At 68.5% G+C, this 55842-nt stretch carries 55 protein-coding genes, 3 tRNA genes and 1 pseudogene (1 of these 59 running past the window's edge); 30 read left to right on the plus strand and 29 right to left on the minus strand.

The window, feature by feature from the left end; genetic code table 11:
* Positions 1 to 201 precede the first annotated feature (201 nt).
* The 7 genes and pseudogenes from RBR11_RS12625 to RBR11_RS18370 all read left to right on the plus strand — a co-directional run.
* Positions 202 to 843, plus strand: coding sequence for an MT-A70 family methyltransferase (locus tag RBR11_RS12625; RefSeq protein WP_308489706.1), 642 nt, complete (start codon positions 202 to 204; stop codon positions 841 to 843).
* On the plus strand, positions 843 to 1046 hold the full coding sequence (locus tag RBR11_RS12630; protein WP_308489707.1) for a hypothetical protein: 204 nt from the start codon (positions 843 to 845) through the stop codon (positions 1044 to 1046). The genes RBR11_RS12625 and RBR11_RS12630 overlap by 1 nt, the downstream gene beginning before the upstream one ends.
* 166 nt (positions 1047 to 1212) lie before the next feature.
* Entirely contained in the window at positions 1213 to 1422 is a 210-nt protein-coding gene (locus RBR11_RS12635; protein WP_308489708.1) for a hypothetical protein, read from the plus strand.
* Complete coding sequence (locus tag RBR11_RS12640) at positions 1415 to 3565, plus strand: type IV secretory system conjugative DNA transfer family protein (protein ID WP_308489709.1); 2151 nt, start codon at positions 1415 to 1417, stop codon at positions 3563 to 3565. Before RBR11_RS12635 ends, RBR11_RS12640 begins: the two co-directional genes overlap by 8 nt.
* Before the next feature lie 160 nt (positions 3566 to 3725).
* Positions 3726 to 4544 (plus strand): replication-relaxation family protein, encoded by an 819-nt coding sequence (locus tag RBR11_RS12645; RefSeq protein ID WP_308489710.1) that lies wholly within the window; start codon positions 3726 to 3728, stop codon positions 4542 to 4544.
* A gap of 309 nt (positions 4545 to 4853) precedes the next feature.
* Positions 4854 to 5657: a hypothetical protein gene (locus RBR11_RS12650; protein ID WP_308489711.1), complete on the plus strand. Its 804-nt coding sequence runs from the start codon at positions 4854 to 4856 to the stop codon at positions 5655 to 5657.
* 168 nt (positions 5658 to 5825) lie between these two features.
* Positions 5826 to 6731 (plus strand): annotated as a pseudogene (locus RBR11_RS18370) (recombinase family protein); the annotation flags it as partial.
* Positions 6732 to 7223: 492 nt separating this feature from the next.
* On the opposite strand, the gene RBR11_RS12660 reads toward RBR11_RS18370, so the two are convergent.
* Together RBR11_RS12660 and RBR11_RS12665 are read right to left on the minus strand one after the other, a co-directional pair.
* Entirely contained in the window at positions 7224 to 7637 is a 414-nt protein-coding gene (locus tag RBR11_RS12660; protein WP_308489713.1) for a hypothetical protein, read from the minus strand.
* Between the two features lie 28 nt (positions 7638 to 7665).
* A tRNA-Leu gene (locus RBR11_RS12665) sits at positions 7666 to 7752 on the minus strand.
* 278 nt (positions 7753 to 8030) lie between these two features.
* Between RBR11_RS12665 and RBR11_RS12670 the strand changes: the two genes are divergently transcribed.
* From RBR11_RS12670 to pknB, 7 genes are all read left to right on the plus strand, one after another.
* Positions 8031 to 8759, plus strand: coding sequence for a DUF3662 and FHA domain-containing protein (locus RBR11_RS12670; protein WP_308489714.1), 729 nt, complete (start codon positions 8031 to 8033; stop codon positions 8757 to 8759).
* A 60-nt stretch (positions 8760 to 8819) separates the two neighbouring features.
* Positions 8820 to 9347, plus strand: coding sequence for an FHA domain-containing protein FhaB/FipA (locus tag RBR11_RS12675; protein ID WP_308489715.1), 528 nt, complete (start codon positions 8820 to 8822; stop codon positions 9345 to 9347).
* A gap of 10 nt (positions 9348 to 9357) precedes the next feature.
* Complete coding sequence (locus RBR11_RS12680) at positions 9358 to 10605, plus strand: PP2C family protein-serine/threonine phosphatase (RefSeq protein WP_308489716.1); 1248 nt, start codon at positions 9358 to 9360, stop codon at positions 10603 to 10605.
* Positions 10606 to 10622: 17 nt separating this feature from the next.
* Positions 10623 to 12008 carry an FtsW/RodA/SpoVE family cell cycle protein gene (locus RBR11_RS12685; RefSeq protein WP_308489893.1) on the plus strand — a complete coding sequence of 462 codons (1386 nt, stop codon included), beginning with the start codon at positions 10623 to 10625 and terminating at the stop codon, positions 12006 to 12008.
* 64 nt (positions 12009 to 12072) lie between these two features.
* Positions 12073 to 13530 (plus strand): peptidoglycan D,D-transpeptidase FtsI family protein, encoded by a 1458-nt coding sequence (locus RBR11_RS12690; protein WP_308489717.1) that lies wholly within the window; start codon positions 12073 to 12075, stop codon positions 13528 to 13530.
* Entirely contained in the window at positions 13527 to 15236 is a 1710-nt protein-coding gene (locus RBR11_RS12695) for a serine/threonine-protein kinase (protein WP_308489718.1), read from the plus strand. The genes RBR11_RS12690 and RBR11_RS12695 overlap by 4 nt, the downstream gene beginning before the upstream one ends.
* Positions 15237 to 15308: 72 nt before the next feature.
* The gene (gene pknB, locus RBR11_RS12700) at positions 15309 to 17009 is read left to right on the plus strand and encodes a Stk1 family PASTA domain-containing Ser/Thr kinase (RefSeq protein ID WP_373889800.1); all 1701 of its coding nucleotides are present in this window, start codon (positions 15309 to 15311) and stop codon (positions 17007 to 17009) included.
* A 59-nt stretch (positions 17010 to 17068) separates the two neighbouring features.
* On the opposite strand, the gene RBR11_RS12705 is transcribed toward pknB, so the two are convergent.
* Both RBR11_RS12705 and RBR11_RS12710 read right to left on the minus strand, forming a co-directional pair.
* On the minus strand, positions 17069 to 17242 hold the full coding sequence (locus RBR11_RS12705; RefSeq protein WP_308489719.1) for a hypothetical protein: 174 nt from the start codon (positions 17240 to 17242) through the stop codon (positions 17069 to 17071).
* Entirely contained in the window at positions 17242 to 18051 is an 810-nt protein-coding gene (locus RBR11_RS12710; protein ID WP_308489720.1) for a class E sortase, read from the minus strand. The genes RBR11_RS12705 and RBR11_RS12710 overlap by 1 nt, the downstream gene beginning before the upstream one ends.
* Before the next feature lie 53 nt (positions 18052 to 18104).
* Between RBR11_RS12710 and RBR11_RS12715 the strand changes: the two genes are divergently transcribed.
* Positions 18105 to 18344: a cell division protein CrgA gene (locus RBR11_RS12715; protein ID WP_308489721.1), complete on the plus strand. Its 240-nt coding sequence runs from the start codon at positions 18105 to 18107 to the stop codon at positions 18342 to 18344.
* Positions 18345 to 18717: 373 nt separating this feature from the next.
* Here RBR11_RS12715 and RBR11_RS12720 read toward each other — a convergent pair whose 3' ends face one another.
* Both RBR11_RS12720 and RBR11_RS12725 read right to left on the minus strand, forming a co-directional pair.
* On the minus strand, positions 18718 to 19611 hold the full coding sequence (locus tag RBR11_RS12720; protein ID WP_308489722.1) for a rhomboid family intramembrane serine protease: 894 nt from the start codon (positions 19609 to 19611) through the stop codon (positions 18718 to 18720).
* Positions 19612 to 19639: 28 nt separating this feature from the next.
* On the minus strand, positions 19640 to 20197 hold the full coding sequence (locus RBR11_RS12725; RefSeq protein ID WP_308489723.1) for a peptidylprolyl isomerase: 558 nt from the start codon (positions 20195 to 20197) through the stop codon (positions 19640 to 19642).
* Between the two features lie 110 nt (positions 20198 to 20307).
* Here RBR11_RS12725 and RBR11_RS12730 point away from each other — a divergent pair, with 110 nt between their 5' ends.
* Both RBR11_RS12730 and RBR11_RS12735 read left to right on the plus strand, forming a co-directional pair.
* Entirely contained in the window at positions 20308 to 20808 is a 501-nt protein-coding gene (locus tag RBR11_RS12730; RefSeq protein ID WP_308489724.1) for a DNA helicase, read from the plus strand.
* Between the two features lie 89 nt (positions 20809 to 20897).
* Positions 20898 to 21314 carry an aminoacyl-tRNA deacylase gene (locus RBR11_RS12735; protein WP_308489895.1) on the plus strand — a complete coding sequence of 139 codons (417 nt, stop codon included), beginning with the start codon at positions 20898 to 20900 and terminating at the stop codon, positions 21312 to 21314.
* Positions 21315 to 21330: 16 nt separating this feature from the next.
* On the opposite strand, the gene RBR11_RS12740 is transcribed toward RBR11_RS12735, so the two are convergent.
* Positions 21331 to 21759, minus strand: coding sequence for an NUDIX hydrolase (locus tag RBR11_RS12740; RefSeq protein WP_308489725.1), 429 nt, complete (start codon positions 21757 to 21759; stop codon positions 21331 to 21333).
* A 158-nt stretch (positions 21760 to 21917) separates the two neighbouring features.
* Here RBR11_RS12740 and RBR11_RS12745 point away from each other — a divergent pair, with 158 nt between their 5' ends.
* Positions 21918 to 22376 carry a hypothetical protein gene (locus RBR11_RS12745; protein WP_308489726.1) on the plus strand — a complete coding sequence of 153 codons (459 nt, stop codon included), beginning with the start codon at positions 21918 to 21920 and terminating at the stop codon, positions 22374 to 22376.
* Positions 22377 to 22411: 35 nt separating this feature from the next.
* On the opposite strand, the gene RBR11_RS12750 is transcribed toward RBR11_RS12745, so the two are convergent.
* A complete protein-coding gene (locus RBR11_RS12750; RefSeq protein WP_308489727.1) occupies positions 22412 to 23233 on the minus strand; it encodes a cytochrome c oxidase assembly protein in 822 nt (273 codons plus the stop codon).
* A 296-nt stretch (positions 23234 to 23529) separates the two neighbouring features.
* Here RBR11_RS12750 and RBR11_RS12755 point away from each other — a divergent pair, with 296 nt between their 5' ends.
* On the plus strand, positions 23530 to 24651 hold the full coding sequence (locus RBR11_RS12755; protein ID WP_308489728.1) for a M24 family metallopeptidase: 1122 nt from the start codon (positions 23530 to 23532) through the stop codon (positions 24649 to 24651).
* Positions 24652 to 24829: 178 nt separating this feature from the next.
* On the opposite strand, the gene RBR11_RS12760 is transcribed toward RBR11_RS12755, so the two are convergent.
* The 5 genes from RBR11_RS12760 to RBR11_RS12780 all read right to left on the minus strand — a co-directional run bounded on the left by RBR11_RS12760 (position 24830) and on the right by RBR11_RS12780 (position 30182).
* Positions 24830 to 25684, minus strand: coding sequence for an ABC transporter ATP-binding protein (locus tag RBR11_RS12760; protein WP_308489729.1), 855 nt, complete (start codon positions 25682 to 25684; stop codon positions 24830 to 24832).
* On the minus strand, positions 25681 to 26535 hold the full coding sequence (locus RBR11_RS12765) for an ABC transporter ATP-binding protein (RefSeq protein ID WP_308489730.1): 855 nt from the start codon (positions 26533 to 26535) through the stop codon (positions 25681 to 25683). Before RBR11_RS12765 ends, RBR11_RS12760 begins: the two co-directional genes overlap by 4 nt.
* Positions 26532 to 27458 carry an ABC transporter permease gene (locus tag RBR11_RS12770; protein ID WP_308489731.1) on the minus strand — a complete coding sequence of 309 codons (927 nt, stop codon included), beginning with the start codon at positions 27456 to 27458 and terminating at the stop codon, positions 26532 to 26534. Before RBR11_RS12770 ends, RBR11_RS12765 begins: the two co-directional genes overlap by 4 nt.
* Entirely contained in the window at positions 27455 to 28522 is a 1068-nt protein-coding gene (locus tag RBR11_RS12775; RefSeq protein WP_308489732.1) for an ABC transporter permease, read from the minus strand. The genes RBR11_RS12770 and RBR11_RS12775 overlap by 4 nt, the downstream gene beginning before the upstream one ends.
* A gap of 73 nt (positions 28523 to 28595) precedes the next feature.
* Positions 28596 to 30182, minus strand: coding sequence for an ABC transporter substrate-binding protein (locus RBR11_RS12780; RefSeq protein WP_308489733.1), 1587 nt, complete (start codon positions 30180 to 30182; stop codon positions 28596 to 28598).
* 171 nt (positions 30183 to 30353) lie between these two features.
* Between RBR11_RS12780 and RBR11_RS12785 the strand changes: the two genes are divergently transcribed.
* On the plus strand, positions 30354 to 30887 hold the full coding sequence (locus RBR11_RS12785) for an Lrp/AsnC family transcriptional regulator (RefSeq protein WP_308489734.1): 534 nt from the start codon (positions 30354 to 30356) through the stop codon (positions 30885 to 30887).
* Positions 30888 to 30904: 17 nt separating this feature from the next.
* Here the strand turns inward: RBR11_RS12785 and RBR11_RS12790 are convergent, their stop codons facing one another.
* The 3 genes from RBR11_RS12790 to yczE all read right to left on the minus strand — a co-directional run bounded on the left by RBR11_RS12790 (position 30905) and on the right by yczE (position 33094).
* Positions 30905 to 31246, minus strand: a complete 342-nt coding sequence (locus RBR11_RS12790; protein ID WP_308489735.1) for an avidin-fold protein — start codon at positions 31244 to 31246, stop codon at positions 30905 to 30907.
* Between the two features lie 322 nt (positions 31247 to 31568).
* Positions 31569 to 32390, minus strand: coding sequence for a phosphatase PAP2 family protein (locus tag RBR11_RS12795; RefSeq protein WP_308489736.1), 822 nt, complete (start codon positions 32388 to 32390; stop codon positions 31569 to 31571).
* 71 nt (positions 32391 to 32461) lie between these two features.
* The gene (gene yczE, locus RBR11_RS12800) at positions 32462 to 33094 is read right to left on the minus strand and encodes a membrane protein YczE (protein ID WP_308489737.1); all 633 of its coding nucleotides are present in this window, start codon (positions 33092 to 33094) and stop codon (positions 32462 to 32464) included.
* Between the two features lie 61 nt (positions 33095 to 33155).
* On the opposite strand from yczE, the gene yczR reads away from it, so the two are divergent.
* Positions 33156 to 34577, plus strand: a complete 1422-nt coding sequence (gene yczR / locus RBR11_RS12805; RefSeq protein ID WP_308489738.1) for a MocR-like transcription factor YczR — start codon at positions 33156 to 33158, stop codon at positions 34575 to 34577.
* A 135-nt stretch (positions 34578 to 34712) separates the two neighbouring features.
* Here yczR and RBR11_RS12810 read toward each other — a convergent pair.
* The 5 genes from RBR11_RS12810 to RBR11_RS12830 form a co-directional block, all read right to left on the minus strand.
* Positions 34713 to 34785: transfer RNA gene (locus RBR11_RS12810), tRNA-Ala, on the minus strand.
* 51 nt (positions 34786 to 34836) lie between these two features.
* Positions 34837 to 34910, minus strand: a tRNA-Ile gene (locus tag RBR11_RS12815).
* Between the two features lie 55 nt (positions 34911 to 34965).
* On the minus strand, positions 34966 to 35844 hold the full coding sequence (locus RBR11_RS12820; protein WP_308489739.1) for a DUF4097 family beta strand repeat-containing protein: 879 nt from the start codon (positions 35842 to 35844) through the stop codon (positions 34966 to 34968).
* Entirely contained in the window at positions 35841 to 36542 is a 702-nt protein-coding gene (locus tag RBR11_RS12825) for a LuxR C-terminal-related transcriptional regulator (protein WP_308489740.1), read from the minus strand. The genes RBR11_RS12820 and RBR11_RS12825 overlap by 4 nt, the downstream gene beginning before the upstream one ends.
* Positions 36543 to 36594: 52 nt before the next feature.
* Positions 36595 to 37881, minus strand: coding sequence for a sensor histidine kinase (locus RBR11_RS12830; protein ID WP_308489741.1), 1287 nt, complete (start codon positions 37879 to 37881; stop codon positions 36595 to 36597).
* Between the two features lie 139 nt (positions 37882 to 38020).
* On the opposite strand from RBR11_RS12830, the gene RBR11_RS12835 reads away from it, so the two are divergent.
* Entirely contained in the window at positions 38021 to 38734 is a 714-nt protein-coding gene (locus tag RBR11_RS12835) for a VIT1/CCC1 transporter family protein (RefSeq protein WP_308489742.1), read from the plus strand.
* Positions 38735 to 38913: 179 nt separating this feature from the next.
* Here the strand turns inward: RBR11_RS12835 and RBR11_RS12840 are convergent, their stop codons facing one another.
* From RBR11_RS12840 to dnaA, 8 genes are all read right to left on the minus strand, one after another.
* Positions 38914 to 39318 (minus strand): DUF3566 domain-containing protein, encoded by a 405-nt coding sequence (locus RBR11_RS12840; RefSeq protein WP_308489743.1) that lies wholly within the window; start codon positions 39316 to 39318, stop codon positions 38914 to 38916.
* Positions 39315 to 41858 (minus strand): DNA gyrase subunit A, encoded by a 2544-nt coding sequence (gene gyrA, locus RBR11_RS12845; protein ID WP_308489744.1) that lies wholly within the window; start codon positions 41856 to 41858, stop codon positions 39315 to 39317. Before gyrA ends, RBR11_RS12840 begins: the two co-directional genes overlap by 4 nt.
* Positions 41859 to 42048: 190 nt before the next feature.
* The gene (gyrB, locus tag RBR11_RS12850) at positions 42049 to 44148 is read right to left on the minus strand and encodes a DNA topoisomerase (ATP-hydrolyzing) subunit B (RefSeq protein WP_308489745.1); all 2100 of its coding nucleotides are present in this window, start codon (positions 44146 to 44148) and stop codon (positions 42049 to 42051) included.
* 118 nt (positions 44149 to 44266) lie between these two features.
* Entirely contained in the window at positions 44267 to 44758 is a 492-nt protein-coding gene (locus RBR11_RS12855) for a DciA family protein (RefSeq protein WP_308489746.1), read from the minus strand.
* Complete coding sequence (recF, locus tag RBR11_RS12860; RefSeq protein WP_308489747.1) at positions 44745 to 46040, minus strand: DNA replication/repair protein RecF; 1296 nt, start codon at positions 46038 to 46040, stop codon at positions 44745 to 44747. Before recF ends, RBR11_RS12855 begins: the two co-directional genes overlap by 14 nt.
* A 125-nt stretch (positions 46041 to 46165) precedes the next feature.
* Positions 46166 to 46618, minus strand: coding sequence for a GNAT family N-acetyltransferase (locus RBR11_RS12865; RefSeq protein WP_308489748.1), 453 nt, complete (start codon positions 46616 to 46618; stop codon positions 46166 to 46168).
* Between the two features lie 5 nt (positions 46619 to 46623).
* Positions 46624 to 47763: a DNA polymerase III subunit beta gene (dnaN, locus tag RBR11_RS12870; protein ID WP_308489749.1), complete on the minus strand. Its 1140-nt coding sequence runs from the start codon at positions 47761 to 47763 to the stop codon at positions 46624 to 46626.
* Positions 47764 to 48240: 477 nt separating this feature from the next.
* On the minus strand, positions 48241 to 49638 hold the full coding sequence (dnaA, locus tag RBR11_RS12875) for a chromosomal replication initiator protein DnaA (RefSeq protein ID WP_308489750.1): 1398 nt from the start codon (positions 49636 to 49638) through the stop codon (positions 48241 to 48243).
* A gap of 298 nt (positions 49639 to 49936) precedes the next feature.
* Between dnaA and rpmH the strand changes: the two genes are divergently transcribed.
* From rpmH to RBR11_RS12915, 8 genes are all read left to right on the plus strand, one after another.
* Complete coding sequence (gene rpmH, locus RBR11_RS12880) at positions 49937 to 50074, plus strand: 50S ribosomal protein L34 (RefSeq protein ID WP_116241601.1); 138 nt, start codon at positions 49937 to 49939, stop codon at positions 50072 to 50074.
* A 3-nt stretch (positions 50075 to 50077) separates the two neighbouring features.
* Entirely contained in the window at positions 50078 to 50410 is a 333-nt protein-coding gene (gene rnpA, locus RBR11_RS12885; RefSeq protein WP_308489751.1) for a ribonuclease P protein component, read from the plus strand.
* On the plus strand, positions 50407 to 50757 hold the full coding sequence (gene yidD, locus RBR11_RS12890; RefSeq protein WP_308489752.1) for a membrane protein insertion efficiency factor YidD: 351 nt from the start codon (positions 50407 to 50409) through the stop codon (positions 50755 to 50757). The genes rnpA and yidD overlap by 4 nt, the downstream gene beginning before the upstream one ends.
* 3 nt (positions 50758 to 50760) lie before the next feature.
* Positions 50761 to 51837 (plus strand): membrane protein insertase YidC, encoded by a 1077-nt coding sequence (gene yidC / locus RBR11_RS12895; RefSeq protein WP_308489753.1) that lies wholly within the window; start codon positions 50761 to 50763, stop codon positions 51835 to 51837.
* Entirely contained in the window at positions 51834 to 52319 is a 486-nt protein-coding gene (locus RBR11_RS12900; RefSeq protein ID WP_308489754.1) for a Jag family protein, read from the plus strand. Before yidC ends, RBR11_RS12900 begins: the two co-directional genes overlap by 4 nt.
* Positions 52320 to 52351: 32 nt before the next feature.
* Complete coding sequence (gene rsmG, locus RBR11_RS12905) at positions 52352 to 52999, plus strand: 16S rRNA (guanine(527)-N(7))-methyltransferase RsmG (protein WP_308489755.1); 648 nt, start codon at positions 52352 to 52354, stop codon at positions 52997 to 52999.
* Positions 53000 to 54281: 1282 nt separating this feature from the next.
* Positions 54282 to 55208 carry a ParA family protein gene (locus tag RBR11_RS12910; protein WP_308489896.1) on the plus strand — a complete coding sequence of 309 codons (927 nt, stop codon included), beginning with the start codon at positions 54282 to 54284 and terminating at the stop codon, positions 55206 to 55208.
* Positions 55208 to 55842 carry the 5' portion of a ParB/RepB/Spo0J family partition protein gene (locus RBR11_RS12915; RefSeq protein ID WP_308489756.1) on the plus strand. It continues 343 nt past the right edge of the window, so 635 of the gene's 978 nt are visible here — the first part of the coding sequence; it begins with the start codon at positions 55208 to 55210; the stop codon falls past the right edge of the window. The genes RBR11_RS12910 and RBR11_RS12915 overlap by 1 nt, the downstream gene beginning before the upstream one ends.

The raw sequence follows: 55842 nt of genomic DNA on the forward strand, positions 1-55842 counted from the left end.
GGGGGGGCCGCGGGGGTGCGGTGGGGGGCCGGGCGGGGTTTGGGGGGCCCCCACGACCCCCAATCTCGTCATCGCTTGCTTGTTGTGGTTTTCGCAACGACCCCGAACAGACGATTGACGACTTCCTGCTCTTAGCCCATAACCGATCCTCGCCACCTGCTCGCCGTGAAGTCGTGAGCCGGGAGAAAGGAGTTCCTTCACATGACCAGCACCGCCGAGAACGCACCTGCGGCGTTCAGGAGCACCAAGAAGTTCAAGGTCTGCTACGGCGACCCGCCCTGGATGCGTGCCCAGCTTGGCAAAAGGGGCGCGATCAACCACTACAACCTCATGTCCACCGAAGCGATCAAGTCGATGCCGATCGCCGACCTCATGGATGACAACTCGACCCTGCTGCTGTGGACGACGAACGCCGCGCTACCGGAGGCCCTCGAAGTCATGAGGGCGTGGGGCTTCGAATACAAGGGCAACGCAGTGTGGGACAAGTACTTCATGGGCCTTGGGAACTATTTCCGCGGCTCTCATGAACTGCTACTTCACGGCATTCGGGGCAGCGCGCCGTGGAAGTTTCATGGCCAGCGCTCGACGCTCCTGCTCCCTCGTACCACCCATTCGACCAAGCCAGCCGAAATGATCCCGCTGATCGAAAGAGTCCTCGATGGCCCGTACTTGGAGCTCTTTGCCCGTCAGCGTCCCAACAGCCACAAGGACTGGTCCGTGTGGGGGAATGAAGCGCCCGGCGGAAGCGACATCCGGATTCCCGGCTATCCAGTACCGGAGTACTCCGTTCGGGCAGGTATCGCGGATCACGGCCACGTCGACGGAGACCAGGACGATGCGTGATGGCTACCGATCCGTCTCCCAAGACCCTCGCCGAACAATTCTTCCGCGCCTGCACCTTGATCCTCGGCGGCGTCGGCGCGCTATGGCTGGCCTTCTGCCTCCTCGAGAAGATCTGGATCTGGCTCCTCATCGCCGGGACCGTCGCGGTTCTCTTGTGTGCCGGCGTGTGGGCGTACCGCCGCTGGTGGGGTCAGCGATTCTAACCATGAGCACCTTCACCCCTGTCGGGTTGTTGCGGAATACACAACGCCGGCGCATTCCGCTTGACAACTTGCGTCTCCGAGTTCATAACAAGCGCCCCAGATGGGCAGCCCCCTTTCTCGTCAGCGGCCGAGGCGCGAATTCAACCCTTATGAAGGGAGTTTCGTCATGACTAACGCACGCAGCGGCCGTCGCCGGTATCGCAAATCCCCAGGCCGTCGGGTGTGGGTGTTCTCCGAGCTGAACCATGATCTGCGGCCCGAGCAGATCGCCCGCATCATCACGAACGCCGGGCTCGAACAGGCCCGCTTGGAAGCAGAAGCCCGTGTCAGCGACGGTTCTCGGCACGAACCAGACGAGGAGGGCAACGATGCGTAACCCGCTTGTCTTCACTCGTCTGCACCCGCCCCGCCCGATCGAGGCAACGGAGGTAACGACCTTCCTCATGCGGCTCAGTGCGAGCGATGTTGTTCGTCCCGTGGTGTTCGAGGTGCGCGCCAGCGCGACCGGGATCGCCTACGCCGTCGGCTGCGCGCCGGAGGCGACGTCTCGGCTGCAGCGTCTCTTTCGGGCACACCTCCCAGGTATTGGGTTTGAGGCCGCCACACGGGCGCACGTGGCCTCGGTTGCCCGCTTGGTGGCCCAACCTGCGGGGCTTCCCTTGTCCGATACCGACCCTGCGGCCGCCGTCCATGCCCTGTACGCGGCGTTGGCTGCTCGTCGGGGCGACGAGACACTGGCCGTTCAGGTAGTGCTCGGGACGGCACGGCGTCCAGCACCAGTTCAGGACAGACCCCTCGATCCGCTGCAGCCGCTTGGCTCCAAACTTCTCGACGGCACACGTAACGCTTCGGCCGAGACCCTGAGGAGGATGCGCACCCACGCAGGTCAGATCCGTTTCGACGCCACGATCCGTATCGCAGTGAGTGCGGACACGCCGATCCGCCAACGCGCTCTCGTGTTCGAGGTGTTCGGTGCGCTGCAGCAGTTGGAGAGTCCCGGTGTGCGCCTCACCTTGCTCAAGGACACCGTCGCGCACTGGAACGCGACCGATGGCCGAGGCAGCAAACTCACTCTGACCGTGACCGATACGGTGCCGCTGTTGGGCTGGCCGCTCGGACACCGTGACTACCCGGGCGTGCCAGGCACACATCCCCGGCTGCTGCCGGTACCGGAGATCGTCTCCCGGACCGAGAGTGTGTTCGCGATAGGGACCGCGCCGGGGCCAGAACGCACCATCGGAATCGACCCCACGAGCAGATTGCATCACCTCGTAGCACTCGGACCGACCGGATCTGGGAAGTCCACTCTCCTCGAGCACCTTGTCCTCTCGGACATCCAAGCGGGGCGCGCCTGCTGCGTGATCGAACCGAAGTCCCAGCTTGTGGACCGCATCCTCGATATCACGTCCGCCAAGTACGCCGACCGAATCGTTGTGCTCGATGCCACGGACCAATTTTTCCCTGTCGGGTTCAATCCACTCGACGTCGGTGACCGTGATCCGGACATTGTCGTCGATGGCATCCTGGCATCGCTGGCCGCCGTGTTCCGGGACAGCTGGGGACCACGCACGGAGTACCTCGTCCAAGGTGCGTTGTTGTCCCTCGCTCGCGCGGGACAACAACGGGACAAGCCGCATACCCTGATCGACCTTCCACACATCTTCACCGACGACGCTTTCCGCCGTCCGATCATCGCAGCAGTCCAGAACGATCCAACGCTTGCGGCATTTTGGGCTGAGTTCGAAGCACTGTCCCCAGGTCAGCGCGCCGCGCAGATCGCCTCCCCGCTAAACAAGCTCCGCAAGATCGTCATGCGGAAACCCCTCGTCGCCGTACTAGGGCAATCGAGACCACGCTTCCGGTTGCGCGACATCTTTCGGGAACGTAGGACCGTTCTCGTGCCGCTCAACGACGCGCAGCTCGGGACTGGAGCTTCCCGACTGCTTGGCAGCCTCGTCGTCGCAGAGCTGTGGATGGCCACTCTCGAGCGAGCTGCCGAGAAGGAGCCGATGAAACGCCCCGGCATGGTCTTCGTCGATGAGGTGCAGAACTACCTACACCTGCCGACACCGATTGCCGATGTCCTCGCGACCAGCCGTTCCTATGGCGTCGCCTGGCACTTGGCCCATCAGTACCGGGACCAGCTTCCGAGCCAGATTCGCTCGGCTCTAGACGTTAACGCGCGGTCGAAGATCTGCTTCGCCCTGCAACCGGACGACGCCCGCGATCTCGCACGGCAGGCGCCCGAACTCACCGCTGACGACTTCCAAACGCTTCCCGTCCACCACGTCTACGCCCACCTAATGGCACATGGCACCCGAGCAGGCTGGTGCTCGGGGAAGACGCTCCCGCCCGCCGAATCCGCCGGTGCAGCGCAGCTGATCCGTGATGTCAGCCGCGACCGCTACGGCCGAGTCCCAGATGCCGAGCCGGTGAAAAGCACTCACGCAGTCGACCACGTCAACGACGGCGATCCCGCGAGCTCGCGTCACTCACACCAGAGAGCGAGGCGCTCGTGATGATGCAGACCTATTCCAGTCACTGTTCCGGTCCGTATTCCGGTCACGACGAACACCCGCCGCCACGATCCGGCGCAGGTTGCCAGGTTCGGCCGTCTTCGGCGGGGGACTCCCCGCCCAGTGAGGCGCACCACCTTGCCCGCCGAAGGAGGTACCACCGATGACGGCTCTGCGGACCAAGGACCTCAGCGGGCACCTCACTGATCGAGACATTCGGATCCTTGAAGATCTCGAAAATCACCGGCTTCTCACCACCAGGCAGGTCCAGCGTCTGCACTTCCCGGCGCAACCGCTCGGGCCGCACACCACGACATCGTCGGGCACTCGGGGAACGACTCGGGTACTGACACGGCTGGAAGGGCTAGGAACCATCCGTCGCCTTGCACGGCGAATCGGGGGAACGAAACACGGCTCATCCGTAACCATCTGGCAGCTGGGTGCAAGCGGCGAGCGATTCCTTCGCCAACGGGCCGGACGAGCCACACGCAAGTACTACGAAGAACCCCGCTTGCCCTTCATAGAGCACACGCTCGCCGTCGCCGATGTCGCCGTCGCCCTCATCGAGCAGGCCAACGCCAGTCACTTCGAACTGCTGGACCTGCAACCGGAACCCAGCTGCTGGCGCACCTTCACCGGTCCCGGCGGAACCGTGACCTCGCTGAATCCTGACCTGTTTGTCGTCACCGCCGACCCGTCGACCGAGACCCATTCGTTCGTGGAAGTCGACTGTGAAACGGAACACGGACCAGATATCCGCCGCAAGTGCAGCACCTACCAGCAGTACTTCCACACCGGCGCCGAACAACAGGCCCGCGGGCTGTTCCCAGCCGTCGTCTGGATCGTCCCGACCACCAGGCGAGCGAACGCTCTGCAAGACGTCATCCGCGGGGACCAGACGCTCAACCCGAGCCTGTTCTGGGTCATCACGACCGAGCAGACGCTCGGGCAGCTCGCTCCATACGGAGCATCCACCACCTAACTGAAGAAGGGAGGAAATCCTTATGCACTCACCAACAATCACCGCCGCGCCCGACGAATCCGCAAAGGCACGACAACTCATCGAGATCGGACTCGCCCTGGACCCAGAAGCCCGTTCCCACACTCTGGCCAGGCTCATCGCCTCAGGCCTCCATGACGGGCCCGGCACCGCCCTGGAGCGCTTCGCCTCTACCGGAGAACTCGACCCCCAAGCAGCCATCGAGGAACTCAATTACCTCCGCGTGCCAATCGAACAAGAAGCATGGGTCGACGCCCTCGGACGGTATGTGCTCGCAACCGGAGGCCGATCATGAACGAGCGCACCTCAACTCACTCCTCACCCGAGACCGACGATCAGGCGTCCACGCTGGAGACACCCAGGCCGCCTGAATCGATCATCGAGGCTGGAATCGCCGCAGCACGGGAACAGGGACGTGAAATCGATCTCGACACCGCAATGCGTATCGGCGAGGCGCTCGCACGAGCAGTGGACGAAGATGGCGCGCTCGCCCGCTTTGGCAACACCGGCGTCGGCAGCTACCCCGCACTCCGTGAGGAATACCTCGAAATCTACGGTGAGCCAGAAACCCCAGCCGAGGCGAAGCGCTGGATCGACTGGCTTGGCACTTTTCTCGTACAGCGCGAGAACACCGGCACCGGCAAACGCTTCATGAACGAACACACCGACCCCGTCCTTGAGCGACTGCTCGTTCGAACCAAGCTCCCGATGCAAGGTGGTGACCAAAGGGCCTACGTGCCAGCCAGCCTTGACGCGAAGAAGATCATCGGCCTCGCTGACCGGATCGAAGCGATGGAGGAGTACCACGATTCTGCATTCCGCGCCTTCCTCACCCTGAGCGACGTCAACGCTGCCGCTCCAAACCTCATTGAGTCCTTCCATGAAAGCTACGTCGACAGCTGGAGCTACATGGAAGACGCCGTCCGGGAGCTCTGCGAACTCGAGGGCCTCGAAGATGAGTTGAAACGCGTCACCGGCGAGCGCGGACTCCCAGAAGAGGCAGTCACCATCGACTATGAGGTCATCCGCGACCACGTGCAGGAGGCCTACGACATCGTCAGCGAAGGGTGGCAGGTCCATGCGTTCAGCAAGTAGCGCAGCGACCAAGTCATGGCAAGAACACGCAGATCAACGACGCAAAAACTACAACTGCCGACCGACCCCGGTGGAAGGCCCTCAATTCGGCCTGGACGCCCCGAAAGGCCTGGACTTCCCGGCCAGAACGAGCGTTAATCCGGACAGCCAACCGAAGGAGGGCAGCCCATGAGCACAACACCCGCGCCGTTCGCTTTCGCAACGGCTCCTCCCGAACTCCGCCCTGTGGTCACAGAGGCCGACGAGGACGATCTGACAGAGATCGTCCAAGCCGATCCATTCGCCGGGATCGATGCGCCTCCCGGCACCAGGGCCGTGACCTACCTTCGCGTCTCCAGCAAGGGCCAGGTCAACACGGACTATGACCCCGAGGGAATCTCCATCCCTGCACAGCGCATCGCCTGCGTACGCAAGGCAGAGCAACTCGGACTCACCCTCGTCGGTGAATACATCGAGCCCGGCCGCAGCGGCACCGAGATGACCAAGCGCATTGCGTTCCAACAGATGCTTGAACGCATCCGCCACGACCGTGATGTGGAATACGTGATCGTCTACAAGCTCTCGAGGTTCGCTCGGAACCGGATCGATGACGCGGTCGTCATGGCCGACCTGCAGAAGCGCGGCGTCACCCTCATCTCCGCCACTGAATCGATCGACGCAACCCCGGTCGGTCAACTGATGCACGGCATCCTGGCGGCGTTCAACGAGTACCGCTCCCGCGAAGACGGCGCGGACATCGCCTACAAGATGGGTCAGAAGGCCAAGAATGGCGGCACGCTCGGTAAAGCGCCCGTCGGCTACCTCAACACCCTGGAACGAGTCGAGGGCCGCGAAATCCGCTCCGTCGCCACCGACCCCGAACGAGCACCCTTCGTGAAACTCGCGTTCGAGCTGTACGCGACCGGGAAATACACCCTCGCAGACGTTACGGCCGAACTCGCCGATCGCGGCCTCACCTCGCGACCCACCGCCGCACGACCAGCCGCACCGATCGCGGTATCCAAGGTGCAGCGCATGCTTCGCGACCGTTATTACCTCGGCGAGATTGAGTACAAAGGCGAGACATACGACGGACGCCACGAGGCACTGATCAGCGAAGAGCTCTTCGAAAAAGTGCAGGCACTCCTCGACGCCAACAACCGGGTCGGGGAGCGTCGGATCCGCAACGACCACTACCTCAAGAGCACGATCTGGTGCGGGCGCTGCCGCCTCGAAGACCACATCATCAAGCGAATGATCCTCCAACGCGCCACCGGCCGACGAGGAAACGAATACAACTACTTCTTCTGCCGTGGCGTCCAGGACCACATCTGCGATGCCCCGTACTCCAACGTCGAACGGGTTGAGCGCGCCGTCGAAGACCACTACAAGACGATCCAACTCAGCAGCGAGTTCATCGCCGCCGTCAGGGAGCAGCACGAGGAGGCCGTCGCGGACAAGGCACGAGCCCAGCACCTCCTCCGGCAGCAACTCGATGCCCAAATCCGGCAGCTGACCATTAAGGAAGAGAACCTGCTCGACCTTGCTGCCGACGGCGAGATCCCCACCGCGAGGATCAAGGTCAAACTACGCGAGATCACGCGGCAACGAGACAAGATCGTCGCTCAACTCGCCACTGTCGATGACGACCTCACCAGCGGACTGGCATACATCGAAGCCCACCTCGACCTGCTGGCCAACCCGTACGAGCTTTACCGACGAGCCGCGGATCAGACTCGCCGACAGCTCAACCAAGCCTTCTTCCATCGGGTCTACGTGATCAACGATGAGGTAGTCGGTGACGAACTCACGTCGCCGCTGGCAGAGTTGTTGGCCGCAGAGCGCGGCTGGAGGGCCCTGGAGGCCGGGCAAGGCCCGGAAGCGGCGTTGGATGCCGCCAGGGCCGAATTGGCCCGCAGAAGCCCGGAAATACGCGAACAGGCCACCCCGAAGGGTGACCTGTTCGACCAAACCGTAGGAGACCTGCTTACTGCCCTGCATTCGCAGGGCGATTGCAGTAAGCCTCCTATGGTGCGCGAGGGGGGACTTGAACCCCCACGCCCTTGCAGGCACTGGCACCTGAAGCCAGCGCGTCTACCTATTCCGCCACTCGCGCATGTCGGCTCTCGCGAACCAACCTCCCGAGAATATCACGGCCGCGACCCCGCTCCGAACCACGCCCCCGGGCGACTCCTCCGCCGCGAGACCGATCCTGCCGCCCGAGACCGACGATCCTGATGCCGGTCTCGAATGAGAGCATCGGTCTCGCGGACAGAGACGCCCGGGACACGGCACCACGGGCGTCATCTGGCCCCGCAATACCGCGCCGCCCGGGGGATCATTCAGCGCGGGTGGCTACGATGGCCGTACCGATCGGTGAGCCATGGGAGCCCAGTGGGACTACTAGACAGCTTTGAGAAGGGTCTCGAGCGTGCTGTGAACAGCGCGTTCGCGAGGACCTTCCGCAGCGGTATCCAGCCCGTGGAGATCGCGTCGGCCCTGCGCCGCGAGATCGACACGAAGGCGGCGGTGGTGAGCCGTGACCGGATCATCGTGCCCAGCACCTTCCTCGTGCACCTGAGCACCGAGGACGCGGCCGCCATGCACGGACTCGGGTCCGCGCTCATCGACGAACTGAACACCCTCGTCCGCAAGCACGCCGCGGATCAGGGCTACAGCTTCGCCGGCCCCCTGAACATCGACCTCGAGGCCGACGACCGCATCGCGACCGGCACCGTCCGGGTCGAGTCCAGCAGTACGCCGCAGGGCCGGGTGACCTGGCAGGCGGTCATCACGACCGGCGGCCAGCGCCACCTGCTCACCGGCGCCCGCACCGTGATCGGGCGCGGCAGCGACGCCGACATCACGATCGCCGACGCGGGATCCAGCCGGAAGCACGCCGAGGTCCTCTGGGACGGCGAGCACGCCATGCTCCGCGACCTCGGGTCGACCAACGGCACGAAGCTGAACGGCCAGCGGATCCGCGAGGCGCAGCTGCAGAGCGGCATGGTCATCACGATCGGCCGCACCGATCTGTCGTTCCAGGTCGTCCCCGTGTCGCAGGGACCCCGCGGCGGCGGTGGAGGCGACGTCCCCACCCGCATGTTCGGGGCGATGCCATGAGCGCCCTTCGACCGGTTGCTGAGCCTGTCGAAGCACAGGGACCGGCGAGGAGCCTTAGGCATGAGTGAACTCACCCTTCTCCTTCTGCGCATCGGCTTCCTCGTGCTGATGTGGTTCTTCGTGTTCTCGGTCGTCTACTCGCTGCGCGCCGACCTGTTCGGCGTGCGCGCCCGCAAGCTCCCCGAGGCCGGCGCCGCTGCCGCCCCCGCGGCACGCGCGCAGAGCACCGCACCCGTCGCGCCGGTCGTCCCGAAGGCCGCGCCCCGGGCCAAGGCCGGCGGACCGGCGACCACGGCGACCGTGTCCAAGCTCGTGATCACCTCCGGCCCCAAGGCGGGTCTGGAGATCCCGCTCGGCACCGAGCCGATGTCGATCGGCCGCTCCAGCGAGTCCGGCCTCGTGATCCGCGACGACTACACCTCCAGCCACCACGCCCGCCTGCTGCTGTGGGGCGAGCAGTGGATGATCCAGGATCTCGACTCCACGAACGGCACCTTCCTCGGCGGCGAGCGCGTGGGCGCCCCCGTCGCGGTCACCATCGGCGCGGCGATCAAGGTCGGCGCCACGACGTTCGAGCTGCGGGCGTAACCGGCTGACCATGGTCTTCGAGGGCTCGAGCGCCGCGATCTCCCATACCGGGAAGGTCCGCTCCAACAACCAGGACTCCGGCTATGCCGGCGCGAACCTGTTCGTCGTCGCCGACGGCATGGGCGGGCACGCCGGCGGCGACGTCGCGTCGAGCATCGCGATCCATCGGCTGGAGAACCTCGACCACGCCTACCCCTCCACGATGGACGCGCAGGCGTCGCTGCAGGCGGCCGCCACGACCGCGGCGGGCGACATGATCCGCGCCGTGAAGGACCGCCCGGAGCTGGCGGGCCTCGGCACCACGCTCGACGCGATCATCATGGTCGAGGACTACGCGGTGATCGGCCACATCGGCGACTCGCGCATCTACCTCTACCGCGACGAGGCGCTCACCCAGATCACCACCGACCACACGTTCGTGCAGCGCCTGGTCGACTCCGGCCGGATCACCCCCGAGGAGGCGCGCTACCACCCGCGCCGCTCGGTGCTCATGCGCGTGCTCAGCGACATGGACGCGGATCCCGAGCTCGACATGTTCGTCATGCCGACCCAGCCCGGCGACCGCTGGCTGCTGTGCTCGGACGGTCTGTCCGGCGTGGTCGACGAGGCGCACATGCTCAAGACGCTGCGCCTGGGCATGGCCCCCGGCCGCACCGCCGACGGACTGCTCCGGTTCGCGCTCGACGGCGGCGCCCCCGACAACGTGACGATCGTGATCGTCGACGTCGGCGGGCAGCACCCGGTGCTCTCCGGATCCGCCACGATCGTCGGCGCGGCGGCGAACCCGCAGGGCATCGTCATCCCGGCCGCGCGCCCCGCCCGGCCCAGCTGGCTGCACCCGGTGCGACAGGCCGCGAACGAGCCCACCCACTTCGAGCCCGCCGCGCAGTACCTCGAGGAGCTCATCGAGGAGGACCACCGCCGCGCCGTGCGCCGCCGCCTGGGCTGGCTCGCCGGTCTCGTCGTGGTCATCGCGCTCATGGTGGCCGCCCTGTTCGGCGGCTACGCGTGGACGCAGACCCGCTACTTCGTCGGATCCGACGACGACACCGTGGTGATCTACCAGGGCATCCAGCAGAATCTCGGACCGATCTCGCTGTCGCACGTGTACGAGGACACCGGGGTCCGCCTGACCGACCTGCCCAGCTTCGACCGGTCGGTCGTGTCGAGCAGGTCCGCCGGGTTCGGGTCGCTCGAGGAGGCGCAGAAGATGGTCGACCGACTGCGCAGCTCGGCAGAGACGGGGAAGAAGCCGTGACCTCCACCACCCCCGATCTGAACTCCGGCGTGAGCGCCGACACGAGCGTGCTGCGCGCCCTGCGGAAGATCCGCGGACCGCAGACCCAGCGCAACCGCGAGTTCTGGCTGCTCGTGTTCGCCGTCGTCATCGCCGGCGTCGCGCTGACTCTCGTCCAGCTCGGCGCGCTGCACACGATCGACCCGATGATCCTGATCATCGGCGGCGGCCTGGCCGTGCTCGTCTTCGTGCTGCACATCGTGCTGCGCTTCGTGGCGCGGGATGCGGATCCGTTCGTCCTGCCGATCGCGACCGCACTGACGGGCATCGGCATCGCGGAGATCTACCGGATCGACATCGCCCAGGCCAACACCGGCTGGGAGGCCTACTCCAACAAGCAGCTGACGTGGATGGCGCTGTCGGTGATCGGCGCGATCGCGCTCGTGATCCTGCTGCGCAACTACCGGGTGCTGTACCGGTTCACGTATCTGTCCGGACTCGCGGGCATCGTCCTGCTGGTGCTGCCGTTCGTGCCGGGCCTGCGGATCCCGGGCGCCGCGGCCGACGTGTGGATCTCGGTCGGCGGGATCGTTCAGCTCCAGCCCGGCGAGCTGGCCAAGATCTTCCTCGGGATCTTCTTCGCCGGCTACCTCGTGCGCACGCGGGAGAGCCTGTCCTCGGTCGGCAAGCGGTTCCTCGGCATCACCTGGCCGCGGATGCGCGAGCTCGGCCCCGTGATCGTCGTCTGGGCCGTGTCGATGGGGATCATCGCGCTCGAGCACGACCTCGGCATGGGCGTCCTCATCTTCGGCATGTTCATCGCGATGCTCTATGTCGCGACGAGCAAGACCAGCTGGGTGCTGATCGGGCTCGTGATGACCGCGCTGGGCGTCCTCGCCGCATCGCAGGTGCTCACGTACGTGCAGGGCCGTTTCGACTCCTGGCTGAACGCGTTCGACCCGAAGCTCATCACCGCGCGGGGCGGCAGCTACCAGCTCGTGCAGGGCATCTTCGGCCTCGCGCACGGCGGACTGCTCGGCACCGGCCTCGGCCAGGGCCGCCCGAACATCACCCCGCTGCCGGAGAGCGACTTCATCATCACCAGCCTCGGCGAGGAGCTCGGCCTCATCGGGCTGTTCGCGATCCTCTGCCTGTACATGGTGTTCGTCAGCCGAGGCCTGCGCATCGGCGTCGCCGGCCAGGACGACTTCGGCAAGCTGCTCGCGGTCGGACTGTCCTTCACCCTCGGCCTGCAGGTGTTCATCATGGTCGGCGGCGTCACCCGGGTGATCCCGCTGACCGGCCTCACCACGCCGTTCCTCGCCGCCGGAGGTTCCTCGCTGATCGCGAACTGGCTGATCGTCGCCGTCCTGCTGCGCATCGCGGACGGCGTGCGCCGCCAGCCCCGGGTGGTGATCGGATGACGACCCTTCGACTCGCTCCGCTCGCTCAGGGACCGACTGTGCCGGCACCTCGGGGAGGTGCCGCATGACCAAAGAGCTCCGTCGCCTCAGCCTGCTCGTGCTGCTGATGTTCCTGTCCCTGTTCGCGTCGGTGAGCTGGATCCAGGTCGTGCAGGCCGACTCCCTCGCCCAGAACGACGCGAACACGCGCACGCGCCTGGACAGCTACGAGATCCAGCGCGGGTCGATCCTCGCCGGCAACGCCACGATCGCCACGTCGACCCCCACGAACGACATGTTCTCGTTCCAGCGGGTGTACACGGATCCGCAGATGTGGGCGCCGGTCACCGGCTACTACAACCCGGCTCTGGGCAGCTCCACCGGCATCGAGAGGGCCATGAACGGCGAGCTGAGCGGCACCGGCGGTTCGCAGTTCCTGTCCTCGATCGAGCGGATCGTCTCGGGTCAGCCGCACAAGGGCGCGAACGTCCGGCTCAGCCTCGACCCCGCCGTGCAGAAGGCCGCCTTCGACGCACTCCAGGGCTATCAGGGCTCCGTCGTCGCGATCGAGCCGAAGACCGGGCGGATCCTCGCCCTCGTCTCCACGCCCGGCTACGACACCAACGGTCTCGCCGTGCACAACGCGGAGAAGGCCAACGCGGCCTACGACGCGCTCACGAACGCCCCGGGCGACCCGCTGAGCAACCGCGGCATCGGCGGCAACATGAACCCGCCCGGATCCACGTTCAAGCTCGTCGTCGCGGCGGCCGCGCTCGACTCGGGCAAGTACACGATGCAGTCCACGCTGCCCAACCCGGCCGCGTTCCAGCTGCCCGGCTCGAGCGCGCTCGTGCACAACGCCTGGGGCGGCACCTGCGGCGACGGCCCGACCGTGGCGATCGCGGACGCGATCCGGCTCAGCTGCAACATCCCGATGGCGGAGCTCGCGGCGCAGCTCGGCAACAGCACGATCCACGCGATGGCCCAGAAGTTCGGCTTCAACCAGAGCTTCCAGACACCGCTGAAGTCCACGCCGTCCAGCTACCCGACCGCGCTCGACGCGGCCCAGACCGCGCTGACCGGCTTCGGCCAGGGCAAGGTCATCGCGACCCCCCTGCAGATGGCGATGGTCTCCGCCGGGATCGCGAACGACGGCGTCGTGATGAATCCGCGCATGGTCGACCAGATCATCGGCGACGACCTGTCCGTCCAGAAGCAGTTCGACAACACCCCGTTCGGCCAGGCGATGACCGCGGATCAGGCCAAGGCGATCTCCGCGGCCATGCAGGCGTCCGTCTCAAGCGGCGCTGCGCAGGGTGCAAGAATAGACGGAGTCGACGTGGCCGGTAAGACGGGCACCGCGGAGAACGGTGACAGCAACCCGTACACGCTGTGGTTCACCGGCTTCGCGCCCGCCACCAACCCGGAGATCGCCGTGGCGGTCGTGGTCGAAAACGGCGGTGGTAAGGGTCAATCCGGCTCCGGTGACGCGATCGCGTCGCCGATTGCCAAGAAGGTCATGGAGGCGGTGCTGAACAGATGAGGCCGACGCAGGGTGTGTATTTCGGCGGTCGCTACGAGCTGCAGTCTCGGATCGCGATCGGCGGCATGGGCGAGGTGTGGGAGGCGACCGATCACGTCATCGGACGCACCGTCGCGATCAAGATCCTCAAGGACGAGTACATGGGGGACCCGGGCTTCCTGGAGCGCTTCCGCGCCGAGGCCCGTCACGCCGCCCTGGTCAACCACGAGGGCATCGCCAGCGTGTTCGACTACGGCGAGGAGAACGGATCCGCGTACCTCGTCATGGAGCTCGTGCCCGGCGAGGCGCTCTCCACGATCCTCGAGCGCGAGGGATCCCTCAGCGCCGACAAGACCCTCGACGTCGTCGCGCAGACCGCCTCCGCCCTGCAGGCCGCGCACGCCGCCGGCCTCGTGCACCGCGACATCAAGCCCGGCAACCTGCTGATCACGCCGGACGGCCGGGTCAAGATCACCGACTTCGGCATCGCCCGGATCGCCGATCAGGTCCCGCTGACCGCCACCGGCCAGGTCATGGGCACCGTGCAGTACCTCTCCCCGGAGCAGGCCTCGGGGCACGCCGCCTCGCCCGCCACCGACATCTACTCGCTCGGCATCGTCGCGTACGAGAGCCTGGCCGGGAAGCGCCCGTTCACGGGCGAGTCGCAGGTCGCCATCGCGATGGCGCAGATCAACGACACCCCGCCGCCGCTGCCCGCGACCGTGCCGCAGCCGGTGCAGAACCTGGTCATGGCGATGATCGCCAAGAAGCCGGCGGACCGCCCGACCTCGGCCGCCACCGTGGCCCGCGCCGCCCAGGCCCTGCGCCGGGGCGACCTGAACTCCGCCGCGATCGCCGTGCCCGCCATCATCGCGGGCGTGGTCGGCGACGTGGCCGCGCGCGGCGACGACGCGATGACGCAGCTGCTCGGCGCGACGCAGGGCGCGACGACGATCCTGCCGACGACCGCGCAGATCCCGACCGACGCGGAGCAGCCGGAGCAGCCGAAGAAGAAGCGCAGCCCGTGGACGTGGCCGCTGATCGCGCTCATCGCGCTTCTCCTGATCGTGCTCGCGGGCACGGTGTTCGCGCTGCTGTCGAACCAGAAGGCGCCGGACACGCCTCCGACGACCACGTCGGCCTCGACGCCGACACCGACGCCTCCGAAGCCGACGCCCACCCCGACGCCCACGCGCGTCAACGTCGACGGCCTCGGGCTGGTCGGACTCACCTGCGACCAGGCGCGCCAGAAGGCGCAGAGCGCCGGCCTCGACGCGAACTGCACGACCGGCGACCCGGCCACCCAGACCGGCGACGTGGGCAAGGTGTACAAGGTGCAGCCGACCGGCACCGCGGCACCGGGGTCCATCCTCGCGCTCACGCTGTGGGGCGACCGCACGCAGCCGAAGCAGCCGACCCCGCCCACCGTCACGGGTCCGCTCGTGGCCGGAGGCCTCGTGACCGTGGGCTGGGGTGCGAACTACCAGTGCCCGAGCGGCTCCGAGCTGAAGGGCTACACGGTCAACCTGAACGGCGGATCGTTCATGTCCGGCGGGCCGACCTTCCCGGCCGGCACGACGAGCACCCAGGTGCGTCTCGCGCAGAGCGGCAGCTTCTCCGTGACCTACTCGGTGACCTGCAGCGACCAGCAGAGCCCGAACTCGGACGCTGCCGGCGGCCCGATCATCGGGGCGCCGGTCTCGCCGCCCGCGACGCCGGCGCACTGACCCGGAGTCGATGGCACGAGCGTGGTAGAACGGGAACGAGGGGGGTCATCCGTGTCGACGACAACGCGCGTCATGGCCGGGCGCTACCGGGTCGATGACCTCATCGGCCGCGGCGGCATGGCCCAGGTGTACCGGGGCTACGACCTGACCCTCGGCCGCGACGTCGCGATCAAGATCCTCGACCGCGAACTCGCCCGCGACACCGCGTTCCGCACCCGGTTCCGGATGGAGGCGCAGGCCGCATCGCGGATGTCGCACCCCACGATCGTGCGCGTGTTCGACGCGGGCGAGGACTCCTCGACCGAGGCCGGCGGGACGGCCGCGGAGCCCGTGCCGTTCATCGTCATGGAGCTCGTGCAGGGCCGGCTGCTGAAGGAGATCATCGCGACGGGCCCGCTGCCCGCGTCCGTCGCGGTGAAGTACGCGGACGGGATCCTCGAAGCTCTGGAGTACTCGCACCGTGCCGGTGTCGTGCACCGCGACATCAAGCCGGGCAACGTGATGATCACCTCCTCCGGCTCCGTGAAGGTGATGGACTTCGGGATCGCCCGCGCGATCTCGGACTCGTCGTCGACCGTCGCGGAGACCACGCAGATCATCGGCACCGCCGCGTACTTCTCCCCGGAGCAGGCCAAGGGCGAGCAGGTCGACGCCCGCACCGACCTGTACTCCGCGGGTGTGGTGCTGTACGAGATGCTCACCGGACGCCAGCCGTTCCGCGGCGAGTCCCCGGTCGCGGTCGCGTACCAGCACGTCAGCGAGGCGCCCACGCCGCCGAGCGAGGTGCGCGACGACGTGCACGACACCCCCGAGGCGGAGCGCATCCGCGGACTGGATCCCGTCGTCCTCCGGGCCATGGCGAAGGATCCGTACCAGCGCTTCGGCGACGCCGCGACCTTCCGTGCGGCGCTGCGCGAGTCCGGCACCGGGGCCGTGCCCACGAAGAAGCAGCTCGGCGCGCTCACCAGCGAGCTGTACGGCCCGAATCCGCGTCACGCGCAGGAGACGGCGCGGACGCTGCGTCAGCTGTCCAGCGACACCACCATGTCCCGCACCCAGTCGGGGCCGCCGGTCGCCTGGATCTGGGCCGGCGTGGCCCTGCTCGCCGTGCTGCTCGCGTCCGTGCTGATCTGGGTCCTGGCGATGCGGTCGAACCCCGACCTGCCGACCTCGGCGCGGACCGTGCCGGGGCTCGCGGGCATGACGTTCGAGCGCGCGCAGGATCAGCTGAGCAAGCAGGGCCTGCGTGCGGTTCGCATCGACCAGGCCGATGCGAGCGTTCCGGTCGACAAGGTGATCAGCACCGATCCCGCTGCCGGCACCCAGATCGAGAAGGGCCAGTCGATCACGGTGTACGTGTCGACGGGCGCCAAGCTGGTCAAGGTGCCGTCGCTCGTCGGGATGAGCGAATCCGCCGCGAAGGACGCGCTGACCAAGAACGGCCTGCAACTCGGGTCGGTGCTGCAGAAGAACGACATCCAGACCCAGAAGGACATCGTGCTGGCGATGGGAGTCCCCGCGGACACCGAAGTCCAGCCCGGGACCGCGATCGATCTCACCGTGGCCAGCGGCGTCGTGACGCTGAACGACCTCACCGGCTGGACGCTGGACACCGCGACCCAGGCCCTGAAGGCGCTCGGCCTGACGGCGAATCCGGTGGCGAACCCGTCCTGCAAGGCAACGGATCCGAAGACGGTCGCCTCGATGTCGGTCGCCCCCGGCGACGTGCCCGTGCAGTCCACCGTCGACCTCTCCTACTGCACCGGCAAGTAGTCCGGATCCGGTCCGGCCCGCTCCGGTCCCTGAGCCGTCGAAGGGGCCTCGCCCGCTCCTCAGCTCGGCGTCGGCCCCGGCTCGATGCTCACGTCGCCGGGCGAGATCAGCGGGCTCACCCACGGGAACACGTAGAAGAACAGCCCGTACAGGACCGCAGTGAGCAGGCCGATCAGGATGATCAGCCGCACCCACCACGGGCCCGGAAGGATCCGCCACAGCGCGGCGTACATCAGCTCACCGCCTTCAGTGACGCCGGAGCGCCCAGGGCGCGCGGCTGGAAGCTCTCGAACACCCCGTAGGCGATGATCCGCTCGGCGAGCGAGTACAAGGGGGAGCAGGCCGTGAGCGTGATGTACTTCTCGCCGGCCTGCCCGCGGGCCGCCTCGGCCGAGGACAGGGCGGGATCCTGCGGCACCGGATCCAGCACGTCCACGCTGTCCGGCGCGACGTACTCCAGGGTGCGGAACCGGTAGGTGTACCAGCCTTGCGACGTCTCGATCACGATCGCATCGTTCAGCCGCAGCTTGTCGAGCTGGTTGAACGGCTTGCCCCAGGTGGTGCGGTGCGCGGCCATCGAGAAGTTGCCCGGCTGCCCCGGCAGACCGGACTCCGGATACACGCCGATCCAGCCGTGATCGAGGGTGTCCGGCCGGGACACCCCGCCGGCGATCGTCACGTTGTAGTCCCTGCCGAACCGCGGCACGCGCATCTGCGCCCCCCACGGGACGCCGTTCGCCGGCTGCGCCATCACCGGGGGGGTGTACTGGGCCGGGACGCCGGGCACGCCCGTGCCGTCCTCGATCGGCGGGGGGCTGGGCGCCGGCTGCTTCGCCCAGGCCTGGCTGATCGCGTGGCCGCTGCCGTTCTCCTCCGCGCTCATGATCGCGTCGCCGATCCACATCTGCCAGACCACGTACAGCAGCACGACGACTCCGGCGGTGAGCAGCAGTTCGCCGAGCACGCCCGTGAACGATGCCCCGCGCCGCGGCCGACGCGGGTCGCCGAGGCGGCGCGGTGCTGCTCCGGCGGCGTCGGTCATCCCGCGATACTACCGACCAGGGCGCGACTCGGCGTGATGAGTAGACTGGGGTCATGGCACGATCCCGCAAGACCGATGAAGCCGCCGTCGAGAAGGTCGACGGCGACTCCGCCCCCAACGCAGTGTGGTTCAAGCCCGTCATGGTCGGCTTCATGCTGCTCGGACTGGCCTGGATCCTGGTCTTCTACATCACCGGTATGCAGTACCCGATCCCGGGCCTGCAGTCGTGGAACCTGCTGATCGGCCTGGGCATCGCCCTGATCGGCTTCCTGATGACGACCCGCTGGCGCTGACCCGCACCAGCACTCCGAAAGAACGCCTCTGCTCGCGCGGGGGCGTTTTTTCATGCGGTTATCCACGGTTTCGGGGAGTTATCCCCATTCTGGGGATGGATATGCACAGGCCCTCCCCCGGGTTATCCACAGATCTATCCCCACCTGGGGAGAATTACACGGGTGTTATTCACAAGGCCGCCGACCCGCGCACCGCTCTCCGGACCCCACCGCCCGACAGCACCCCACCCCTACAGCACCCACCCCATCCGCTCGCTGGTCGCGACGCGCCCTCATTCCGGCGCGATGGCGACGATTCGCGACCAGCGAGCACGGGAAAGGTCGGTCGAGCGGGGTGAAGGAGGCGGCGACGGAGAGGCGGCGCCCGGATCCGTCAGTGGCCGGCGGTGATGAGGATCGGCGGGACGATCGCGACGACGGCCAGCAGCACGAGCGTCAGGGCCGTGGTCAGGCCGATCCACCAGAACCGGGCGTTGGCGCGACGGCTCGTGCGCGTGAGGATGAAGCCGATCAGCCCGCCGACGACGATGCCGCCGACGTGCGCCTCCCAGGCGATGTTGAAGCCCATCGCGAAGCCGGCGACGAGGTTGATCGCGAGCACGATGATCATCCCGGTGACGTTCGCGCCGAGGTGGCGGCCGATCACGATGAGCGCGGCGAACAGGCCGAAGATCGCGCCCGAGGCGCCCACGGTCGGCGTACCCGGCGCGATCAGCGCCATGGCGACGGATCCGCCCAGCGCGCTCACGAGGTACAGCGTGAGGAACTTCGCCCGGCCGATCAGGGGCTCGAGGCTCTGCCCGATCATCCACAGGGCGAGCATGTTGAGGCCCAGGTGGATGAAGCCGCCGTGCACGAGCACGACCGTCAGCATCCGCCACGGCTCGAAGGGCTGACCGGACAGCGGCGGGTACAGATAACCCGCCCAGAACTGCAGCGCGTCCGTGATGAGGGGGCCGAGGCCCGGAAGGAACTGCAGCAGCCCGATCGCGGTGGTGATCCCGAGGATCCAGTACGTCACGAGCGGACGGCCCCCGACGGCCGTCATCGAACGGGAGCCCCAGCTCCGCCGCGCGCGACGCTGCGCGGGCGACTCGTTGCGGCGCTGCTCGGCCATGCACTCCGGGCAGATCACGCCGACGGCCGCCTGCGTCTGGCACTCCGGGCAGATCGTGCGCATGCAGCGCTGGCACAGCACGAAGCTCTGCCGACCGGGATGGCGGTAGCAGAAATTGTCGGGATTCGCGTGGAACTCCGAAGTCGTCATCGGTGCGCTCCGGAGCCCAGGCGCGACGTCAGTTCGCGACGATGTCGACGGACTGCAGCACGACGTCCTCGACGGGACGGTCGCCGGCACCCGTGCGCACCGCGGCGATCTCGTCGACGACGGCCTTCGAGGCCTCGTCCGCGACCTCGCCGAAGATCGTGTGCTTGCCCTGGAGCCACGGGGTCGGGTCGGTGGTGATGAAGAACTGCGAGCCGTTGGTGCCCTCGATCTGCCCGGTGATGGCGTTGCGGCGCAGGCCGGCGTTGGCCATCGCGAGGATGTAAGGCTCGTTGAAGTTCAGCTCGCCGTGGATCTCGTCGTTGAAGGTGTAGCCGGGGCCGCCGACGCCCTGGCCGAGCGGGTCGCCGCCCTGGATCATGAAGTTCGGGATGATCCGGTGGAAGATGACGTCCTTGTACAGGGGGCCCTCGCCCGCCTGGCCGGTCGCCGGGTGCGTCCAGGATCCGGTGCCGTCGGAGAGGCCGACGAAGTTCTTCACGGTGCGGGGAGCATGGTCACCGAAGAGGTTGATGACGATGTCTCCGTGGTTGGTGTGCAGCGTGGCGACGTGAGTGGCGTGAGGCATGGACCCATTCTCGCAGAGGTTCCCCAGGAGTTCTCCGCCGTACATCGGCCATTCAGGGGAGGGTCTGGCAAGATGGTGAGTCCGAACCCCGTTTCGATTGGGAGGGCATCGTGGGCCTCAGCCGCAAGCGTCAGAAGGAACTCCGTCAGCTCCAGGGCGAAGCCGCCAAGCTCTGGGCCGCCCAGCAGGTCCTCGTCGGGGATGCCGCGCACGTCGCCCGTGAGGCCGGCCGCCAGCTCGACCACTTCCGTCGCGAGCAGGTCGCTCCCGCGGTGCAGGACGTCTACGAGCATCGCGTGCTCCCCGCCGTCGACCGCGGCGTGCGGTACTCCCGCGACGTCGTCGACAACCGCGTCGTCCCCGCCGTCGGCGGCGTGATCGGATCCGCGCTGACCGCGTGGGACATCGCGAACGCGAAGCGCACCGGATCCCCGCGCCCCGTCGCGTCGGTCTCCCCGTCGCAGAAGAGCGGCCCGGGCATCGGCACCGTCATCGCCGTCGTCCTCGGCATCGGCGCCGCGATCGGCGTGCTCGTGGCCGCCTGGCAGACCCTGCGCGCCGACGACGAGCTCTGGGTCGCGGACGACCCGCTGAGCGCCCCCGAGGCGTGAGCGACTCGTCGTCATCGGTCCCCGAGGCCACCGCGGGGACCGATCCTCATGCGCGCGTCCGCCACGCCGCCGCGGAGCACGGTCTCGAGATCGAAATCCGCGAGCGCCCCGCCGCGCGCAGTCTGCATGAGGCCGCAGCCCTCCTCGGCCTGGATCCGTCCGGGATCGTGAAGACGCTCGTGGTCAAGCGCAGCGATGACACCTTCCTCTTCGCGCTCATCCCCGGCGGGCGCAAGATCTCCTGGCCGAAGCTGCGCGCCCTCGTCGGCGTGAACCGGCTGAAGCTGCCGGATCCTGAGGTCGCCCTCGCCGCGACGGGCTACGAACGCGGCACGATCGTGCCGATCGGCAGCAGCACGGCCTGGCCCGTGTACGCCGACGAGTCGATCCGCGGTGAGCGCATCGCCATGGGCGCGGGTGCGCACGGCTACAGCCTGTTCGTCGACGCCGATGCGCTGATCGCGGCGTACGACGCGGTCGTGGCGGACATCTCCGAGCCGGAGTAGGCGGAACCGAGAGGGTTCAGGCGGTCAGGCCGGCCATGCGCAGCGCGATGTCGACGAGGCGCACCCGGTGCAGTGCGCCGATCTCGTCCAGGCGGAACCACCCCGCCATGTCGGTGGAGCCGTTCTTCTCGAACCGCAGCTTTCCGCCGGAGATCCGCGCGCGGTACACGATCCGCAGGGTGTGCAGCGGATCCGCCGCGCCGGGAGTGACCCGCTGCCGGGCCGGGATCACCCGGGAGTGGATCCCGAGCAGGTCGTCGATCACGACGCGGTAGCCGGTCTCCTCGTGCACCTCGCGCCGGGCCGCCACCTCGGGATCCTCGCCGGGCTCGAGGCCCCCGCCGGGCAGGGTCCAGGAGACGCGTCGGCCCTCGGTCCAGCGCGCCAGCAGGATCCGCGAGTCATCGCCGACGATGACCGCATATGCGGCGACGCGCATGTCCATGCGGAACACGATAGTGAGCACGCCTCAGGATCGGGGCCGCGAAGCTGAGAACCGCGGTCCGCGGATCGATCAGTTCTGAAGAAGCACCGGCTCGACGGGCCGACCTACGCTGGCATCATCGCCCGGCGCACGGCCGGCCCGACGAGGAGGATTTCGAGATGGCGAAGGAAGACGGCCCCACGTTCAGCGCCGAGGAGCGCGCAGCGATGCAGGCCACCGTGAAGGAGCGCACCGCGGCGCGCTCACGCAAGAAGGCCGACCCGGAGACGATCCGCCGCGAGGGCGAGGCGGAGGTGCTGGCCAAGATCGCGGAGCTGGAGGGATCCGACCGCGAGCTCGCGCACGCCGTGCACGAGCTGGTCATGGACAATGCGGGCCACCTGCTGCCGCGCACGTACTACGGCATGCCGGGCTACGCGAACGCCGACGGCAAGATCGTGCTGTTCTTCAAGCCGAAGGCGAAGTTCAAGGTGCGCTACGCGACGATCGAGTTCGAGTGGGCGGCGCAGCTCGACGACGGCCACGTCTGGCCGACCCGGTACGCGATCACGGCCCTGACCGACGAGGATCGGGACTTCCTTGCGGACCGGATCCGCACGGCGGCGCCCGCGGAGTGACGTCCTTCGACGGGCTCGGGGACCGTCGGCCGGGCTCACTCGCCGCGCAGGTGCGCGGCGGTGAGCTCGGCCATCTCCTCGTCGCTCAGCTCGTCGAGCTTGCGGGACTCGCGCTTGTCGCTGCGGATCCACCGCATCATCAGGATGACGAGGATCGGCACGTCGACGACCTCGGCGATGAACCAGAGGAAGTCTCCGGACAGGTGCTGATCGTGCAACGGGTTCGGGAACCACACCGGCAGCGCGCCCGGCCACAGCCCCGCGTGGTCGAGCACGGTGTCGTTCAGGCGCAGCAGGATGCCGGGGATCGCGTCGAGCACGAGTTCGACGAACGCGAACAGGAACTCCGCCACGATGAACAGGCTGGTGCGGGCGACCGTGTGCGCGGCCATCGGCAGGATCATCATCGTGCCCATGAGCGGCACGAGCAGGGAGATCAGGCCCTCGGAGACGGGGTTCATCCGCAGCACCGCGGACAGCGGAGTGAAGAACACCGCGAACACGAGGCAGGTGAACACCGGCGCCATGATCGCGTTGCCGAGGAACTTCGCGAGCCATGACCGCAGGAATCCGTCGACGCGGGCGCGCGGACGCTCCGACAGCACGGCCCGCGCGAGTGACACCGGCCGGCCGAGGGTGATCAGCACCGGCACGACGAACATGAGCAGCGCGATCCGGGTCGTGAACGCCCAGCGGATCTGCATGCTCCAGGTGCCGAGGAACCCGAACGACACCCACGCGTACGAACCGAGGCCGAGCAGCAGATAGAGGAGTGTCAGCCGCAGCGGCCAGCGGTGCCCGCGGCGGCGCAGCACCCACACGCCGCCGAGGTAGAGCCCGGCCGCGACCAGGAGCACCGCGAGCCCGGCGGGATCCAGGCTCCAGGTGCTCAGGAATTCGGGGATGGGGGGCGTGACGGGCTCCGATCTGCGGGTACGGCCGCGGCGATTTTACGCCCTGCGGCCATGTGCCGGATGGGGGTCGGTCACGACGCCGGTCCTCGCGCGCGCACGGACGAGCGCTCTCGGACGATACGCGGCGATCCGGCCGGTCCGGACCCGTTACGTCTCGATCTCGGCGGGCCGCGCGCTCGGGCGCCGGACGGATTTCGGCGTCTCTGGCGCGGGGCGGTGGCCCGGCCTAGCGTGGAGGCGTGACCACCCCCTTCCCGGCCGACGTCTACGCGGCCCGCCTCGACCGTGCCCGTGCCCTGACCCTGGAGGCCGGCCTGGACGCGATCGTCGTGGGGCCAGGCCCCGACCTGGCCTATCTGCTGGGCGTGGAGGGCGACACGATCGAGCGCCTCACCGCGCTGGTGATCCGCGCAGTGGGCGAGCCGACCGTGGTCGTGCCGCGGATGGAGCTCGCCAAGGTGCGCGACACCGCCGTCGGCACCTTGGGCCTGGCCGTGTCGGACTGGGTGGACGGCGAGGATCCGTACGCGCTGGTCGCCGCCGCGATGCCCGCCGCGCCCGCCCGGGTCGGCGTCTCGGACGCCCTGCCGGCACTGCACGTGATCCCGATCGCCGACCGTCTCGGTGTGCGCGCCGAGCTCGCGACGCCGGTGCTGCGCGAGGGCCGGATGATCAAGGACGCCGCCGAGATCGCCGAGCTGCGCCGTGCCGGCGCCGCGATCGACGCCGTGCACCGCCGGGTGCCCGGGCTGCTGCGCGCCGGCCGCACCGAGCGCGAGGTGGCCGCCGACATCGCCGCCGCGATCGTCGAGGAGGGACACCGCACGGTCGAGTTCGTCATCGTCGGATCGGGCCCGAACGGAGCGGATCCGCACCACGAGGTGTCGGATCGCGTGATCCGGGATGGCGAGATCGTGGTCGTCGACATCGGCGGCGCGGTGCCGGCCGGGTACAACTCCGACAGCACGCGCACGTACGTCGTCGGCGCGCCGGATCCCGAGGCCGCCCGCCGCATCGCCGCGCTGGTACAGGCGCAGCAGGCAGCGGTCGATGCGGTCCGCCCCGGCGTCACCGCCGAGGAGGTCGACGCCGCCGCCCGGACCGTGCTCGCCGAGGCGGGCCTCGGCGAGGCGTTCCTGCACCGCACCGGCCACGGCATCGGCGTCTCGGTGCACGAGGAGCCCTACATCGCGCCGGGCAACGCCCTGCCGCTGCGCGAGGGCATGGCGTTCAGCATCGAACCCGGCATCTACTTCCCCGGCGAGTGGGGTTCGCGGATCGAGGACATCGTCGTCGTCACGGCCGACGGCTGCGAGCGCCTGAATCTCGCCCCGCACGGTCTGACGCCCGCCGGGGCCTGACCGGCGCAGCCTCCTGCTCCGCCGCCTCCGGATCCGCGCCGTCGCCCCCGTCCCCACCTCGGAAAACGGAGAGGCGGACGGGTCGCCACGGCGTGTCGACGCGGATCCGGACGGGGCGCGCCGCATCCCTCTCCGTTTTCCGGCTTGCGACGGAGATGGGGACGGGCGACGTCCCGCCTCAGTGCACCCGGTCCAGGGCCTCGGGGATGTCGATCGACCAGGACGACGGCGCCTCGGACGCGGGGGCGGCGGGCAGCTCGCCCTCGCCGTCGGGGTGCGGGATCGCGGCGAGCAGTGCCTCTGTATAGGGGTGCACCGGGTTCGCCCACACGAGCGGGGTCGCTCCGGACTCCACTATCCGGCCCTTGTACATCACCGCGACGCGGTCGGCCATGAGTCGCACCACGGACAGGTCGTGCGAGATGAACAGCATCGCGGCGCCCGAGGCGACGCACAACTCGCGCATCATGGCGGCGACCGAGGCCTGCGCCGAGGCGTCGAGGGCCGAGATCGGCTCGTCGGCGACGATCAGGTCGGGCTTGGCCGCGAGCGCCCGCGCGATCGCGACGCGCTGCCGCTGCCCGCCGGACAGCTGGTACGGGTAGCGGTTCTCCAGGGCGGGGGAAAGGCCGACCGCCTTCAGCCAGTGCGACGGCGCCTCGGTGTCGAGGCCGCGGGCACGGGCCGCACGGGATCCCTCCGCGATCTGCTGGGCGACGCGGATCCGCGGGTTCAGTGAGGAGTTCGGATCCTGGAACACCATCTGGATCGCGGTGAGCTCCTTGGGCCGGGTGCGCAGGCCGAGCGGCTGCACCGGGCGGTCGCGGTAGAGCACCGAGCCGTCACGGGGCTTCTCCATGCCGATCACCGCGCGTGCGGTCGACGACTTGCCGCAGCCGCTCTCGCCGACGAGGGCGAGCACCTCGCCGGGGCGGATGTCGAACGAGACCCCGTCGACGGCACGGAACGCGATGCGGCCGCCGTATTCGACGACGAGGCCGTCGACGTGCAGCACGGGCTTCTGGTCGGTCATCGCGTCTCCTCGGGGTCGACGTCGGAGCCGGCGCCGGAGCCCGGCTCATCCACGAGCGAGTCCTGCGCGTCCGGCATCGCGTCGAGCAGCTCGCGGGTGTAGGCGTGCTGCGGATCCTGGAAGATCTGCCGGCGGGACCCTGCCTCGACGATGAGGCCGCCGCGCATGACCGCGACCTCGTCGGCCACGGCGCTCATCACGCCGAGGTCGTGCGTCACGAGCAGCACCGCGAGGTCGCGCTCGGTGGCCAGGTCGCGGAGCAGGTGCAGAATGCCCGCCTGAACGGTCACGTCGAGCGCGGTCGTCGGCTCGTCGGCGAGCAGCACCTCGGGCTCGCAGGCCAGAGCGATCGCGATCGCGATGCGCTGGCGCTGCCCGCCGGAGAACTGGTGAGGATACTTCTGCAGCGCCTCCTCCGGGTTCGGTACCCGGACCAGGGCGAGCAGCTCGGCTGCCTTGGCGCGCGCCGCGGACCGCGACAGCCCGAGGTGGGCGCGCATGCCGTCGGCGAGCTGGGATCCGACGGTGATCTGCGGGTGCAGGCTGGCCGACGGATCCTGGAACACCATGCCGATGCGCTTGCCGCGCACCCTCCGGTACGCGCTGCCGGCCATCCCGACGAGCTCGGTGTCGCCGCCGAGGACGATCGAGCCCGACGCCGTGCCGCCCGCGGGCAGCAGGCCGAGGATCGCCATGGCGGTCATGCTCTTGCCGGATCCCGACTCACCGGCGAGGCCCTGGATCCGTCCCGGCACGAGGTCGAGCGAGATGCCCTTGACGACCTCGGTGCGATGGTTCCGGCTCTGCCCGAGCTCGACACGCAGGTCGCGGATCGAAAGCGCGGCGGTCATGCGGCCACCTCCCCGGTCGCGGCGGCGGCCGACACCGCGGTCGGCGCCTCGGCCTCGCGCTCGCGCGCGGCGAGCGGGTCGAGGGCGTCGCGGAGCGAGTCGCCGATGAAGTTGAACGCCATCACGATGCTGAGGATCGCAAGTCCCGGGAACAGGCCCAGCCACCAGGCCGAGGTGTTCTGCATGGCCGCGGCGATCATCGTGCCCCATTCCGGAGTCGGCGGCTGCGCGCCGAGACCGAGGAAGGACAGGCCGGAGAGGAGCAGGATCGCGGTGCCGATGTCGAGCGAGGCGAGCACGAGCACGGGACCGGCGATGTTCGGCAGCACGTCGCGTGCGAGCGATCGGATCGGGGAGGATCCGAGCAGGCGTCCCGCGATCACGTAGTTCTGCGTGCGCAGGCCGAGCACGAGCGACCGGGTGATGCGGGCGTAGGGCGGCCAGGCGACGATGATGCCGGCGATGACCGCGTTCATGATGGACGGGCCGAGCGACGCCGCGATCACCATGGCGAGGATCACTGTCGGGAAGGCCATCACCATGTCGGTGATGCGCATCAGCACCTCGTCGACCCAGCCGCCGAGGTATCCGGCGACGGCGCCGACGATCGTCCCGACGATCATCGCGCAGACGACGAGCATGAGGGCGAGCGGGATCGTGGTCTGCGCGCCGACGAGCAGGCGCGAGAACACGTCGCGGCCGTTCACGTCGGTGCCCATGATCGCATCGGCGCTCGGCGGCGCGAGGCGTGGCAGGTTCTGCGCGAGCGGGTCGTGCGGGGCGATCCACGGGGCGAGGATCGCGACGACGATCCAGGCCAGCGCGATCACGGTGCCGACGAGGGCGAGCGGGGTGCGCCAGGCGCGCGGCAACCAGGGCCGCCGGCGCTTCGACGCGAACTTGGAAGGGACGACGAGGTTCACGACAGCCTCACTCGCGGGTCCAGGACGCCGTACAGCACGTCGACGACGAGGTTGATGATGAGGTAGATGACGCCGACGACGAGGCCGACGCCGGTGACGGCGAGCAGATCGAGGTTCTTCGACGCGTTGTAGGCGTAGGTGCCCAGGCCCGGCCAGGCGAACACGGCCTCGACGAGCACGGTGCCGGAGAGCAGGCTGCCGAAGGCGATCCCGACGAGCGTGAGGATCGGCAGAGCCGCGCCGCGCAGCACGTACCCGATGACGACGCGGCGTCCGCTGAGGCCCTTGGCGCGGGCGGCGCGGGCGTAGTCCATGTCGAGCACCTCGAGCACCGAGGTGCGCACGAACCGGGTGAGGGTGGCGATCGTGAACAGGCTCAGCACGAGCACCGGCAGGGCGAGGTGGCTGGTCGCGTCGAAGAAGCCGACCGAGTCGCCGTTGAGCAGGAAGTCGATCGTGTAGAAGCCGGTGATCCGCGGGGGCGGGGTGATCGTCGGCGAGATCCGGCCGGATCCGCTCACCCAGTGCAGGTTCATGAAGAACAGCTGGTAGGTGAGGATCGCCATCCAGAAGGTGGGGATGCTCAGGCCGATCAGGGTGACCACGCGCACGACCTGGTCGGTGACCTTGCCGCGGCGATAGGCGGCGAGCGTGCCCAGAACGATCGCGACCGCGAGGCTGACGATGATGGCGTAGAAGGCGATCTCGCCGGTCGCGGGCACGGCCTTGGCGAGGTCGTCGACGACGGGGCGACCGGTCGTCATCGAGGTGCCGAGGTCGCCCTGGAAGAGGTTGCCGACGTAGCGGAAGAAGCGGATCCAGACCGGCTGGTCGAGTCCGTACTTCTCCCGGAACGCGGCGACGGTGGCCGGGTTCGACGAGGCGCCCTCGCCGAGGGCCGCGCGCACCGGATCGCCGGGGACGATCACGGTGAGCGAGAAGGTGACCAGCAGGATCCCGAACAGGAGGATCACGCTCGTCACGGCACGGCGGGCGAGGAACCGCAGCAGGGTGTGCTGCGACGTCCGCACCGTGCGGGTGGCGATGGCTTGGGTCTGCGTCAACGTCGGCGCTTCCGTCTCGGGGGATCAGGGGACGGCGGGGCCGGGACCCGAAGGCCCGACCCCGCCGCGGGAGTCACTTCGCGGGGTGCAGCGTGCGCAGGTCGAGGGTCCAGGTCACGTTGTACTCGAGACCGGCCACCTTGGTGGAGCTCGCGAGGTTGATGCCGGGGACGATCAGCGGCACGAACGGACCGGAGTCCTGCATGGCCTTCGCGTAGTCGCTGAACGCGGAGTTGCGCGCGTCGACCGTGGTCGCGTTCTGCGCCTTCGTGACGAGGCCCGCGATCGTGCTGTCGGCGGTCGTCGGCCACCCGGCGCGCAGGCCGACCTTCTGACCCGGGCCGAACGGCAGGAACGAGGACGAGTCGGCGTAGTCGGGGCCCCAGTACCAGAGCGAGAACGCCTCCTGGGCCTTCACGTAGGGCTGGACCTCGGTGGCGAACGGCGCGGGGGCGAGGCTCGCGTTGATGCCGACGGCCTTCAGCTGCTCCTGCACGCGCTCGGCGACCGGGGTGAACTCCACGCCGCCGACCGGGTTGTCGTTCGGGAACTGCAGCTTGATCGCCTCGCCCTTGTAGCCCGACGCGGCCAGAGCGTCCTTGGCCTTCGCGAGATCCTGCGCGGCACCGGTCTTGTTCGCGCCGGGGAACATCGGCGGGATGACGCCGGTGGCCTGCACGGCGCCGGATCCGGCGAGCTCGAGGAGCTTCTTGTAGTCGAGCGCGTAGCGGACGGCCTCGGCGAACTTCGGGCTCGCGGTCACGCCGCCGACGTTCTTGTCCTGGTTGATGAGCAGGAACAGGGTCTCGGCGGAGGGAGCCGAGTTCACCGTAAAGCCGCTGCCGAGGTTCTTCACCTGGTCGCCGGAGAGGTCGACCGCCACGTTCGAGTCGCCGCCCTTGAGGTTGGTGAGCTGAGTGGACGACTGCGAGATGTTGCGGACCACGATCTTGTCGTAGGCCGGCTTGTCGGTGCCGTCGTACTTGTCGTTCTTCACCAGCACGACCTGCGTGTTGAGGTCGAGGGACTGCAGCTTATAGGGACCGGAGCCGGCGGAGTTGGCGTCGAGCCACGACTTCGCGGCATCGGAGTTGTCGGTCTTGCCGCCGTTCTTCTCGACGGCCTTCGAGTTCAGGATCGCGAGCGACGGGTTGGTGACGATCGCGGGCAGCTGCAGCGACGGGGTCTTGGTCGTCAGCTTGACCGTCTTGTCGTCGACCTTCGCGACCGTGATCCCGGCCATCAGGAAGTTCGCCTTGGAGTCCGTGATGCCGGCGACGCGGTCGAGCGAGAAGACGACGTCGTCCGCGGTGACCGGGGTGCCGTCGGAGAACTTGCGGCCGTCCTGGATCGTGAAGGTGAACTCGGTGGCGTCCGCGTTCTGCTTCATGGTCGCGAGGTCCGGCTTCGGGGTGCTCGAGTCGGCGCCCTGGAAGGTGAGCAGCGTGTCGTAGACGGCGTGCAGCACCATGTTGCCGGTCGGCACGTAGTTGCGGCCCGGGTCGCCGGTCTCGAGCGAGAACGCGGTGTCGACGACGAGCGTACCGCCCCCGGAGGAGCTGTTCGAGTTGTTCGCGGAGTTGCCTCCGGAGCAGCCGGCAAGCGCGATGGCGGCCACGGCGATGAGCGCAGCGGCGGCGTGGCGATGGGAACGAGCCACAGCTCTCCTCCTCATTGAGATGGACAGGTCAAACGACCTGATCGGGTTTTCCGGCACTATATCCGAGGGATCGACCCAGTTTCGAGAATTCGATTGTCACGCTTCCATCACTACGGCAATATGTCCAGCATGACTGACGATCTCCCGTCCACATCTGGACGATCCGCACCCGTGATCGACGAAATCGCGTACGACATCCTCCGCGCGCTGCGCCGGAACGGACGGATCTCGATCGCCGCCCTCGCTCAGGAGGTCGGGATCTCGCGTGCCAGCGCCTACTCGCGGATCGAGTCGCTGACCCGCGCCGGCATCATCACGGGCTACACCGCCGAGGTCGACACCACCCGCCTCGGCCTCGGCGTCAGCGCACTCGTGTTCTGCACGATCCAGCCGCAGTCGTGGACGTCGTTCCTGCAGGCGATCGGCGAGATGCCCGACGTCGAGTCGGCGCGGGTGATGACCGGCGAGCACGACGTCATGCTCATCGTGCGCAGCGTCGACATGGAGTCCATGCAATCGCTCGTGATCGGCACGATCGCGGACCGCCCCGAGGTCATGAAGGTCGAGACCGCGATCGTGATGGGCGAGCTGTTCAGTCGGCCGTTCGTGCTGCCCGGCGACATTCCGCGGCGCGATCCGATCGGCGTGGACAGCGGTCTGATGCGGTTCACGCGCACCGACCAGAGCCGGGGAACCAGGATCTGACGATCCCGCAACCCGGATCAGACCTGCAGGCAGACGCTCACGTGGTCCACGCCGTCGACGGCGAAGTCCTCGATGAGCCGGATCCGGCCGTCCTCGGCGCGCTCGGCACGGCTGACCGCGTCGCCGCGCACGACGGATCCGTCGCTCGCGAGGGCGTGCGCGAACGAGACGCGCACCTCGGCGTCGACGACCTCCCCGACGAACCGGCCCTCGGTGACGGTGTCGCCGGTGTACTCACCCCAGATCAGCCTGCCGTCCTGGTGGTACGCGAAGGTCGTCGGGGCGTCCGGATCGACGGCGCTGGCCGTCGAGGAGACCATGGCGAAGCGCAGCCCGTCGAGGCAGAGGGAGGAAGGCATGACGACGAGTATGGACCCACGCTGCCCGGTCGGCGCAAATCCGGATGCCGTCGCATGCCTCTCGCATGCCGCCACCGGGACGCGAATCGACGGCGTCGGAATGACATTCCTCCGGCCGCGGAAATCTATTAACAGGTTCATCCACATGTGGATTACTTGACTCGGGTCCGATTGATCCGATATACCGCCGCGATCAGGGGGTTCTCGTACGGGAGCCGTGTCCCGGTTTCTGCTGCGGAACCGCCCTTCCCGCGACCGGAATCGGGACACGGTGGTGCCGATTCCGGGACACGGTCGGAAGGCCGGGCCGCGGGGCCGCCCGTCAGGAGATCCGGCGGAAGACCCGGTTGCCCGCGGCGGCCAGCCCACTGCCCACCGCGAGGATCGCCGCGCTGCCGCCCGCGTAGGCGATCGTGCGGTGGCTGCCGTGCTGCTCGACGGTGACGTAGATCACGACGAAGGCGATCAGCGCGACGACGCCGCTCCCGACCGCGATCCACCACACCGCCGGGAGCGAGCGTGCCGGGCGGGATGCTCTCGGCACTCGCCAGACGACGAGGGCGAGGCCGCCCACGCAGCCGCAGGCGCCGACGAGAACGAAGGCGGCGACGACGTCGCTCGGACGATGCCATTGGTGGATCAGCAACAGGATCCCGGTGAGCACCGCGAAGGCACCGCCCAGGACCGCCGCCAGGGGGCGCCAGCGCGGCGGGGAGACCAGGAAGACCGCGAACGCCGCGGCGGCCGCGACCGTTGCATGCCCGGATGGGAATGAATTGCTGAGGAGGTCCGTCGCGCCGGTCTGCGCCCGGGTCAGGAACACGTGCTTGGCGAGCTCGGCGAGCACCGAGGCGATGGCTCCCACCCCGAGCGCGACCACGATGTGCTTGGGCCGCCGGGTGGCGGCGCCGATGACCAGCGTGAGCAGGATGCCGCCGCCGAGCGCGACGTACGGGACGTTGCCGAGCACAGCGCCGGACAACCGATAGATCAGGTCGTGCTGATCAGCGGCGCCGGCGAACGCGCGCTCGTCGACGACCTGCCCGACGTAGGTGCGGACGAAGAGGAAGTACGTCGCCACGAACGCGACGACGAGCGCTGCGCCGCCCGCGACGAGCGGCCACGTCTCTCGATGTGCCGGCACGGCATCATCATGCCATCCGCGGCTGTGCGTCGCGTCCGGAGGGGACCGCGACCGTCGTCCGCGCCGGAAGGCTATGCCGGATCGACCGCCGTCTCGGGGGCGGGCTGTGCCGCAGGCGACATCCGCGGGGCGCGCGCCGTGTCGAACAGCGGCAGCGCGATGTGGACGAGCGGGCCGATGCCCGCGGCGAAGACCACCGTGCCGATCCCGACCGTTCCGCCGAGCAGCCAGCCGACGAGCAGCACTGTCAGCTCGACCGACAGACGCGATACCCAGATCGGCCAGCCCAGCCGCGCGTTCATGCCGGTCATCAGCCCGTCACGCGGGCCGGCGCCGAACCGCGAGCCGATGTAGAGGCCGCTCGCCAGGGCGACGGCGAGCAGCCCCACGACGAACAGCAGGATCCGCGGGAGCAGGTCGTGCACGGGCGGCAGCACGGCGAGAGTGCCCTGGATCGCGGTGCCGACCAGCAGGATGTTCGCGATCGTGCCGATGCCCGGGCGCTGGCGGAGCGGGATCCACAGCAGCAGGACGAGCAGGCCGACGATGTTGGTGATCCATCCGATCCCGACGCCGGTGCGCACGGCGAGGCCCTGCGCGAAGACGGTCCACGGGTCGAGCCCGAAGCCGGCCGCGATCATCAGCGCGTCGCCCACGCCGTAGAGCGGCAGTCCGATCAGCAGCTGGATCACCCGTCGAGTCATGGATCCATGATCCCCTAAAAGTGGTCCTGTCAGAACAGTCCAATTCGCGTACGCTGGCCCGATGGACTCCCGGCTCTCCGCTCGCGCCCTCGTCGAGCTGCTCGGCCTCTGGCGCACGAGCGAGCCCGCCTACGACGCCCTTGCCGACGGGATCCGGCTGCTCTGCCTGGACAACCGGATCGCGCCGGGGACCGCACTTCCCGCCGAACGCGAACTGGCGGGCGCGCTGGGCGTGAGCCGCACGACGGTCGCTGCGGCGTATCGCACGCTGCGCGGCACCGGGCACATCGTCAGCCGACAGGGGTCCGGCAGCATCACCCGGCCGCTCGGCCGCACGACGTCGGCCCGCTGGTTCGACCACGGCGGCATCGATCTGCAGCAGGCGAGCCCGCCGGCCTGGCCGGGCCTGCCCGGGGTGATCGCCGAGGTGGCGGGATCGGCGACCGCCCTCGTCTCCCGCGCCGGCTACGACATCCTCGGGCACCTGGAGCTCCGCACGGCCATCGCCGAGAGGTATTCCCGTCACGGCATGCACACGGATCCGACCCAGATCATGGTGACGAACGGCGCTCAGCACGCTCTGAACCTCATCGCCTCGACGCTGCTGCACTGTGCCGACCGCGTGCTCATCGAGACGCCGACATATCCGCACGCGGCGGAGACCTTCCGCCGCGCCGGCTCGCGTCTCGTCGGAGTCCCGGTGACGACCGAGGACGGCTGGGACGTCGACCGCGCCGCGCAGGCGTTCGCCCGCGCCCGGCCCGTGCTCGCCTATCTCATGCCCGAGTTCCAGAACCCGACCGGTCGCTCGATGACGCCGGCGGAGAGCCACGCGTTCGAACGGGCCGCGCACGACGCGGGATCGACCCTGCTCATCGACGAGACCACGGCCGAGCTGACGATCGACGAGACCGAGCGCCCCACCCCGCTCGGCGCGGCGGGGCCCGCGATCCGTGTCGGCTCCCTGGGCAAGGCGGTCTGGGGCGGACTGAGGGTCGGCTGGATCCGCGCCGAGGAGGAGGTGATCCGGCGCCTGCGCGCGGCCCGCGCCGCGCACGACCTGGGCACGCCGGACCTCGAGCAGGCGATCGCGACCCGTGTCGTGTCCCGGCTCGACGAGATCCTGCCGCAGCGCTCCACCCTGCTCCGTTCGGGCCGGGACGCCCTGGTCGCCGCGCTCGCGCGCACAGTGCCGGAGTGGTCGGTGCCGGAGGTGCGCGGCGGGGTCGCGCTCTGGGTGGGCCTCGGGGCGCCGCTCAGCTCGGCACTCGTGATCGACGCCGCCGCCCACGGGCTGCACCTCAGCGCGGGCCCCCGGTTCGCGGTGGAGGGCGGCCACGAGCGGCACCTCAGGATCCCGTTCACGGCCGAACCGCGCGAGCTCGAGCGCGCGGTCGAGGTCCTTGCGGCATCGTGGTCGCGGGTCACCGCGGGCACACCTCGCACATCACCCGTCACGGCCCTGGCCGAGGCGGTCGTCTGAGCCGATCCGGGCGGCGCCGGCGCGCCGGCACGTGCCGAGGGCAGCAGGTCCTCCCGAACGACCGAACGGTCCGAGAAGGTCGCGGAGACGAAGAAGAGCCCCGGGGTGCACCCGGGGCTCTTCGTCTGAAATCCGTGGAGCCTAGGAGATTCGAACTCCTGACATCTTGCTTGCAAAGCAAGCGCTCTACCAACTGAGCTAAGGCCCCGCTCTCGACGACGGAGAGGATCCGATTTCTCGGATCCTCTCAGCGTGTCGGTGGGGCTACCAGGACTTGAACCTGGGACCTCTTCATTATCAGTGAAGCGCTCTAACCGCCTGAGCTATAGCCCCGTATCAACCTCCAAGACTTTACCCGACGTGGGCACGATTCACGAAATCGAGGGGATCAGCTCCCGCTGCGGAGGCTGATCGATCCGGCGGAGAGGTCGACCTGCACCCGGTGGTCGGACGAGGAGTCGGTCGGGATCCGGGCGTCCAGGCTTCCGGCCGAGACGTCCTTGGACAGGGCGTACGAGCCCGAGGGCACCGTGACGTCCATGGCGCCGGCGCTCACGTCGAGCTTCACGCTGTCGGGCTGCGACCCGGTCAGCGTCGCGTCGAGCCGGCCGGCCGACATGGTCAGATCGGCCGTCGCGACGTCGCTCAGATGCAGGGTCGCTGCGCCCGCGTCGACCCGGGCGGTCACGTCGCGTGCGGATCCGTCCAGCGTCATCATGCCCGCGCTGAGCTTCGCCTTCAGCGTGCCGAAGTCGCCCTGTGCGTCGAGGGCCCCGGCCTCGAGCGTGAGGTCGGCGTCGAGCCGGCCGGAGAGGTCGTCCGGCAGGGTCAGCGTCGTCGACGGGCCGTCCTGGAACCACCCGTCGACCCACCAGCCGAGCACGGCTCGAGGGCTCTCGACGACGAGCGTGCCCCCCTCCCGGTGCATGGTCCAGTTGCCGCTGCCGCGTCCGGTGCTGCGCAGCGTCGCCTCGGGGACGTCGGCGTAGCGGATCGTCACGGATCCGCCGCCGGCGTCGAGGGTGAGCTTCGTGACACCGGTCACGTCGAGCGAGGTGCCCTGCGCGACCGGTCCGTCGACGCCGGTGAACTGTCCCGTCGCTGCGATCGCCGCGTTCCCGCCCGTGGCGGCGAGCGCGAGGGCGCCGATGATGAGGGCGCTGACGGTGATGCTCGTCACGGCGCCGGCGCGCGGTGTGCGGGCCGGCGACGCCGACGGGGCGGAGGGCTGAGGATCCCGGGGATCCGGGGGAGTGGGGTTCGTCATCGGTTCGTTCCGTTCTGCGTGCGGGGGAGGCCGGTGCTCTCGAGGTGCGCGATGGCGGCGAGCACCCGGCGGTTGCCGGATTCGTCGGGCTCGAGGCCGAGCTTCTGGAAGATGGCGGTGATGTGCTTCTCGACGCTCGCCTCGGAGAGGAAGAGCGTCGACGCGATGGCCTGGTTCGACCGGCCCTCGGCGATCATCGCGAGCACGGAGCGCTCGCGATCGGTGAGGCTCTGCATCCGGTCGTCCTGGTTGCGCCGGGTGAGCAGCTGCGCGACCACCTCCGGGTCCAGGACGGTGGATCCCGACGCGATCCGCTCGACGGACTCGATGAACTCGGCCACGTCGGCGACGCGGTCCTTGAGCAGGTAGCCGAGCGGGCCTGCGGACCCCTGCGCCGATCCGGTCTGAGCCGCGATGAGGTCGCTCGCGTAGCGCTCCTCGACGTACTGCGACAGGACCAGGAGGGGCAGCTGCGGGATCCGCTTGCGCAGAGCCAGCGCCGCGCGGATCCCCTCGTCCACGAACGTGGGCGGCAGGCGGACGTCGAGGATGCACAGCGCGGGAGCGGTCGCGTCGACGGTCGCGTCGAGATCCGAGGCGTCGGGGAGGGCGGCGACCACCGTGTGGTCGGCGTCCTCGAGCAGGCGGACCAAGCCCTCCCGCAGGAGGACCGAGTCTTCGACGATCAGGATCCTCATGACACGCCCTCCGCCGCTCCGGTGCCGCACTGCTGGTTGAGATGCCGGACGATCAGGATGCGCACGGGACACTCACCTCCAGGCTGGTCGGGCCGCCCACGGGGCTGTCCAGGCGGATCGTGCCGCCGGCCGCGAGCACGCGGTTTCCGATACCGTCCAGGCCGCCGCCGGGGACGACGGTCGCTCCGCCGACGCCGTTGTCCTCGACGCGGGCCCACAGCGTGCCGCCGTCGCGCACCCGCACGACCACGCGGCATTCGCCGGCGCGGGAGTGCTTGGCGGCGTTGGTGAGGGATTCGGCGATCGAGAAGTAGACGGCGGCCTCGGCGTCGCGGGAGCAGCGGCCGTCGAGCCGCACGTCGAGGACGACCGGCACGGGGGAGCGCCCGGCGAGGGCGGAGAGCGCCGCGTCCAGTCCGCGGTCGTCGAGCACTGATGCGTGGATCCCTCGGGCGAGCTGGCGCAGCTCGGTGATCGCGGCCTTGGTCGACGTGTGCGCCTCGGCGATGAGCGCCTTCGCGGCCTCCGGGTCCGTGTCGATCTTCTGCTGTGCCATGCCCAGGGTCATGCCGACCGAGACGAGACGGGGCTGGACGCCGTCGTGCAGGTCGCGCTCGATCCGGGTGCGCTCGACATCTGCGGCGCGCACGGCGCCGGCGCGCTGCGCGGTGGTGGTGCGGACCTGTTCGGTGAGCTCCCTGTTGCGGTCGGGAGTGGCCACGATGCCGCGGGAGATCACCCGGTGCAGCAGTGCGAGCCCGACGATGCCGACGATCGACGCGGCCACGCCGAGGCCGCCGAACAGCGGCGCCCACGCGATCGGATACGTCGTCCCCCAGCCGGTGTCGGCGTCGCCCGTGCTGAACAGGGGCGCGAACGCGGTCACCGCCGACCAGCCGAGCCAGCCGAACAGTCGCAGCACGAGGCCGCCGAACGCGCACGCGATCGCGAAGTTCGCCAGGGCCCGCCACATCCGGCCGTTGTACGCCTGCCGCCACACCGACAGCAGCCACCCGCCGAATCCGGGGCGCTCCCGGGGGCGCCACTGCACCGCCGGAAGCTCGAACCGGTACAGCCCGTCCAGCCGGGCGATCTCGAACCAGGCCACGCCGAACAGCGCGTACACGAGCCCGACGAGGAACACCACGCCGACGCCCACGAAGAGCAGTCCGAAGCTCAGCCCGAGCAGGCCTCCGAGCAGGCCCACCGCGGCGGAGCCGACGACGCCGAGCGCGGCGAGCTCGAGCACCGTCAGAAGGATGCGCAACGGGGTGCGGGTCGTCGGTCGCGCCGCGGGATCCTCCGCGGGCGGCGGGACGTAGGCCTGTGCTGTGGTCATGGCTCCACGCTACGGCGGCGCTCGGACCGGCGGAACGGAGGGATCCCGAGGATCGGTTTCGGGATATCCGTAAGGCGACGGGGCTTATGCATGCCTTGCCTCTGTGGACGGCGGCGGTCCGCAGTGCTTTCGTGGTCACATGAGCACCGAGCACTCGGGGGAACCCCACTCCAAGAACGTCAACGGGCGGCTGAACTGGCTGCGCGCCGGGGTGCTCGGCGCGAACGACGGCATCGTCTCGGTCGCCTCGCTCGTCGTCGGCGTCGCCGGGGCCACGTCGAGCAACGCCGCCCTGCTGGTCGCCGGACTCGCCGGTCTCATCGGCGGAGCGATCTCGATGGCGCTCGGCGAGTACGTGTCGGTGTCGAGCCAGCGCGACAGCGAGCACGCGCTCATCGAGAAGGAGCGCCACGAGCTGAAGACCATGCCGGAGGAGGAGTTCGCCGAACTGGTCGGCCTCTACCGCGCCCGTGGACTCACCGACGAGACCGCGCACAAGGTCGCCGCCGAGCTCACCGCGCACGACGCCCTCGCCGCGCACCTGGAGGTCGAGCTCGGCATCGACCAGGACGACCTGGTGCGCCCCTGGCACGCCGCGATCTCGTCCGCGATCGCGTTCACCTGCGGAGCGGTGCTGCCTCTGCTCGCGATCCTGCTCCCGCCCGCCGGCATGCGCGTGCCGATCACCTTCGTCGCGGTGCTCTTCGCGCTCGCGGCGACCGGTTGGATCTCGGCGCGGATCGGCGGATCCGATCCCGTGCGCGCCTCGATCCGCCTCCTCGTCGGCGGCGCGCTCGCCCTCGCCGCGACCTGGCTCATCGGCACTCTGCTCGGTTCCACCGGGGTGGTCTGAGTAAGGTCCCGCCGCCCGCCTCTCGGGGTCGTTGAGCGAGCCCCGCCGGAGGCGGAGCGAGACGAAACGCGGCGATCCGCAGGTAACCGCGTTTCGTCTCGGTCGCTGCGCGTCCTCGCTCAACGACCGAGGAACGCCGAAGGCCCGGCCCACGCGGGGACCGGGCCTTCCAGAAAGCGTCAGTTCGAGGTGAAGCCGACGAGCAGGCCGCCGGTCACCTTCACCGCGACGTTGTAGATGCCGGCGATGATCGCGCCGAGCACCGTGAACACGATGAGGTTCAGGATCGCGACGACCGAGCCGAACGCGAGCACCTGCGGCAGGCCGACGATCGAGCTCAGCTTCACGGCGCCGTCGGTGAATCCGCCGACGAACTCGTCACCCTTGGCGATGAGACCGGTCGCCGCCATCACCAGGTAGATCAGCAGGAACGACACCAGGGTGACGATCGCGATCGCGATCGCGCCGAGGAAGGACAGCTTCACGGCGGACCAGAAGTCGATGTACACGAGGCGCAGGCGGACCTGCTTGCTCGACGTCTTGCGCGACGATTTCTTGGCGAGCTTGTCGGCTACCGTGCTCATTCGTCAGTTCCTTCGGGGGTCGGGGTCTCGGGGGCCGCAGCGGAGTCCTCGGACTCTTCGCTCTCGGCCAGGCCGCGCTCGGTGTTGCGGGCGATCGCAAGGATCCGATCCTCATCGTCGGTCCGGGCGAAAACCACGCCCATGGTGTTGCGACCCTTCGCCGGCACCTCGGCCACGGCAGAGCGTACCACCTTGCCACTGGCAAGAACCACAAGGACCTCATCGTCCTCCTGGACGATCAGACCGCCCGCGAGGATGCCCCTGTCATCGTTCAGTTTGGCGACCTTGATGCCCTGGCCGCCACGGCCCTGCACACGGTACTCGTCCACGGAGGTGCGCTTCGCGTACCCGCCGTCGGTGACGACGAACACGAATCCGCCCTCGGTGACGAGCGACGCGGACAGCAGGCTGTCGTCGCCCGCGAACTTCATGCCCTTGACGCCCTCGGTGGCCCGGCCCATCGGGCGCAGCGCGTCGTCGGTCGCGTGGAAGCGCACCGACATGCCGTGCCTGCTGATGAGCAGGACGTCGTCGGCCGCGTCGGCGAGGAATGCGCTGACCAGCTCGTCCTCCTCGCGCAGGCGGATCGCGATGACGCCGCCCTGACGGTTCGTGTCGTAGTCGCCGAGGCGGCTCTTCTTCACGAGTCCGCCGCGGGTCGCCAGCACGAGGTACTGCGCGGCCTCGTAGTCGCGGATGTCGAGGATCTGGGCGATCTTCTCCTCCGGCTGCAGGGCGAGCAGGTTCGCGACGTGCTGGCCCTTGGCGTCGCGGCCGGCCTCGGGGATCTCGTACGTCTTGGCGCGGTAGACCCGGCCCTTGTCGGTGAAGAACAGCAGCCAGTGGTGCGTGGTCGTCACGAAGAAGTGCTCGACGAGGTCGTCGGCGCGCAGCTGCGCGCCCTTCACGCCCTTGCCGCCGCGGTGCTGCGAGCGGTAGTTGTCGCTACGGGTCCGCTTGATGTAACCCTCACGGGTGACCGTGACGACCATCTCCTCCTCGGCGATGAGGTCCTCGATCGAGACGTCGCCGTCGAAGCCGTGCAGGATGTGCGTGCGGCGGTCGTCGCCGAAGCGGTCGACGATCGCGGTGAGCTCCTCGCGGATGATCGCGCGCTGGCGGAGCGGATCCGCGATGATCGCCTTGTACTCGACGATCTGGGCCTCGAGCTCGGTGGCCTCGTCGATGATCTTCTGACGCTCGAGGGCGGCGAGGCGGCGCAGCTGCATCTGCAGGATCGCGTCGGCCTGGACCTCGTCGATGTCGAGGAGCTTCTGCAGTCCCTCGCTCGCCTCCTGCACGGTGGGCGACCGGCGGATCAGCGCGATGACCTCGTCCAGCGCGTCGAGCGCCTTGAGATAGCCGCGCAGGATGTGCATCCGCGCCTCGGCCTTGGCCAGGCGGAACTTCGTGCGCCGCACGATGACGTCGATCTGGTGGTCGAGCCAGTTCGTGATGAAGCCGTCGAGGGCGAGCGTGCGCGGCACCCCGTCCACGATCGCGAGCATGTTCGCGCCGAAGTTCTCCTGCAGCGAGGTGTGCTTGTACAGGTTGTTCAGCACGACCTTCGCGACCGCGTCGCGCTTGAGCACGATGACCAGGCGCTGGCCGGTGCGGTCGCTGGTCTCGTCGCGGATGTCCGCGATCCCGGTGATCTTGCCCTCGCGGGCCAGGTCGCCGATCTTCACCGCGAGGTTGTCCGGGTTCACCTGGTACGGCAGCTCGGTGATCACGAGGCAGGTGCGTCCCTGGATCTCCTCGACGCCGACCACCGCGCGCATCGTGATGGATCCGCGGCCGGTGCGGTACGCCTCGTGGATCCCCTTCGTGCCGAGGATCTGCGCGCCGGTCGGGAAGTCCGGGCCGGGCACGCGCTGGATGAGGCCCTCGAGCAGCTCCTCACGGGGCAGGTCCGGGTTCTCCAGCGCCCACAGCGCCGCCTCGGACACCTCACGGAGGTTGTGCGGCGGGATGTTCGTCGCCATGCCGACCGCGATGCCGACGGATCCGTTCACCAGCAGGTTCGGGAACCGGGCCGGCAGGACGTCGGGCTCCTGGGTCTGACCGTCGTAGTTGTCCGAGAAGTCGACGGTCTCCTCTTCGATGTCCCGCACCATCTCGAGCGCGAGCGGGGCCATCTTCGTCTCGGTGTAGCGCGGGGCGGCGGCGCCCATGTTGCCGGGGGAGCCGAAGTTGCCCTGGCCGAGCGCGAGCGGGTAGCGCAGCGACCACGGCTGCACGAGGCGGACGAGGGCGTCGTAGATCGCCGAGTCGCCGTGCGGGTGGTACTGACCCATGACCTCGCCGACGACGCGGGCGCACTTCGAGAACGACTTGTCGGGGCGGAAGCCGCCGTCGTACATGCCGTAGATCACGCGGCGGTGCACGGGCTTGAGGCCGTCGCGCACATCGGGCAGCGCGCGCCCGACGATGACCGCCATGGCGTAGTCGAGGTACGACCGCTGCATCTCCGACTGCAGGTCGACCTGGTCGATCTTGCCGTGGTTGTGCTCGGCTTCGGGGCGGCTCTCGTCAGTCATGTCTTCTTCTCGTCTTGCCGTTCGTGCCTGTTCGTGGGCCGGGCTCCGGGACGGGATCCCGAGAGATCAGCGGGTTCCTTCCCGCTTCGCGGGCCCCTCCCGATATCTCTCGGGATCCCGTCCCTGCGCCCTCCGTCATTCATGGGGCGCGGCCCGAGTCTTCGCTTGTGTGGTGGGTGTGGTGTGAGGGTCAGATGTCCAGGAAGCGGACGTCCTTGGCGTTGCGCTGGATGAAGCTGCGGCGGGACTCGACGTCCTCGCCCATCAGCACGCTGAAGATCTCGTCGGCGGCCGCGGCGTCGTCGATGGTCACCTGGCGGAGGGTCCGCGTGGTGTGATCCATCGTGGTCTCCCACAGCTCCTTGGCGTTCATCTCGCCGAGACCCTTGTACCGCTGCACCGGCGCGTCCTTCGGGAGGCGCTTGCCGTTCGCCGCACCGTCCTTGAGCAGCGCGTCCCGCTCCGCGTCCGAGTACACGTACTCGTGCGGCGCGTTCGACCACTTCAGCCGGTACAGCGGCGGCATCGCGAGGAAGACGAAACCCGCCTCGATGAGCCCGCGCATGTACCGGAACAGCAGCGTGAGCAGCAGCGTCGTGATGTGCTGGCCGTCCACGTCGGCATCCGCCATCAGCACGATCTTGTGATAGCGGGCCTTCTCCAGGTCGAAGTCCTCGCCGATGCCCGTGCCGAAGGCCTGAATCATCGCCTGGACCTCCTTGTTGGCGAGAGCCTTGTCGAGACGCGCGCGCTCGACGTTCAGGATCTTGCCGCGGAGCGCGAGAATCGCCTGGGTGTGCGGGTCGCGGCCCTGCACGGCGGAGCCGCCGGCCGAGTCGCCCTCCACGAGGAAGATCTCCGAGATGGACGGATCCTTGCTCGTGCAGTCCTTGAGCTTGTCCGGCATCGCGGCCGACTCGAACACGCTCTTGCGGCGAGCGGTCTCGCGCGCCTTGCGGGCGGCGAGGCGTGCGGTCGCGGCGTCGATCGCCTTGCGGATGACGTTCTTCGCCTGGGCGGGGTTCCGGTCGAACCAGTCGCCGAGCTGGTCGCCGACCACCTTCTGCGTGAACGCCTTCGCCTCGGTGTTGCCGAGCTTGGTCTTGGTCTGTCCCTCGAACTGGGGCTCGCCGAGCTTGATCGAGATGACCGCGGTGAGACCCTCGCGCACGTCGTCGCCGGAGAGGTTGTCGTCCTTCTCCTTGAGCAGGTTGTTCGCCCTGGCGTAGCGGTTCACGAGCGTGGTGAGCGCCGCGCGGAAGCCCTCCTCGTGCGTGCCGCCCTCGTGCGTGTTGATCGTGTTCGCGTAGGTGAACACGTTCTCCGTGTAGCCGGTGGTCCACTGCATCGCGACCTCGAGGGAGATCTTGCGCTCGGAGTCCTCGGACTCGAACGCGATGATCTCCTCGGTCACGACCTCGGCGCGGCGCACGTGGTTGAGGTACTCGACGTAGTCGACGAGACCGCGCTCGTAGAAGAATACGTCCGCACGCTGCTTCGTGACGATCGCGCCGTCGACCTCCTCGTCGACCGTCGCCTCGGCGCGCTCGTCCCGCAGCTCGATCCGCAGCCCCTTGTTCAGGAACGCCATCTGCTGGAAGCGGGTGCGCAGGGTGTCGTAGTCGAAGTCGACGGTCTCGGTGAAGATCGTGGCGTCGGGCCAGAACGTGATGGTCGTCCCGGTCTCGGAGGTCGCCTCGCCCTTCTCGAGCTGCTGCTGCGGGGTGCCGCCGTCGGCGAAGCTGTGCCGCCAGACGTGGCCCTTCTGCTTGACCTCGACCTCGAACCGCGTCGAGAGGGCGTTCACGACCGAGGATCCGACGCCGTGCAGACCGCCGGAGACGGCGTAGGCGCCGCCGCCGAACTTGCCGCCGGCGTGCAGGATCGTGAGCACGACCTCGACCGTGGACTTCGTCGGGTCGGAGGAGTGCGGGTCGACCGGGATGCCGCGGCCGTTGTCGACCACGCGGACGCCGCCGTCGTCGAGCAGGGTGACGAGGATCGTGTCGGCGTAACCGGCGAGCGCCTCGTCGACGGAGTTGTCGACGATCTCGTACACGAGGTGGTGGAGCCCGCGCGGACCCGTCGAGCCGATGTACATGCCCGGGCGCTTGCGGACCGCTTCGAGGCCCTCGAGGATCTGGATCGAGTCGGCGCCGTACTCCGTCGTCGGCGCGCCGGACGCACCGGCCGGCTTCGTCGCAGAGCCGGAAGCCTCTGGAGCCCCCGACGCCTGGGTCGATTCGTTCTCGGTCGATTCGTTCGCGTCAGAGGGGTTTTCAGGTGTCATCTGAGAGGAGGCTCCACATCGAAGATCTAGGCGCCCAGTCTATCGGAAACCGCTCTCAATGTCGCGTTGTGTGCCGTTCTGCGCGCCTTAACACCTGCGGAACGAGATGGATCTTGTCCTAACCGTAGGTATCGCGCGGGCCCCGCCCTGGAGCGACTCTGGGGCCCCATTTCCAGGAGGGGACGTCCGGGCCGACGAAGCGCAGGTTCTGCACACCGGCCTCGGGATACCTCCGGCCGATCTCGGTGATGATCACGGCGCGCATGTACTGCAGGTTCTTCGCCCACGCCGTCGAGTCGCACTTGACGGTCAGCATTCCGCCCTCGAGCGACACCGGCTCGGAGTGCTTGGCCGTGTCGGGGCCCGCGAGCTCGGCCCACTGCAGCACGAGGTCCTCCCGGCTGAGCGCGGCCTCCCAGCCCGAGTCGCGGGTGAGCTTCGCGAGCACGTCGCCGAGCACACCCGGATCCCGCCCCGGGGTGAACGGCGCGTTCTCGTCGTCGACGATGCGCTTCTTGCGCTTCCAGTTCTTCGAGCTCGGCTTCAGCCCGCGCAGCCGCAGGTAGGTCGAGACGGTCTCCGGGACGTCGGGGAGGTCAGGATCGGTCATCGGTCGCCTCCTCGGCCTCGGTCGGTCCGCCCCGCGGAGTCGTTTCGGGGCGTGTTTCTGCGTTTTGGGGCGCATCCTGCCGGGATTCCTGGTCGTTCTGCGCCCCAAACGACGATTCCGCGCCCCGAATCTCCCGCTCGTCGATGATCGTGCCGGCGGAGATCCGCACGACGTGCCGGTGCAGCACCTCGGGGATGTCCTCCTCGACCGCCGCGGTGACGAGCACCTGCTCGTATCCCGCGGTGATCCCGGCGAGCCGGCGGCGGCGCTCGGCATCGAGCTCCGCGAACACGTCGTCGAGGATCAGGACCGGATCCCCGGCCGGCGACTCCCGCCGCAGCAGCTCTGCCGACGCGAGCCGCAGCGCGAGCGCGACCGACCAGGACTCGCCGTGCGATGCGTAGCCCTTCACCGGGAGGTCGCGCACCCGCAGCACGAGGTCGTCGCGGTGCGGACCGACGAGAGTGAGCCCGCGCTCGAGCTCCGAGGAGCGCTTCGCCGCGAGCGCCGCGCGGAACAGGTCCGCGGTCGTGCCGCCGGATCCGTCCGCGCCCTCGGCGTCGTCGCCTTCCTCGGGATCCCCGCCGCGGATCGACTGCGCCCAGTGCATGCGCGGGTCATGGTCGGCGCCGGCGATCGACGCGTACGCCTCGGCGAGCCCGGGCTGCAGGTCGGCTGCGAGCCGGGAGCGCGCGTCGATGATCTCGGATCCGAGGGCGATGAGCTTGTCGTCCCAGACGTCGAGAGTGGTCAGCGCCTCGGCCTTCATGCCACGGGCACGGGCGGATTTCAGCAGCGCGGTGCGCTGCCGGAGCACCCTGTCGTAATCGCCGAGAACGGCCGACATCCGCGGGGCGCGCTGGATCAGCAGCTGATCCGCGAACCGGCGACGGGAGGACGGATCCCCCCGCACGATCTGCAGATCCTCCGGCGCGAACAGCACGACGTGCGCATAACGGGGCAGGTCGGCGGTGCGGCCCGGGGCGCCGTTGATCCGCGCCTTGTTGGATCCCTGCCTGTTGATCTGCACCTCGATCAGCACTTTTCTCTGGCCGTGCGCGAGCCGGGCGCGGACGATCGCGGCGTCGAAGCCGTCGCGCACCATCGGCGCGTCCGATGAGACCCGGTGCGAGCCGAGTGTGGCGAGGAACACGATGGCCTCGGCGAGGTTCGTCTTGCCCTGTCCGTTCCGGCCGACAAGCACGTTCGGGCCGCGGTGGAGCGCGAGTTCCGCGGTCGCGTAATTGCGGAAGTCCACGAGGCTGAGGTGCTCCACAATCACCCGAGCAACCTTACCCGCGGGCTCCGACACGCACCGGGCCCGCCCCTGTCGTTCGCTGGTCGCGACACGCCGCATCCGGCGCCGCAAGAGGGCGTGTCGCGACCAGCGAACCGAGGGGATCGGGCTCAGAGGGTGCGGGCGACGTAGACCATGCCGTTGGAGCGGCGGATCTCGGTCATCCCGGCTCGAGCGAGGACCGCGAGGGAGGCGGCGTTGGTCTCCTCGGTGTCCGCGACCGCCCGCACCGCGCCGTGCGCGGCCGCGATCCGCAGCCCTTCGCGCACGGCCGCGGTCGCGAGGCCCCGCCCACGCGCCGACGGGATCAGCCCGTACCCGAACTCGACAGCCCCTGACGCGTCCGGAGGGCCGAAGAACCCGAATCCGCCGACCGCGACGCCGTCGTCGTCGCGGATCGCGTAGAGCGTGAACACCGGATCCGCGTTCTGCGCCGCGGCGAGCATCCGCAGCGGCACGAGCTCGTCCTCGAAGGGATACTCCGGATGCCAGTGGTCGCCGTCGCGTTCGTCGCGGGCGACGATCCGGGCCGCGAGCGCAGGATCGATCCGATCCAGCGTCATCCGGGTCAGCGCAGCAGCAGGTTCGGCTGGAGCAGGTACTTGAACGAGTCCAGGCCCGCCTGGTCGACCGAGGTCTGGCTCGTGACGAGCACCGGGCTGAGCTTGTTCGCGTTGTCGGAGGACGTGAACGTCACCCGGACGAACTCGCTGCGGACGGCGCCGAGGGCCTCGAGCAGGTACTGCGGGTTGAGGCCGAGCGTGACGTCCTCGCCGTTCAGGTGCGCGTCGACCGACTCGGAGGCCCGAGCCTGCTCGCCGCCCGAGGCGTCCATCGTGACGGCTGCGGTGTCGAACGTGAAGCGCAGCGGGGCGGAACGGTCCAGCACGAGCGCGACACGGCGCACGGCCTCGGTGAGATCGGCGGTGTTGACGACCGCGTGGTGATCCGTCTGCTCGGGGAACAGCCGGCGCACAGGCGGGAAATTGCCCTTGATCAGGAGAGAAGTGACGGTCTTGTTGCCCGCGGTGAACGCGATGATCTCGCGGTCGCCGGCGCCGGAGAACGAGATCTGGATCGTGCCGGCGTGGCCGAAGGTCTTGCCGACCTCCTGCAGGGTGCGGGCGGGGACCAGCGCGGTCTGCTCGGCGGACTCACCGTCCCACGGCACGTCGCGCAGCGAGACCCGGTAGCGGTCGGTTGCGACGAGGCTCAACGTCGTTCCGCTGACCTCGAGCTGCACGCCGGTGAGCACAGGGGTGACGTCGTCGCGGGAGGCCGCGAATCCGACCTGCGCGATCGCGGTGCTGAAGTCCTCGGCGGGCACGAGTCCGGAGGTACCGGACACCTCGGGGATCGAGGGATATTCCTCGACCGGCATGGCCGCGAGGGTGAAACGGGCGGATCCGCAGCGCACGGCGATCCCGCCGTCCTCCTCGACCGCGATCTCGATCGGCGCGTTCGGCAGTCGGCTGGCGATGTCCGAGAGCAGCCGGCCGTGCACGAGGATCGTGCCCGCCTCGTCGACCGTCGCCTCGATGGTCGTCCGGGCGGAGGCCTCGTAGTCGAACGCCGAGAGGGTGAGCCCGTTCTCGCCGGCCTCGATCAGGACGCCGGCCAGGATCGGCTGGGGGTTCCGCTGGGGGAGGAGCTTGACGACGAAGGACACTGCTTCGCTGAAGACATCGCGATTGACCTGGAACCTCACCGGCGCTCCTTCGTCGTTGATCCGCGGGAGGACGCGAATGACATCCTTCCGGCCGCATGGCAGACGCCACGGGCTCCCATGCTAATGCCACGGTCCACCCCAGGACATGCGCACGCCCTCGAATCCGGTCCGGTGACCGGATCCATCCCCAGATCCGCCCTCGGAGGTGATCGACGGACCTGGATCTCCAAAGAGTTCTTAACGGTGTTAACGCTTGTGGATACTGTGGATAACTCTGGGGATGCTTTGCGAGACAAGGGAACTACAGGGATGTGACTTGTGGAGTCCCTGCGGAAACAGTGGGGTCTCGAGGCATCGGGCGGATTCACTGTTCCTGTAGTTATCCACAGGTTGTCCCGATTTCTGGGGATTCCGGCGGGGGTGCGAGCCGAGATATCCCCAACTTATCCACATGTGGACATCGGCATGGGAAACGTGCCAATATATTGGCCCCACTCGACGGGGATCGAGCTGCGGTCAGCGCCGGCTGAGCTGCGCGGTGATCTCGGTGACCTGGTTGAAGATCGCGCGGCGCTCCTTCATGAGCTCGCTGATCTTCTTGTACGCGTACATCACGGTGGTGTGGTCGCGGTTGCCGAACAGCTGGCCGATCTTCGGCAGGGACAGGCTCGTCCGCTCGCGACACAGGTACATCGCGATCTGCCGTGCCGTGGCGATCTGCTGCGACCGACTGGATCCGTAGAGGTCGTCCTCGGTGAGTTTGAAGTAGTTCGCCGTCGTCGTGATGATGTCGGTCGGCGAGACGATGCTGTCCTCGTCCTGGTCGACGATGTCGCGCAGCGCGGTCTGGGCGGTCGCGATGTCGAGCGCGGAGCGGTTCAGGTTCGCGAAGGCGGTCGCGCGGATCAGCGCGCCCTCGAGCTCGCGGATGTTCGAGGAGACCTTGGTGGCGATGTACTCGAGCACGTCGTCGGGCACGTGCAGCTGCTCGCTCTGCGCCTTCTTGCGGAGGATCGCGATACGCGTCTCCAGGTCGGGGGCCTGCACGTCCGTGATGAGGCCCCACTCGAACCGGCTGCGCATCCGCTCCTCGAAGCCGGTGAGGTGCTTCGGCGGCACGTCGCTCGTGATCACGACCTGCTTGTTGTGGTCGTGCAGCTGGTTGAACGTGTGGAAGAACGCCTCCTGCGTCTCCGCCCGGCCCTGCAGGAACTGGATGTCGTCGATGAGGAGGATGTCGACCTCGCGGTAGCGCGCCTGGAACGCGTTGCCGCGGTTGTTCGCGATCGAGTTGATGAAGTCGTTCGTGAACTCCTCGCTCGACACGTAGCGGACCTTGACACCCGCGTAGAGGGACTGCGCGTAGTCGCCGATCGCGTGCAGGAGGTGGGTCTTGCCGAGTCCGGGGCCGCCGTAGATGAACAGCGGGTTGTAGGCCTTCGCCGGCGCCTCGGCCACGGCGACCGCGGCCGCGTGCGCGAACCGGTTGGACTGCCCGATGACGAAGTTGTCGAACACGTACTTCGGGTTCAGCCGCGATTCGTGGCGGATCGGGGTGGGCTGCTCCATGGGCGATTCGATGCGCGCCGGTTCCGGGCGGGCGGAGACGAAGTCCGCGATCGGCATCGGGGGGGTCTGCTGGTCGGCCATGTCGTGGTTGACGGTGACCCGGAACGAGGTGACCTCGTCGCCGATGCGCGCGAGGGCCTCCATGATGGGCAGGCGCAGCCGCTTGTTGATCTGCCCGGCGGTCAGATCGTTGGGCACGTCGAGGTACAGGGTCGCGGTCATCACGCCGGCGGGCACGGCGAGATTCAGGAACCCCTGCAGCTGCGGGGTGACCCGGTCGTCGTCGGACAGCGCGTCGAGGAGCTCGTCCCAGATGGGAACCTCGGACTGTGCGGCTGATGACATGGATCCCCCGGGCGATTCGGCGCGGCGGCGGAGATCATCACGCTGCCTGTGGATAACTGCTTGTGCCACGGTAGTCAGCCGGGGCCGCGAGAGCAACCTGCGACTGGGATCCGGGGAGGGCGTGTCCCTGTGGGCGGATCCGTCCACAGATGTGGATAATGAGTGTCTCCCCCGCTCGGTTTGCGATGTCGGGGCGGACGTCGTAGCCTTAATCGGTTGACTTATGCCTTTTTGGCAGTCTTTTGTCCGCCCGTCTCCGGCAGCACACGATCCCGGTGACAGCACTCCCGGAGAAATCATGAGCAAGCGCACTTTCCAGCCCAACAACCGTCGTCGCGCCAAGAAGCACGGCTTCCGCGCCCGCATGCGCACCCGCGCCGGCCGCGCCATCCTCTCGGCCCGCCGCTCGAAGGGTCGCGTCGAGCTCTCGGCGTAATCCGTGCTCGCCCGCCCGCATCGCATCACCCGCGGGTCCGACTACCGCACGGTGGTCCGGCGCGGGCGGCGATACGGCGGGGCCCGGCTGATCCTCTCCGTGCTCGACACGGGGGAACCCCGTCCGGCACGGTTCGGCTTCATCGTGAGCAAGCAGGTGGGGAACGCAGTGACCCGCAACACCGTCCGACGACGTCTCAAGGACGTCTGCGCACGCCAGCTTCCCTTGCGCGAGGGAGTGGACATCGTGATCCGTGCCCTCCCGGCGGCGGCCGACGCGCCGTTCGCCGATCTGCTCGCCGACGTCGACCGCGCCCTGAGCAGAGGTGTGCGATGAGCGTGCTGCCCGCCTACTCCCGCGGGACCGCCCATCTGCATGCGCACGACGCCGCCCGGGCGATCCCGCTGGTCCCGCGGAACCTGGTGCTGGCGTTCCTCACCGCCTACCGCGCGGTGGTCTCCCCGCTCTACGGGGATGTGTGCAGGTACTACCCATCGTGTTCCGCCTACGCTGTAGGTGCGGTGCAGCAGCACGGCGCGGTGAAGGGCGCGGGTCTTTCGGCGTGGCGGATCCTGCGCTGCAATCCCTGGAGCCACGGCGGTGTGGATGACGTACCGCTGCACAAGAACTTCCGACACGCCCTCACGCCCCGAGGATTCGTCGTACCCTCCCGAAAGGACTGATCAGTGGGTTCCGACCTCCTGCTTGCCGCGGCTACGCCGACACCCGCCTCGTCGGGCGGCTTCGACCTCCTCGGCACCGTCATGTGGCCGTTCAAGGCCCTGGTCGAGGCGATCCTCGTCGCCTGGCACTGGCTGTTCACCGCCCTGGGAATGCAGGGCTCGGCGGGTCTCACCTGGGTGCTGTCCATCGTCGGTCTCGTGATCGTCATCCGCGCGGCGGTGTTCCCGCTCTTCGTGCGGCAGATCAAGAGCCAGCGCAAGATGATGGAAATCGCCCCTGAACTGCGAAAAGTTCAGGACAAGTACAAGGGCAAGCGGGATCAGCTCAGCCGCGAGGCGATGAGCCGCGAGACCATGGCGCTGTACAAGAGGCATGGCACGACGCCGCTGTCGAGCTGCCTGCCGCTGCTGGTGCAGATGCCCTTCCTGCTCGGGATGTTCTACACGCTGAGCGACGTCAAGAAGCACGCCCTGGCCGGCGAGGGCGGCGTCTGGCTGCTGACCAAGCAACTGACCAAGCAGTTCTACGACGCGACCCTGTTCGGGGTCGCCCCGCTGCACACCAGCCTCACCGACGCCGTGGGGCAGAAGCCGGACGGCTGGCAGGCGACGGTCGCGATCCTCATCGTCCTCGTGGTCCTGATGATCGGGTCCCAGTTCTTCACGCAGCTTCAGATCATCTCGAAAAACCTCTCGCCCGAGGCGAAGACCGGCCAGGCCTACCAGATGCAGCGCATCATGCTCTACATCCTGCCGCTCGGCTTCATCTTCTCCGGTCTGTTCTTCCCGCTCGGCGTGGTCATCTACTGGTTCATCAGCAACCTGTGGACGATGGGCCAGCAGTTCCTCGTGCTCCGCGAGATGCCGACCCCCGGATCCGACGCTGCGAAGGCTCGTGAGGAGCGGCTGGCGCGCAAGGGCAAGGCAATCGGCTCCGACGGCAAGGTCGTCCCGGTCGCCGTGTACGAGGCGGAGCAGCAGAAGATGCTCGAGGATGCCGACCGCTTGCGCGCGCAGCAGCCGAAGCGGCAGCAGCCCAAGAGCGCCAAGCGCGCCAAGAAGGACGGGGAGAGGGCATGACCGAGCAGGAGATCGTCGAGCCCACGGTGTCCGACCTCGAGCATGAGGGAGATGTCGCGGCCGACTTCATCGAGGGTCTCCTCGACATCGCCGACATCGACGGCGACCTGACGCTCGACGTCAAGCAGGGCCGAGCCTACGTCTCTGTCGAGGCGGAGGGCGACGCGCTGCGGCTCATCTCCGCGCCCGACACCGTGCAGGCGCTGCAGGAACTCACCCGTCTCGCGGTTCAGAACCAGACCGGATCCTTCTCCCGGCTGATCCTCGACGTGGCCGGTTCACGGGATGCACGTCGTCACCAGCTCGAGCGTCTCGTCGATTCGGCGGTCGCGAAGCTGGACGACGGCGCCTCGCAGGCCTCCCTGCCGTCGATGTCCAGCTACGAGCGCAAGCTCGTGCACGACATCGTCGCCGAGCGCGGGCTCGTGTCCGAATCCTACGGTGAGGGCCCGACCCGTCACACCGTGATCCGCCGGCGCTGAGCCACGGCACACGTCGACGTTTCACGTGAAACATGTCTGATTCCGGAGTCGTCACGGCCGAACTCGAGCCGGAACCCGAAGCCGCCGTCGCGCTGTTCGGCGACCGGATCGAACAGGCTCGTTCCTTCACCGCCGCCCTGGCGCGGGAAGGGGAGGAGCGCGGACTGATCGGGCCACTGGAGCTGCCCCGACTGTGGACGCGGCACATCCTGAACAGTGCGATCGCAGCGCCGCTGTTCTCCGGATCCGTCGCAGACGTGGGATCCGGGGCGGGGCTGCCCGGAATCGTCCTGGCGATCGCGCGGCCCGACGTGTCCTGGACGCTCATCGAGCCGATGGAGCGACGGGTGACCTGGCTCGACGAGCAGGTCGCCGCTCTGGATCTCTCCAATGTCACGGTCGTGCGTGGTCGTGCGGAAGAGGTCGGCCTCAGCGCGACGTTCGACATGGTGACCGCCCGCGCCGTCAGTGCACTGCGTACCCTCATCCCGTGGACGGCGCCGCTCGTGCGCAACGGGGGAGAGCTGGCGCTGTTGAAGGGGCTCAACGCGGAGAACGAGATCTCTGCGGCGCAGAAGGCGATCAAGAAGTATCTGCTGTCCGACGTGCGCGTCGAGACGTTGGGTGAAGGCGGCCTGTCCGAGACGACGCGAGTGCTGCGGGCCACCGTCCGGGGCTGACCTCGGTTCCGGGTCGACCGCTGGTCGGTGTGATGTTCCCGACCGTTGGTCGGTGTGATGCTCTGACTCTCGTCACCGGGAGGGTATCCGGTGACGGTCGTCTCGGTTCGGTTCCGGAGGGTGTTCCAGGTGGGCGCTTCGAGGACCGTCGACAGTGCTGGTTCCCCCACGTTTCCCATCTGCGGCATGCATGTCGCTCGGTTGGCTTTGACAGCTGAGCGCCCTTGGGCCGCCCGCTGCACCCGCCGCGCTTCATCGCCGTCACCGTGTCTTCCCGCCATTGGTTCGCGGGGGCGTCGGGTTCAGGGTGCAGCGGCAGATGTTTCACGTGAAACGGTAGACAGGCATCTAACGACCTAGCCACCGAGCGGCCATTGGGTGCTCCTCCTTGGCTTCACGCTGTCCATTCAGTGCTACTGCGTGGGATGGAGAGTTCTGGCACCTGGACCGACATCACCTCTGTCGTGGAGCCGGCACCTGGCCATCGCAGCTTGATAGCGGCGAATCGATCGTCATTGGCTCTTGGCCACCAGGACGATGTTCGCGATGGTGCGCCTGATTCGGCGGGCGGGCTCCTCCTATCGCGTGAACGTTTCACGTGAAACCGCCAGAAGGCCGGCCGCGTAGACGCCTCATCCGCGCAAGGTCCTCCTGCCCCTGGCACGCCAAGGGATGATCGGCGATGCCACCGCAATGCCCTCCGCGCCCCGTGCATCCCGGTCGGGTGCGGTGATCTGCCTGGCCGACGTTTCACGTGAAACATCGGGGCCGCCCCGGACGACGCTCTGCGTCCCGACTCCACCAGACCGACCGGGGCAGGTTCGACGACCATCTGAGTCGGGAGTGCGGCGGTCGCCGGCCGAGGTCTCACGCGTGCGACACCGCTAACCGGCGGCGAGAGCAGCACCTGGCCGGAATTGGCGCCCTGACGGAAAGCGCGGCACCCGGCCGGTTCGGCCCCCCGACAGAAAGTGCGGCACCAGGACGGTCTCCCTGGACTGCGGCCGCGCGAGGAGTCCTTCCACTTCTGGTCGGGGACCGGTGAGCACTTGACGGGAAGACGAGGGATCACCAGGCGGGGGTCACCCACCTCACCCTGGTCTCGCCCGCCTCTGTCGCTCGGCCGCCTGGCCAGGGAGCGCAGGCTGCACGACGACGCCCTCCACATCCATGTTTCACGTGAAACATCGCACAGATCCGTCGATCCGGCACGGGATTGTCTGGCGCACAAGTTAGAGTGGAGATTCCGCCGTTTCCGGTCGGAGATCGTCGAAAGGAGTGGATGTTTCACGTGAAACAGTCCCCGAGCACCTCGACAGCCGAATACGGGGCGGATACTCCTCTCGCCCGTGAAATCGCGGATCTCACCGCCCGCCGTCGGGCTTTGGAACACGTGAACGTCCGATTCGACGGACCGACGCGCGTCTTCACGATCTCCAACCAGAAGGGTGGGGTCGGCAAGACCACCACAGCGGTCAACGTCGCCTCGGCGCTCGCCGAACTGGGGGCAAAGGTCCTCGTGATCGACCTGGATCCGCAGGGGAACGCGTCCACGGCCCTTGGGGTCGCACACACCTCCGATGTGCAGAGCATCTACGACGTCCTGGTCGGGGATGCCCCTCTCGCCGAGATCGTGCAGCCCAGCCCGGAGTCCTCGAATCTGTTCTGTGCCCCGAGCACCATCCACCTCGCCGGCGCGGAGATCGAACTCGTGTCGCAGGTCGCACGCGAGCACCGTCTGCGCACCGCCCTCAACGACTATCTCGCAGTGCATCCCACGGACGTCGTCATCATCGACTGCCCTCCGTCCTTGGGGCTGCTCACGATCAACGCGTTCACCGCCGCCACCGAGGTGCTCATCCCGATCCAGTGCGAGTACTACGCACTGGAGGGTCTGAGCCAGCTGCTCGGCAACATCCGGATGATCCAGAAGCACCTGAATCCCGAGCTGCAGCTGTCGACCATCCTGCTCACGATGTTCGACGGGCGGACGCGCCTCGCCCAGCAGGTCGCAGAGGAAGTACGCGAACACTTCCCGCATGAGGTCCTGGACACCGTGATTCCACGATCCGTGCGTGTGTCGGAAGCTCCGAGCTTCGGACAGACCGTGATCACGTACGACGGGCAGTCGGTGGGCGCGGTCGCGTACCGGGAAGCAGCAGTGGAGATCGCCGGACGGGCGATGACGGACAACGAGAAGGGGCACTGATGGCGAAACGCACGGGTCTGGGGCGGGGGATCGGGGCACTCATCCCGACATCGGACAGCGCAGAGCGTCCCGTCGACGTGTTCTTTCCCGGGGCGAAGATCGCCGAGGTGACGCCGATCGGCGAGGCGCCGAGTGCGGAGGAGACGGAACAGCTCGTCGCCGTTCCCGGTGCCCGGCTCGTCCATATCGACCCGCACGACATCGTGCCCAACCCGCGCCAGCCGCGAACGCACTTCAAGGAGGACGACCTCGCGGAGCTCGTGCACTCCGTCCGCGAGTTCGGCGTGCTGCAGCCCGTCGTCGTCCGGCAGAACGAAGGGGGTGCGTACGAACTCATCATGGGCGAGCGACGCACCCGCGCCGCGCGCGAAGCCGGCCTCGACTCGATCCCCGCGATCCTCCGCGACACCGCGGACGAGGATCTGCTGCGCGACGCCCTGCTCGAGAACCTGCACCGTTCGCAGCTGAACCCGCTCGAAGAGGCGTCGGCCTATCAGCAGCTGCTCGAGGACTTCGGGATCACCCAGGAGGCGCTGGCCACGCGGATCGGCCGCTCCCGTCCGCAGGTGAGCAACACGATCCGTCTGCTCCGCCTGCCGGTACCCGTGCAGCAGCGCGTCGCTGCAGGGGTGCT

This window comes from Microbacterium capsulatum (genome assembly GCF_030865425.1).
GTDB lineage: Bacteria > Actinomycetota > Actinomycetes > Actinomycetales > Microbacteriaceae > Microbacterium > Microbacterium capsulatum.

What these genes read in the sequence shown, in the direction of transcription:
- RBR11_RS12625 (WP_308489706.1), top strand. Translation starts at nt 202, where the DNA reads ATGACCAGCACCGCCGAGAACGCACCTGCGGCGTTCAGGAGCACCAAG.
- RBR11_RS12630 (WP_308489707.1), top strand. Translation starts at nt 843, where the DNA reads ATGGCTACCGATCCGTCTCCCAAGACCCTCGCCGAACAATTCTTCCGC.
- RBR11_RS12635 (WP_308489708.1), top strand. Translation starts at nt 1,213, where the DNA reads ATGACTAACGCACGCAGCGGCCGTCGCCGGTATCGCAAATCCCCAGGC.
- RBR11_RS12640 (WP_308489709.1), top strand. Translation starts at nt 1,415, where the DNA reads ATGCGTAACCCGCTTGTCTTCACTCGTCTGCACCCGCCCCGCCCGATC.
- RBR11_RS12645 (WP_308489710.1), top strand. Translation starts at nt 3,726, where the DNA reads ATGACGGCTCTGCGGACCAAGGACCTCAGCGGGCACCTCACTGATCGA.
- RBR11_RS12650 (WP_308489711.1), top strand. Translation starts at nt 4,854, where the DNA reads ATGAACGAGCGCACCTCAACTCACTCCTCACCCGAGACCGACGATCAG.
- RBR11_RS12660 (WP_308489713.1), bottom strand. Translation starts at nt 7,637, where the DNA reads ATGCAGGGCAGTAAGCAGGTCTCCTACGGTTTGGTCGAACAGGTCACC.
- RBR11_RS12675 (WP_308489715.1), top strand. Translation starts at nt 8,820, where the DNA reads ATGAGTGAACTCACCCTTCTCCTTCTGCGCATCGGCTTCCTCGTGCTG.
- RBR11_RS12680 (WP_308489716.1), top strand. Translation starts at nt 9,358, where the DNA reads ATGGTCTTCGAGGGCTCGAGCGCCGCGATCTCCCATACCGGGAAGGTC.
- RBR11_RS12690 (WP_308489717.1), top strand. Translation starts at nt 12,073, where the DNA reads ATGACCAAAGAGCTCCGTCGCCTCAGCCTGCTCGTGCTGCTGATGTTC.
- RBR11_RS12695 (WP_308489718.1), top strand. Translation starts at nt 13,527, where the DNA reads ATGAGGCCGACGCAGGGTGTGTATTTCGGCGGTCGCTACGAGCTGCAG.
- pknB (WP_373889800.1), top strand. Translation starts at nt 15,309, where the DNA reads ATGGCCGGGCGCTACCGGGTCGATGACCTCATCGGCCGCGGCGGCATG.
- RBR11_RS12705 (WP_308489719.1), bottom strand. Translation starts at nt 17,242, where the DNA reads ATGTACGCCGCGCTGTGGCGGATCCTTCCGGGCCCGTGGTGGGTGCGG.
- RBR11_RS12710 (WP_308489720.1), bottom strand. Translation starts at nt 18,051, where the DNA reads ATGACCGACGCCGCCGGAGCAGCACCGCGCCGCCTCGGCGACCCGCGT.
- RBR11_RS12715 (WP_308489721.1), top strand. Translation starts at nt 18,105, where the DNA reads ATGGCACGATCCCGCAAGACCGATGAAGCCGCCGTCGAGAAGGTCGAC.
- RBR11_RS12720 (WP_308489722.1), bottom strand. Translation starts at nt 19,611, where the DNA reads ATGACGACTTCGGAGTTCCACGCGAATCCCGACAATTTCTGCTACCGC.
- RBR11_RS12725 (WP_308489723.1), bottom strand. Translation starts at nt 20,197, where the DNA reads ATGCCTCACGCCACTCACGTCGCCACGCTGCACACCAACCACGGAGAC.
- RBR11_RS12740 (WP_308489725.1), bottom strand. Translation starts at nt 21,759, where the DNA reads ATGGACATGCGCGTCGCCGCATATGCGGTCATCGTCGGCGATGACTCG.
- RBR11_RS12745 (WP_308489726.1), top strand. Translation starts at nt 21,918, where the DNA reads ATGGCGAAGGAAGACGGCCCCACGTTCAGCGCCGAGGAGCGCGCAGCG.
- RBR11_RS12760 (WP_308489729.1), bottom strand. Translation starts at nt 25,684, where the DNA reads ATGACCGACCAGAAGCCCGTGCTGCACGTCGACGGCCTCGTCGTCGAA.
- RBR11_RS12765 (WP_308489730.1), bottom strand. Translation starts at nt 26,535, where the DNA reads ATGACCGCCGCGCTTTCGATCCGCGACCTGCGTGTCGAGCTCGGGCAG.
- RBR11_RS12790 (WP_308489735.1), bottom strand. Translation starts at nt 31,246, where the DNA reads ATGCCTTCCTCCCTCTGCCTCGACGGGCTGCGCTTCGCCATGGTCTCC.
- yczE (WP_308489737.1), bottom strand. Translation starts at nt 33,094, where the DNA reads ATGACTCGACGGGTGATCCAGCTGCTGATCGGACTGCCGCTCTACGGC.
- yczR (WP_308489738.1), top strand. Translation starts at nt 33,156, where the DNA reads ATGGACTCCCGGCTCTCCGCTCGCGCCCTCGTCGAGCTGCTCGGCCTC.
- RBR11_RS12820 (WP_308489739.1), bottom strand. Translation starts at nt 35,844, where the DNA reads ATGACGAACCCCACTCCCCCGGATCCCCGGGATCCTCAGCCCTCCGCC.
- RBR11_RS12825 (WP_308489740.1), bottom strand. Translation starts at nt 36,542, where the DNA reads ATGAGGATCCTGATCGTCGAAGACTCGGTCCTCCTGCGGGAGGGCTTG.
- RBR11_RS12830 (WP_308489741.1), bottom strand. Translation starts at nt 37,881, where the DNA reads ATGACCACAGCACAGGCCTACGTCCCGCCGCCCGCGGAGGATCCCGCG.
- RBR11_RS12835 (WP_308489742.1), top strand. Translation starts at nt 38,021, where the DNA reads ATGAGCACCGAGCACTCGGGGGAACCCCACTCCAAGAACGTCAACGGG.
- RBR11_RS12840 (WP_308489743.1), bottom strand. Translation starts at nt 39,318, where the DNA reads ATGAGCACGGTAGCCGACAAGCTCGCCAAGAAATCGTCGCGCAAGACG.
- gyrA (WP_308489744.1), bottom strand. Translation starts at nt 41,858, where the DNA reads ATGACTGACGAGAGCCGCCCCGAAGCCGAGCACAACCACGGCAAGATC.
- gyrB (WP_308489745.1), bottom strand. Translation starts at nt 44,148, where the DNA reads ATGACACCTGAAAACCCCTCTGACGCGAACGAATCGACCGAGAACGAA.
- RBR11_RS12855 (WP_308489746.1), bottom strand. Translation starts at nt 44,758, where the DNA reads ATGACCGATCCTGACCTCCCCGACGTCCCGGAGACCGTCTCGACCTAC.
- RBR11_RS12865 (WP_308489748.1), bottom strand. Translation starts at nt 46,618, where the DNA reads ATGACGCTGGATCGGATCGATCCTGCGCTCGCGGCCCGGATCGTCGCC.
- dnaA (WP_308489750.1), bottom strand. Translation starts at nt 49,638, where the DNA reads ATGTCATCAGCCGCACAGTCCGAGGTTCCCATCTGGGACGAGCTCCTC.
- rpmH (WP_116241601.1), top strand. Translation starts at nt 49,937, where the DNA reads ATGAGCAAGCGCACTTTCCAGCCCAACAACCGTCGTCGCGCCAAGAAG.
- yidD (WP_308489752.1), top strand. Translation starts at nt 50,407, where the DNA reads ATGAGCGTGCTGCCCGCCTACTCCCGCGGGACCGCCCATCTGCATGCG.
- RBR11_RS12900 (WP_308489754.1), top strand. Translation starts at nt 51,834, where the DNA reads ATGACCGAGCAGGAGATCGTCGAGCCCACGGTGTCCGACCTCGAGCAT.
- rsmG (WP_308489755.1), top strand. Translation starts at nt 52,352, where the DNA reads ATGTCTGATTCCGGAGTCGTCACGGCCGAACTCGAGCCGGAACCCGAA.
- RBR11_RS12910 (WP_308489896.1), top strand. Translation starts at nt 54,282, where the DNA reads ATGTTTCACGTGAAACAGTCCCCGAGCACCTCGACAGCCGAATACGGG.